56 protein-coding genes (2 of these 56 running past the window's edge) are annotated in these 57,671 nt (G+C 41.0%); 16 read left to right on the top strand and 40 right to left on the bottom strand.

Annotated features, from left to right (window positions below; all coding sequences use genetic code 11):
• The 3 genes in view from NST85_RS11035 to NST85_RS11025 are tightly spaced (at most 14 nt apart) and all read right to left on the bottom strand, a layout consistent with a single transcriptional unit that may run on beyond the window.
• Positions 1-538 carry the 5' portion of a TniB family NTP-binding protein gene (locus tag NST85_RS11035; protein ID WP_341189289.1) on the bottom strand. Its footprint begins 485 nt before the window's first position, so the window shows 538 of its 1,023 coding nt (coding positions 1-538); its start codon is at positions 536-538; the stop codon falls past the left edge of the window.
• The gene (locus NST85_RS11030; RefSeq protein WP_341189288.1) at positions 539-2,623 is read right to left on the bottom strand and encodes a hypothetical protein; all 2,085 of its coding nucleotides are present in this window, start codon (positions 2,621-2,623) and stop codon (positions 539-541) included. It lies immediately after the preceding gene.
• A 14-nt stretch (positions 2,624-2,637) separates the two neighbouring features.
• Positions 2,638-3,273 carry a TnsA endonuclease N-terminal domain-containing protein gene (locus NST85_RS11025; protein ID WP_341189287.1) on the bottom strand — a complete coding sequence of 212 codons (636 nt, stop codon included), beginning with the start codon at positions 3,271-3,273 and terminating at the stop codon, positions 2,638-2,640.
• Between the two features lie 403 nt (positions 3,274-3,676).
• On the opposite strand from NST85_RS11025, the gene NST85_RS11020 reads away from it, so the two are divergent.
• Positions 3,677-4,654 carry a TniQ family protein gene (locus tag NST85_RS11020; protein WP_341189286.1) on the top strand — a complete coding sequence of 326 codons (978 nt, stop codon included), beginning with the start codon at positions 3,677-3,679 and terminating at the stop codon, positions 4,652-4,654.
• Between the two features lie 88 nt (positions 4,655-4,742).
• Positions 4,743-5,717, top strand: coding sequence for a site-specific integrase (locus NST85_RS11015; RefSeq protein WP_341189285.1), 975 nt, complete (start codon positions 4,743-4,745; stop codon positions 5,715-5,717).
• A gap of 215 nt (positions 5,718-5,932) precedes the next feature.
• Here NST85_RS11015 and NST85_RS29290 read toward each other — a convergent pair whose 3' ends face one another.
• Both NST85_RS29290 and NST85_RS11010 read right to left on the bottom strand, forming a co-directional pair.
• Positions 5,933-6,010, bottom strand: a complete 78-nt coding sequence (locus tag NST85_RS29290; protein WP_445671177.1) for a DUF7695 domain-containing protein — start codon at positions 6,008-6,010, stop codon at positions 5,933-5,935.
• A gap of 652 nt (positions 6,011-6,662) precedes the next feature.
• Complete coding sequence (locus tag NST85_RS11010; RefSeq protein WP_341189284.1) at positions 6,663-9,260, bottom strand: adenosylcobalamin-dependent ribonucleoside-diphosphate reductase; 2,598 nt, start codon at positions 9,258-9,260, stop codon at positions 6,663-6,665.
• A 450-nt stretch (positions 9,261-9,710) separates the two neighbouring features.
• Here NST85_RS11010 and NST85_RS11005 point away from each other — a divergent pair, with 450 nt between their 5' ends.
• From NST85_RS11005 to NST85_RS10995, 3 genes are all read left to right on the top strand, one after another.
• Positions 9,711-11,480, top strand: a complete 1,770-nt coding sequence (locus NST85_RS11005; RefSeq protein WP_127191904.1) for a DEAD/DEAH box helicase — start codon at positions 9,711-9,713, stop codon at positions 11,478-11,480.
• A gap of 6 nt (positions 11,481-11,486) precedes the next feature.
• On the top strand, positions 11,487-12,488 hold the full coding sequence (locus NST85_RS11000) for a YqhG family protein (RefSeq protein WP_307393089.1): 1,002 nt from the start codon (positions 11,487-11,489) through the stop codon (positions 12,486-12,488).
• Between the two features lie 187 nt (positions 12,489-12,675).
• Positions 12,676-13,635 (top strand): hypothetical protein, encoded by a 960-nt coding sequence (locus NST85_RS10995; RefSeq protein WP_341189283.1) that lies wholly within the window; start codon positions 12,676-12,678, stop codon positions 13,633-13,635.
• An 82-nt stretch (positions 13,636-13,717) separates the two neighbouring features.
• Here NST85_RS10995 and NST85_RS10990 read toward each other — a convergent pair whose 3' ends face one another.
• The 11 genes from NST85_RS10990 to NST85_RS10940 all read right to left on the bottom strand — a co-directional run bounded on the left by NST85_RS10990 (position 13,718) and on the right by NST85_RS10940 (position 24,987).
• Entirely contained in the window at positions 13,718-14,866 is a 1,149-nt protein-coding gene (locus NST85_RS10990) for a homocitrate synthase/isopropylmalate synthase family protein (protein WP_341189282.1), read from the bottom strand.
• A gap of 16 nt (positions 14,867-14,882) precedes the next feature.
• The gene (locus tag NST85_RS10985; protein WP_341189281.1) at positions 14,883-15,632 is read right to left on the bottom strand and encodes a HesA/MoeB/ThiF family protein; all 750 of its coding nucleotides are present in this window, start codon (positions 15,630-15,632) and stop codon (positions 14,883-14,885) included.
• 24 nt (positions 15,633-15,656) lie between these two features.
• Complete coding sequence (locus tag NST85_RS10980) at positions 15,657-16,124, bottom strand: DUF269 domain-containing protein (RefSeq protein ID WP_127191908.1); 468 nt, start codon at positions 16,122-16,124, stop codon at positions 15,657-15,659.
• Positions 16,108-16,518 carry a nitrogen fixation protein NifX gene (gene nifX, locus NST85_RS10975; RefSeq protein ID WP_127191909.1) on the bottom strand — a complete coding sequence of 137 codons (411 nt, stop codon included), beginning with the start codon at positions 16,516-16,518 and terminating at the stop codon, positions 16,108-16,110. Before nifX ends, NST85_RS10980 begins: the two co-directional genes overlap by 17 nt.
• Complete coding sequence (gene nifN / locus NST85_RS10970) at positions 16,499-17,821, bottom strand: nitrogenase iron-molybdenum cofactor biosynthesis protein NifN (RefSeq protein ID WP_127191910.1); 1,323 nt, start codon at positions 17,819-17,821, stop codon at positions 16,499-16,501. The genes nifX and nifN overlap by 20 nt, the downstream gene beginning before the upstream one ends.
• Entirely contained in the window at positions 17,821-19,176 is a 1,356-nt protein-coding gene (nifE, locus tag NST85_RS10965; protein WP_341189280.1) for a nitrogenase iron-molybdenum cofactor biosynthesis protein NifE, read from the bottom strand. The genes nifN and nifE overlap by 1 nt, the downstream gene beginning before the upstream one ends.
• A 6-nt stretch (positions 19,177-19,182) precedes the next feature.
• The gene (gene nifK, locus NST85_RS10960) at positions 19,183-20,715 is read right to left on the bottom strand and encodes a nitrogenase molybdenum-iron protein subunit beta (RefSeq protein WP_341189279.1); all 1,533 of its coding nucleotides are present in this window, start codon (positions 20,713-20,715) and stop codon (positions 19,183-19,185) included.
• A complete protein-coding gene (gene nifD / locus NST85_RS10955) occupies positions 20,712-22,160 on the bottom strand; it encodes a nitrogenase molybdenum-iron protein alpha chain (protein ID WP_127191913.1) in 1,449 nt (482 codons plus the stop codon). Before nifD ends, nifK begins: the two co-directional genes overlap by 4 nt.
• A gap of 47 nt (positions 22,161-22,207) precedes the next feature.
• The gene (gene nifH / locus NST85_RS10950) at positions 22,208-23,080 is read right to left on the bottom strand and encodes a nitrogenase iron protein (protein WP_127191914.1); all 873 of its coding nucleotides are present in this window, start codon (positions 23,078-23,080) and stop codon (positions 22,208-22,210) included.
• A 6-nt stretch (positions 23,081-23,086) separates the two neighbouring features.
• A complete protein-coding gene (gene nifB / locus NST85_RS10945; RefSeq protein ID WP_127191915.1) occupies positions 23,087-24,460 on the bottom strand; it encodes a nitrogenase cofactor biosynthesis protein NifB in 1,374 nt (457 codons plus the stop codon).
• 311 nt (positions 24,461-24,771) lie between these two features.
• Positions 24,772-24,987 carry a YqzE family protein gene (locus tag NST85_RS10940; protein WP_127191916.1) on the bottom strand — a complete coding sequence of 72 codons (216 nt, stop codon included), beginning with the start codon at positions 24,985-24,987 and terminating at the stop codon, positions 24,772-24,774.
• Between the two features lie 134 nt (positions 24,988-25,121).
• On the opposite strand from NST85_RS10940, the gene NST85_RS10935 reads away from it, so the two are divergent.
• Positions 25,122-25,811 carry an N-acetylmuramoyl-L-alanine amidase family protein gene (locus NST85_RS10935; RefSeq protein ID WP_127191917.1) on the top strand — a complete coding sequence of 230 codons (690 nt, stop codon included), beginning with the start codon at positions 25,122-25,124 and terminating at the stop codon, positions 25,809-25,811.
• On the opposite strand, the gene NST85_RS10930 is transcribed toward NST85_RS10935, so the two are convergent.
• From NST85_RS10930 to NST85_RS10855, 16 genes are all read right to left on the bottom strand, one after another.
• The gene (locus NST85_RS10930; protein ID WP_127191918.1) at positions 25,798-26,664 is read right to left on the bottom strand and encodes a divergent polysaccharide deacetylase family protein; all 867 of its coding nucleotides are present in this window, start codon (positions 26,662-26,664) and stop codon (positions 25,798-25,800) included. The two genes, NST85_RS10935 and NST85_RS10930, sit on opposite strands and share 14 nt — an antisense overlap.
• Positions 26,665-26,677: 13 nt before the next feature.
• Positions 26,678-27,199 (bottom strand): putative ABC transporter permease, encoded by a 522-nt coding sequence (locus NST85_RS10925; protein ID WP_127191919.1) that lies wholly within the window; start codon positions 27,197-27,199, stop codon positions 26,678-26,680.
• Between the two features lie 113 nt (positions 27,200-27,312).
• Complete coding sequence (locus tag NST85_RS10920) at positions 27,313-27,981, bottom strand: SGNH/GDSL hydrolase family protein (protein ID WP_127191920.1); 669 nt, start codon at positions 27,979-27,981, stop codon at positions 27,313-27,315.
• A gap of 225 nt (positions 27,982-28,206) precedes the next feature.
• A complete protein-coding gene (locus tag NST85_RS10915; RefSeq protein WP_127191921.1) occupies positions 28,207-28,668 on the bottom strand; it encodes a DinB family protein in 462 nt (153 codons plus the stop codon).
• A 25-nt stretch (positions 28,669-28,693) separates the two neighbouring features.
• A complete protein-coding gene (locus NST85_RS10910) occupies positions 28,694-29,209 on the bottom strand; it encodes a HugZ family pyridoxamine 5'-phosphate oxidase (protein WP_127191922.1) in 516 nt (171 codons plus the stop codon).
• A gap of 18 nt (positions 29,210-29,227) precedes the next feature.
• A complete protein-coding gene (locus NST85_RS10905; RefSeq protein ID WP_127191923.1) occupies positions 29,228-30,004 on the bottom strand; it encodes an ABC transporter ATP-binding protein in 777 nt (258 codons plus the stop codon).
• A gap of 1 nt (position 30,005) precedes the next feature.
• Entirely contained in the window at positions 30,006-30,950 is a 945-nt protein-coding gene (locus NST85_RS10900; RefSeq protein WP_127191947.1) for a FecCD family ABC transporter permease, read from the bottom strand.
• A 103-nt stretch (positions 30,951-31,053) separates the two neighbouring features.
• Positions 31,054-32,049: a helical backbone metal receptor gene (locus tag NST85_RS10895; RefSeq protein WP_127191924.1), complete on the bottom strand. Its 996-nt coding sequence runs from the start codon at positions 32,047-32,049 to the stop codon at positions 31,054-31,056.
• 234 nt (positions 32,050-32,283) lie between these two features.
• The gene (locus NST85_RS10890; protein ID WP_341189278.1) at positions 32,284-33,117 is read right to left on the bottom strand and encodes an MBL fold metallo-hydrolase; all 834 of its coding nucleotides are present in this window, start codon (positions 33,115-33,117) and stop codon (positions 32,284-32,286) included.
• A gap of 30 nt (positions 33,118-33,147) precedes the next feature.
• Entirely contained in the window at positions 33,148-33,465 is a 318-nt protein-coding gene (locus NST85_RS10885; RefSeq protein WP_127191926.1) for a hypothetical protein, read from the bottom strand.
• Positions 33,466-33,566: 101 nt separating this feature from the next.
• Positions 33,567-33,953, bottom strand: a complete 387-nt coding sequence (locus NST85_RS10880) for a nuclear transport factor 2 family protein (protein WP_127191927.1) — start codon at positions 33,951-33,953, stop codon at positions 33,567-33,569.
• Between the two features lie 140 nt (positions 33,954-34,093).
• Positions 34,094-35,599 (bottom strand): cellulase family glycosylhydrolase, encoded by a 1,506-nt coding sequence (locus NST85_RS10875; protein WP_246054030.1) that lies wholly within the window; start codon positions 35,597-35,599, stop codon positions 34,094-34,096.
• The gene (locus NST85_RS10870; RefSeq protein WP_127191928.1) at positions 35,574-36,422 is read right to left on the bottom strand and encodes a MerR family DNA-binding transcriptional regulator; all 849 of its coding nucleotides are present in this window, start codon (positions 36,420-36,422) and stop codon (positions 35,574-35,576) included. The genes NST85_RS10875 and NST85_RS10870 overlap by 26 nt, the downstream gene beginning before the upstream one ends.
• Before the next feature lie 14 nt (positions 36,423-36,436).
• Positions 36,437-37,852: an MFS transporter gene (locus tag NST85_RS10865; protein WP_341189277.1), complete on the bottom strand. Its 1,416-nt coding sequence runs from the start codon at positions 37,850-37,852 to the stop codon at positions 36,437-36,439.
• A 160-nt stretch (positions 37,853-38,012) separates the two neighbouring features.
• On the bottom strand, positions 38,013-38,873 hold the full coding sequence (locus tag NST85_RS10860; RefSeq protein ID WP_341189276.1) for a DMT family transporter: 861 nt from the start codon (positions 38,871-38,873) through the stop codon (positions 38,013-38,015).
• A gap of 28 nt (positions 38,874-38,901) precedes the next feature.
• Positions 38,902-39,858 carry a metallophosphoesterase family protein gene (locus NST85_RS10855; RefSeq protein ID WP_307393170.1) on the bottom strand — a complete coding sequence of 319 codons (957 nt, stop codon included), beginning with the start codon at positions 39,856-39,858 and terminating at the stop codon, positions 38,902-38,904.
• A gap of 399 nt (positions 39,859-40,257) precedes the next feature.
• Here NST85_RS10855 and NST85_RS10850 point away from each other — a divergent pair, with 399 nt between their 5' ends.
• On the top strand, positions 40,258-41,028 hold the full coding sequence (locus NST85_RS10850) for a DeoR/GlpR family DNA-binding transcription regulator (protein ID WP_341189275.1): 771 nt from the start codon (positions 40,258-40,260) through the stop codon (positions 41,026-41,028).
• Positions 41,029-41,156: 128 nt separating this feature from the next.
• Here the strand turns inward: NST85_RS10850 and NST85_RS10845 are convergent, their stop codons facing one another.
• The 5 genes from NST85_RS10845 to NST85_RS10825 form a co-directional block, all read right to left on the bottom strand.
• The gene (locus NST85_RS10845) at positions 41,157-43,580 is read right to left on the bottom strand and encodes an ABC transporter permease (protein WP_341189274.1); all 2,424 of its coding nucleotides are present in this window, start codon (positions 43,578-43,580) and stop codon (positions 41,157-41,159) included.
• Between the two features lie 6 nt (positions 43,581-43,586).
• Positions 43,587-44,345, bottom strand: coding sequence for an ABC transporter ATP-binding protein (locus NST85_RS10840; protein WP_246054462.1), 759 nt, complete (start codon positions 44,343-44,345; stop codon positions 43,587-43,589).
• A 95-nt stretch (positions 44,346-44,440) separates the two neighbouring features.
• Positions 44,441-45,871 carry a sensor histidine kinase gene (locus NST85_RS10835; protein WP_341189273.1) on the bottom strand — a complete coding sequence of 477 codons (1,431 nt, stop codon included), beginning with the start codon at positions 45,869-45,871 and terminating at the stop codon, positions 44,441-44,443.
• A gap of 21 nt (positions 45,872-45,892) precedes the next feature.
• On the bottom strand, positions 45,893-46,606 hold the full coding sequence (locus NST85_RS10830; protein WP_127195282.1) for a response regulator transcription factor: 714 nt from the start codon (positions 46,604-46,606) through the stop codon (positions 45,893-45,895).
• Between the two features lie 162 nt (positions 46,607-46,768).
• A complete protein-coding gene (locus tag NST85_RS10825) occupies positions 46,769-47,365 on the bottom strand; it encodes a DUF1349 domain-containing protein (RefSeq protein ID WP_127195281.1) in 597 nt (198 codons plus the stop codon).
• 275 nt (positions 47,366-47,640) lie between these two features.
• On the opposite strand from NST85_RS10825, the gene NST85_RS10820 reads away from it, so the two are divergent.
• Positions 47,641-49,001 (top strand): IS3 family transposase gene (locus NST85_RS10820; protein ID WP_127195313.1). Its coding sequence is split into 2 segments (ribosomal slippage): positions 47,641-48,097 and positions 48,097-49,001, totalling 1,362 coding nucleotides; the frame shifts between segments, so codons are not numbered across the junction.
• 203 nt (positions 49,002-49,204) lie between these two features.
• On the opposite strand, the gene NST85_RS10815 is transcribed toward NST85_RS10820, so the two are convergent.
• Complete coding sequence (locus NST85_RS10815; RefSeq protein ID WP_341189272.1) at positions 49,205-50,206, bottom strand: toll/interleukin-1 receptor domain-containing protein; 1,002 nt, start codon at positions 50,204-50,206, stop codon at positions 49,205-49,207.
• A gap of 373 nt (positions 50,207-50,579) precedes the next feature.
• Here NST85_RS10815 and NST85_RS10810 point away from each other — a divergent pair, with 373 nt between their 5' ends.
• A complete protein-coding gene (locus NST85_RS10810; RefSeq protein WP_127193862.1) occupies positions 50,580-51,548 on the top strand; it encodes a bile acid:sodium symporter family protein in 969 nt (322 codons plus the stop codon).
• A 70-nt stretch (positions 51,549-51,618) separates the two neighbouring features.
• Here the strand turns inward: NST85_RS10810 and NST85_RS10805 are convergent, their stop codons facing one another.
• Positions 51,619-52,353 carry an aldo/keto reductase gene (locus NST85_RS10805; protein ID WP_341189271.1) on the bottom strand — a complete coding sequence of 245 codons (735 nt, stop codon included), beginning with the start codon at positions 52,351-52,353 and terminating at the stop codon, positions 51,619-51,621.
• A 583-nt stretch (positions 52,354-52,936) separates the two neighbouring features.
• Here NST85_RS10805 and NST85_RS10800 point away from each other — a divergent pair.
• The 7 genes from NST85_RS10800 to NST85_RS10765 all read left to right on the top strand — a co-directional run bounded on the left by NST85_RS10800 (position 52,937) and on the right by NST85_RS10765 (position 56,652).
• Positions 52,937-53,356, top strand: a complete 420-nt coding sequence (locus tag NST85_RS10800; protein WP_341189270.1) for a bacteriohemerythrin — start codon at positions 52,937-52,939, stop codon at positions 53,354-53,356.
• Positions 53,353-53,808 carry a chemotaxis protein CheX gene (locus NST85_RS10795; RefSeq protein WP_341189269.1) on the top strand — a complete coding sequence of 152 codons (456 nt, stop codon included), beginning with the start codon at positions 53,353-53,355 and terminating at the stop codon, positions 53,806-53,808. The genes NST85_RS10800 and NST85_RS10795 overlap by 4 nt, the downstream gene beginning before the upstream one ends.
• Before the next feature lie 339 nt (positions 53,809-54,147).
• A complete protein-coding gene (locus NST85_RS10790) occupies positions 54,148-54,720 on the top strand; it encodes a TetR/AcrR family transcriptional regulator (RefSeq protein WP_127193859.1) in 573 nt (190 codons plus the stop codon).
• A 45-nt stretch (positions 54,721-54,765) separates the two neighbouring features.
• Positions 54,766-55,116, top strand: coding sequence for an Asp23/Gls24 family envelope stress response protein (locus NST85_RS10785; protein ID WP_127193858.1), 351 nt, complete (start codon positions 54,766-54,768; stop codon positions 55,114-55,116).
• Between the two features lie 795 nt (positions 55,117-55,911).
• Entirely contained in the window at positions 55,912-56,202 is a 291-nt protein-coding gene (locus tag NST85_RS10775) for an FGGY-family carbohydrate kinase (protein ID WP_127193857.1), read from the top strand.
• Between the two features lie 17 nt (positions 56,203-56,219).
• A complete protein-coding gene (locus NST85_RS10770) occupies positions 56,220-56,357 on the top strand; it encodes an RbsD/FucU family protein (RefSeq protein WP_246054315.1) in 138 nt (45 codons plus the stop codon).
• Between the two features lie 106 nt (positions 56,358-56,463).
• Complete coding sequence (locus NST85_RS10765; protein ID WP_341189268.1) at positions 56,464-56,652, top strand: hypothetical protein; 189 nt, start codon at positions 56,464-56,466, stop codon at positions 56,650-56,652.
• A gap of 607 nt (positions 56,653-57,259) precedes the next feature.
• Here NST85_RS10765 and NST85_RS10760 read toward each other — a convergent pair.
• Positions 57,260-57,671, bottom strand: partial view of a glycoside hydrolase family 43 protein gene (locus NST85_RS10760; RefSeq protein ID WP_246054313.1) — the 3' end only. 479 nt of this gene lie beyond the right edge of the window; only the last 412 of its 891 coding nucleotides appear in the window; its start codon lies off the right edge, out of view — the gene reads right to left on this strand; the stop codon is at positions 57,260-57,262.

Raw genomic sequence — 57,671 nt, 5'->3', positions numbered from 1 at the left:
CGGCAATTCTTATTTCTTCTGTGAAGGTCTTGACCCAATTAGAAGCCGTTGCTAACACATGATCGGTATCTGCATCAATTAAATGTTGAAATTCATCTAGGATAATCATTTTAATACCTAATGATCTCACAAAATGATGTATACGACTTGTTAACTCACTCTCTGTCCCCTTATGATGAAACGGATCTCCCATAATTTCAAGCACTTTCGATGCAAGCATTCTCGGCGTTGCTTTTGGTGGAACTCGTACATGCAAAATGGGTATACGCGGAAATTCTTTATCCTCCTTTTTCACAATCTCTCTCGGGTAACGATCAGTAAATTCTGTAGTTACCGTACTCTTTCCAACACCGGTAGGTCCAAAAATATATAATCCTTCTGGACTTACAGACCCTTCAGATAAAACTAACATCATTTCCAATTCTTCAAGAAGTTGCTCATATTTAGGGTGGTGGACAATGATGCCTTTGACATGTTCAACACGTCGTTTTATTTCGTCACTATTTTGCGCTACTCCATTTAACCGTTCAAATTCCATTTACTTACCATCCTTTCGTCCTGTACCCCAACTATTAGCAAAAGACTCTAAATCAACATTATCAATATATAACTCTCCTGGTTTAGGGTCCAAAATAATATCATAATTACTATTCTTCACAGATTTTGAAGTTGGTATACTACCTTTATTATCTTGATCTTTAATAATCATAATGTTAATACTTTCAGTAATTCCAGGTATTTGATGGCTGGGGACCCCTTTCATTGCGCTGACTAATGTCTCTTGTGCAGCTTGTTCACGTCTTTTTCTTCTCTTAACTCCTTTGAATTCTAGTTTGCATTCTTCTTGAATTTCCTCAATTGCAAGTCTAGCTCTCCCAAGATGAGCTGTGTCAAATTCATTGAATTCTTTGCCATTTTTATTTGTAAGATAAGCCAATAATTCAGCATGTACAGGATATTCTTTATCTATATTCTTCTTTTCAAGCCCACCATTTTTTATACAAGCTTCAATATATTTCTTGTTGTATTCATCTCTGACATAAACTACCCTCATATCTGAACCATATCGAACACATACTGATCGGCTCTTCCCTTCTCTCTCCAGTCTCTTCCTTAATTCATTTAATTCTTCACTAAAAAAGAAATGGCCCATTAGTTCAATACCTCTCGGGACAATTACACGTGTTGTACTATCAGTAGAGAATATCAATTCTAAATATTCTCGTTTATATGGAAGGCGAGGATGTACCTTCATTTCTATTATCCCAGTTTGCCAAACCTGCTCAGGTACACCTTTAACGTTTTCTCCTCTATTGTAGTTATTAGCAACTAAGTCAACAATCGCAATATAAGCAATATGATATAACCCTTTTATATCCACTGTAGCTTTAGCTTTTGCATTGTACTGCCCTTTCTCATTTGTATTAGAAAAAAGTGAACCTACTAAACCTTGAAATGCCTTATGATTTAAATTTCCGAGTGCTTGTTCTATTGCCCCCTTTTGATGACCAGCTTGTACTTCAGCATAACGAAGGCCTATATTTAATGCAGCACAAACCTCTGCAACTTCTTTAGAATCATTTACCGATGCGTTGTCTAATAAGATAGATTGTGGCACACCATAAGCTGACCATTCATTCTCAACTTTTGGATACTTCTCTTTAAATCCTGTTTTAGGAAGTATACAATGTAATATTAGTTGCTTCCAATCACCAGCATTAGGTTGAGCTTTGAAAATAATATTAAAGCCCATCGGTTCATTAGTAGCTTGATCAACACCATACATAAGAATAGGACGAAAAGTTTCATCCAACTCAAAATCCACAATCAAGCAGTCAATTGGAGTCCAATCGAGCTCTAGAGTTTCTAATGGACGAGTGGCTTTAGTTGTTGAATGTACACCACTATGCTTAAGATTAGCTTGACTCAAACCCATAATTACTTTATCACGCTCGTATGAATCAACATTATTCTTCTGCAATCTTCTAAAAGTAGATTCAGAAATTGTCTTTAGAATTTCTTTTGTATCTCTAGTGATATTTATATCAACCAAATTGCAATCCAAAATATGGTACTGATCTCTTGTAGTTATGTATTCAGCTTGCTTACCATATTTAAAAATAATAGTTGATACTTCTTTCATTACTTCATCAGAGACCCGATGATCCTTTGGTCCCGTTTTTCTTGGGATTAAATCTAATTTGTATCTGCGTTTATACCATAGTTTTACCCATCTATAGAATGATGCTAGAGATAGAGAACCTTTGGGTCGATTCTCAATAGGATAATTCTCTATATATTTCTTTACCTCTGACGGCCGAAGTTCTCCTTTAATAAAGGGCTCTATGACCAAGTATCGTTTGTCCATCACGTCTTTCTCTTCTGAACTATAATCATCTTTGTCATACTCGATTTCAGATTTATCTGCCTTCTCTTGTCTTAAATATAACCTTTTATCACTTCGCCTTTCATTATAAGCGGTCAATAATTCTTTAAGCGAAAATAGCTCTTTACAGTCATAAGCTAAATTTAAAACTTCCAATTCATTATTTCTTTGACGTAGCACTTCATATTCAGTTTCACCAATTTGAAATCGAGTACCGTAAGAAAAATCAGCAAACATCTATTATTTCCCCCTCAATTAATTCTTAAAAAAGAATCGTCGGAAATTTTATAATTAACCAGGTCTGTTTGGATATCTTGCAGATAAATTAGTTGGTAAACAGCAGCATAAAAAGATTCTTCTTCGATATCCTCACAAGCTTCCCTTAATTCAAATAAATGCAATTCATACATCTCTTCCACTTTTGCAGCAATTTGATTCATTATTTGTTCTGAAACATCTCGGGTTCCAAGATGTCTCAACAATGAAAGGTTCCATTGCAAATATTTCGGGTCTATTTCTCTCTCAGTAAAAACTTTATAATCCCACCCCATTTCTTCACAATATCTCCTACCAACTTCGTATTTTAAAATATTCTTTTGTTTATTGAAGAAACGCTCAGTTTTAACTTCAACAATAGTGACACGATTATTTTGCGAAATCATTTTAAAGTCTGGATAGTATCTGTGCTTTTTTCCATTTACAGTGTAGTAAATACAGACTGGTTGATGATAAATCTCCTGAATCTCTTGATCAAAGTCAGCTAAACGAATAAAATTCCGTTCAAGAAAGCTATCCCAATGGATCATATCTCCAGTTTTTAAAAAGGGCTCTTTACCGCGATACCCTTTGCGTTTTGGTCTAATTTCCCGAGCTGGTTTGTATGTCATTACTTAGCTCCTATGTTTTCAGAATTTATGATAAATTATTGTCATATTTATGTTATATAAACCTAAAGAAACACCAATAATAAACTCACAGTAAGTAAACAGGTATGAAGTAACTGTCACATAATGGTGAGTTTTTGATTGGTGCTTGCTACTCATAAATCCAAAAAACATGTACACTTAGGCAGTCAATTTTAAGGTAAACTGGTCGGATCTCTTTGGGTTACAGTACAATCAGTATTTCCTATTATCATAGTTAATCTAATTAAAATTAATTATATAAAATGGGAATTTATTGATTTCTTTATAAGTTAGTCATAAGGGGGTCTCCCCTCGGTTCTTATAAATAAATCTTTAATACTTGAAATAATATGTTATCTAAAATATATAACTTAGGAGTATATATATGAACTTATTAAACAGAAAATTTTTGATTAGTCCATCACCTAAAACAGAAGAAACAATAGATAGTTATTTGAGTCGAGTATTACAGTGTAATGGATATAAAAAAATCTCCTATATAAAACAATACAAAGCCGAAAAGTTTGAATATATTCCGATGTTTAATCAAGATAAATTATTAAAACTCACTGATTTATTATCTGAAAAAAAAATTAAAGAATTGTTTTTAAGCGAAGAAATTATATCATTGTGTATGAATAATGCTTTTGTGGGTAAGTATGGTTTACTGATCAATTCAATTAGAGTTTGTCCACAATGTTTGAAGGAAGGCCCCTATCACAGAAAAATATGGGGTCTTATTGGATATACAACTTGTCATATACATAACTATTTAATGTTAAGTCATTGTATATGTGGTAAGAAAATTAGAAGTCTGAGTACTGAACTACTTTTTTGTAAATGTGGTAGAGACTACCGACTAATGAATATTATTTATGTAAAACAAAAAATGGAAAATCACAATACATACTTGTATTCACGAATGATGGATAGAAAAAATAATGATGCTAAGACCACTCTTTTATGTTCACTAACAGTTGATGCTGCTATTGAAATAGTGCTGCGTTTCTCCAAATGTATATTAGACCTTAATAAGGTTAAAACTAATAGTTGGGTATTTTTAAAAGATACTTTACTGCTCCATAAATTGTTGGAAGAAGTATATGGGTATTTTACTAATTGGCCAAGAAACTTTCATAAGCTATTGAAAAAATTAGATGATGGTATGTTTAATAACACATTAATTTATTTAATGAATGAGTTAAATAGAGACCAGTTTATGATACTGAGTCATGAGATTGCCTGTTATATAAAAATGAAAAACACACATAATCTTCCAGATGTGGTTGAACATAAAAATGATTTTACTGAATTACTTAAAAAGACCTTGTTTCTAATGGAAATAAAAACTTCGTATGATTAAACCAAATTAATTTTTTCTCTTTATTAAGAAGTTCTTAGCCTAAAGGAAAATAGACTTTGAAATAACTATATAGATGGAGGCTGGATTAATGAATAATGACCTTGATCAGAATAGGACAGATATTAATAGCGCATTACTTGTCATTAATGAGATTCTTGATGAGAGAAAAGAAAGTGTTTTTCAAATTAAAGCTACTAATACGTCAAAAGGATATAAAACGGATTGGAACCATTTTATCAGTTGGTGTAGTAAAAATGGGTATGATTCACTACCGGTTAATGATGAGGCATATGCAATTTATATTACAACTTTAGCTCTAAGTGGATATAAAACTAGTACTATTACTAGGAGAATGAGTGCAATCTCCCAGGCACACTTTGTTGCCGGTTACTGTAGTCCTAAAACTCTAACAGTACGAATGGTTATAGCAGGTATTCGGAGGGCTTATGGTATAAAAGAAATTGGTAAGCATCCCCTTCATGTTGATATGCTCAAAAGTATACTAAACATGTTGCCTAATAACCTTAAAGGGTCTCGTGATAAGGCGATATTACTTATTGGGTTTTCAGGTGCATTTCGAAGGAGTGAGGTAGTTGCGATTGATGTAGAGCATCTTCATTTTAATGATACTGGTCTATTAATTGAAATGCGAAAATCCATAACCAATCAAAAAAAAGCTGGGGAAACAGTCGTTATACCCTATGGAGTTTGTCGTAATACATGTCCCGTTAAAGCTGTTCAAGACTGGATAAAGAACTCGGGCATTAAAATGGGACCTTTATTTCGCTCTATAAATCGTCATGGACAAATGTATGTAAATAGACTTTCTGATAAAGCGATTTCCCTGATTTTAAAAGAATATGTAAAAGCAGCAGGGTTTAATGAAGAGTTTTATTCAAGTCACAGCCTTAGAGTTGGATTTGTTGTTTCAGCAGCTATGACAGGAAAAAGTGAACAGTCTATTATGGCTCATACTCGTCTTAAAACAGATAGAATTATCTCGAAATATATACAAATGGCACATATGATACAAGAAAATGGAGCGATTGATATCGGACTATAACCAATTTTTTTGTAAGTCAATTACTCGAGATTGTATGGCTGTAATGTGTACTAACTATGCCATGTTACATTCCAAAAATCAACGAACTATTAGAAGCTAACTATACTATTTGTACTAAAAATCTTCCCGAAGTACTTCTCCATTTACATCAGCAACCTTATACATCACTCTAGAATATTCCATATATGTACTCCGGCAATTCTACATATAATTTTCTATTTAATACTACGTTTTAAATAAACCAATCCTCCGTCAACACCAATTCTTCCACAAGTACATTTTTTGAAACATATATATCCAGAGATTCATTTAATTCAATCCAGTTCTGGAAAAAGGGCATCAGTAAACTGAGACCTACTCTAACCCAGGAATTTTTGTCATACCTATGCAGATGATCATGAGAAAGGGAAGGTAATTATCGGCTTACACAAAGTTCTGTGTCATCACATTAATAAATCATCATTTTGAATTCAGTATCAGAAAAGGAACCTTGAAAGGCATACTGCCGATCAAGGTTTTGTTAACACTTTATCCCAGTAATTATCTGGATTTCTAGTTTATAAATATTTATTATGCTACCTGAAGAAATCAATAAGCAGTTACTGCTCTGAAACTATGTTATTAATCATCCTAACCCCAAATAAACTAGGAAATAAGCTGAATCCTGTACCTATACAGGATTCAGCTTATTTAGGTCTCATTATGCACTATCTTCATTGTAAAAAAAGTACTGAACTCTCTTCCTTTATAAACTCACAATAATTTTTCTAAGGGTTTACGTTATCAGCGTCAATTGTATAGCTTTTTCGACTTAGTGCTGTAATTTTAGATTCTTCCTATAATAAATGAATATCGGTGCATATTTATACATTTCTCATAAATTATGAAAATCCATTCTCACTAATTATGAAAAAATTCTCATTAATTATGACACCACACACACACCTACGAGCACTTGCTAAATCCGCAGTTGCTGCATGTTTTACAGCCCTCAATGTTGATAAGTGATGCGCCACCGCATGAAGGGCACAAATCACGAGAAGTATTTATCCCACTTCCCTGGAAGTTTCCTACTGAGTTATTAGCATGATCTTCGTGATGATCAATTGTAGCCGCTACAGGTGCGGAGTCATGATCTGCATGAGGTCCAATCTGCACATGAGTTTCCAACGCTTTGGCCACAGCATCAGCTATGGACTCCACACGATTCACACCAAATCCAATCGCTCCGGATCCCCCAATACCTTTCAAATGCTTGATCAATAATTCTACCTTGTGACCATGATCGCCATAGCGTAGGAACAATGAGCACACTCGCCCTAAAGCTTCCGCCATAGCGAATACATCTGAACCTGCCTTCCCAACATTCAGGAAGATTTCACTCGGGATACCACCCAGATCGTTAATGGTAATGTACGCCATACCAAACGGAGTATTGATTTTATACGTAGCCCCACGGAGAACTTGAGGACGTTTTTTATATTGCTTATCTAACGCTCCTTTATCATCAACCTCTGTATTCACAGATAATGATTGCGTGAAGTTCTCTACCTGAGCTTGTTCTGCAACTTCATCCGTAGAAGGAACCTCAGTCACTGCAGCCTTCTCTTCCTTCTTCTCTGTTTGCAATACCTGTACATCACGGCTACCATCGCGATAGATAGTTACCCCTTTACAACCAAGGTCAAATGCCAACTCATAGAGTTCCTTCGTTTCTTCTACTGTGAAATCCGCTGGGCAGTTCGCTGTTTTCGAAATTGAACTGTCCACCCAACGCTGAATCGCAGCTTGTGTACGGATGTGATCCTTAGCCGATAGATTCATCGCAGTTACATAATAATCAGGAAGTTCTTCGCCTGGATGAGCATCTAGCCAATCTTGAGCAATCGGTACAAACTGCTCATCGAAACCAAGACGACTCTGACGATAATATTTGAAAGCGAAATAAGGTTCAATTCCTGTAGAAGTTCCCACCATCGTGCCTGTACTACCTGTCGGTGCTTGTGTAATGAGCGTTACGTTACGGACACCTTTCTCACGCACAGCTTCGCCAACTTCAGGATACGCTTCGCAGAGTACTTTCATAAATCCACTTTGTAAATACGGATCAGCCTCAAATGCTGGGAATGCTCCCTTCTCTTCCGCTATCTCAGCGGAGGCTAGGTAGGCTTCTTTGGCAATGAATCCATATAGTTTATCCAAAAACTCTAATGATTCAGGGCTACCATAACGTATATGCAATTTAATCATCAGTTCAGCGAGCCCCATTGTTCCCAGACCAACGCGTCGTTCTTTCTTCTGATTTTCCTTGTTTTCTTCGAAGTGATAAGGAGTACGATCAATAACATTATCCAAGAAACGAACGGAATAACGTGTTGTTGTCGCTAGGTCATCCCAATCAATGTCGTGTTTCTCTTCATCATAGAACTTAGACAAATTAATAGCTGACAGATTGCAGACACCCCAACCAGGTAAACCCTGTTCTCCACACGGGTTTGTACAGATGATCGGATTAAAGTACCAGCTGTTAGACATTTGGTTGTAATACTCCATAAATACAACGCCTGGCTCGGCCGATTTCCAAGCAGATTCAATAATCGTATGCCAGATCTCACGTGCTTTAACTGTACGATAATGAACTACCTTGCGACCCGCAGCCTTCCATTTATCGAGATCGCCGTCCCATACCTCGTTGTAATCCTCTTCTGTTGTATCCGGGAAGACGAGATCCCAATCGAGGTCCTCCTTGACAGCTTTCATAAAATTGTTACTTACGCAGACCGATAAGTTTGCATTCGTTACTTGTCCCATACTTTGTTTGACCGTGATGAAATCGAGTATATCCGGATGCCAATCATTCATCATCAGCATTAGTGCACCACGTCTGCTTCCACCTTGCTCTATCAGGCCTGTCGTGTAGCTGAACAATCCACCCCATGACACCGCACCGCTAGAAGATCCATTCACGCCTTTTACTATGGCACGGCGAGGACGGAGCGAACTAAGATTGATCCCTACACCACCACCACGAGCCATAATCTCCGTCATTTCTGACAAAGTTTCCATAATTCCCCCGCGGCTATCCTTTGGTGAAGGAATGACATAGCAGTTAAATAGGGTCAATTCATCGCTCGCTCCTGCACCTGCAGCGATTCGTCCACCCGGAACTAATTTCCAATCATCCAAAATGTAACGGAACTTCTCTTCCCAATCCTTCTGAAGTTCTGGGGTTTGTTCAACTGATGCTATAGCGGTAGCCAGACGATCCCACATTTCCTCAGGTGTTTTCTCTATATTCAGCGTCAGCTTCTCTACATCAGATTCCACCAATTCGCCTTGGCGAGTCTTGACGGTAACCTTACGTCCTTCGCGAGCAACGATTTCCCCAACTTCCTTTGTCGGAAACTTCGGATCATCTTTAGTAAGTACGAGAACAACGTCCCCTACCTTTGCATGACTTGGATCAGCGTCTTTCCAAGCGTAACGGTCCAAGAAGATTTTCTCACTTAGGCCTTCTAATTTTTGCTTCTGCTGTTTATTCAAAAAAAACACCCTCCTAAAAGTTTTGTGAGCGTTGCTTCCTGAGTAATCTTCGTACAAAACTACCTCGAAAGCATACGCCTAAGTTTTGTGAGCGTTACTTCCTGAGTAATCTTCGTAACAAAACTACTCCGAAAGCATACGCCTAAGTTTTGTGAGCGTTGCATCATGAGTCTGATTTTGTATCAAAACTAACTCTGTGATTGCATGCGTTTAAGTTTCTATAAGTATTTTAACAATAAATAAAGATCACCATATATTGTGTGCGAGTACTATTATACTATACTACATATCGATATTACAGCCTGTTTTGAGAAAAAAACATACTTAAATTCGACAAATTAATCCCTACCTTAGACACTGGAAATCTTTAAAGTTATGAACTTCCTCTTTTTCGTCCATACTACACCTACATCTGCAAGAATACGCAATTACTAATGGAGGTTTATTACCATGTGTCCTCATCCCCCAAGACCTGCTGTAAATTCGACAAGTCCGATCCCAGTTTCTGTTGAATTCGATCATAGCTGGTTCGAAGATCTCGAAACTCGCCTAAATAAAGGCGGCCCTTGGGACGATTGGAAGTTATTCAACCTAGCTGCACAAGCAGAGACTGCTTCACTGGTCACTAGTTTTGACGAGATGCTATGTCTTCAACATCTGCAGAACGTGACTCCATTACCACATCAGACCGAAACCGCACGTAAAGTATTATTCGAAATGCGGGGCCGCGCCATACTAGCCGATGAGGTTGGTCTTGGTAAAACAATCGAAGCCGGAATGATTCTGAAAGAATACTTCCTTCGCGGCCTAGTACGCAAAGTGCTTATACTTGTACCCGCCTCACTGGTTCTCCAGTGGGTGCGAGAGTTAAATCAGAAATTCGGTATTCCAGCCGTTGCGCAGAAAAAGGAGTATTCTTGGCAGAATGACATTGTTGTAGCCTCAATGGATACAGCCAAACGCAATCCTCACAAAGATATTTTAATCAATGGTGAGTACGACATGGTTATCGTTGACGAGGCACATAAACTCAAGAACAAGAAGACCACTAATTATCAATTCATGTTACAACTACGAAAAAAATACTGTCTACTACTTACCGCTACTCCAGTGCAGAACGATCTGGGCGAATTGTTCAATCTTATCAATCTACTCAAACCAGGTCAACTCGGAGGATCGAATGATTTCTCGGCTAATTTCGTCGTCGATAAACGGATTCCAAAGAACGAAGGTCAATTGAAAGGTGAGCTCGCTAAAGTTATGATTCGCAATCGGCGTGGTGACGGCGAACTAGATTTCACCAAGCGGATCGTTCGAAATGTTCACGTTGAACTTTCTGATGAAGAGAAGAAATTATACGATGGCGTCACTTCCTTTGTCAGAGATCAATATCAGGCGGCTGGTGGTAATCTTAGTAGTATGCTTTCACTTATCACTCTTCAACGCGAAGTGTGTAGTAGCCGGGATGCCGTGTTTGTAACACTCGTTAATTTATCAAAGAAATTACCTCTAGATTCTCCGCTTCGGGAAAGAATATGGGGACTCGTAGACATCATTAAGACCATTCAAACGAATAGTAAAGCTGAAAAAACAATGGAGATCATTCAAGGAATGAACGAAAAAGTGATCATCTTTACCGAATACCGTGCCACCCAAGAATACTTAATGAAATATTTCAGAGACCGTAATATGACTGCAGTTCCGTATCGTGGTGGAATGAACAGAGGAAAGAAAGATTGGATGATGGATCTCTTCCGTGGACGGACTCAAGTTATGATTGCCACCGAAGCTGGCGGTGAAGGTATCAACTTACAGTTCTGCCATCAGATGATCAATTTTGATTTACCCTGGAATCCTATGCGCGTAGAACAGCGAATCGGACGTATACACCGATTAGGCCAAGAGCATGATGTCATGATTTACAACCTATCCACCCAAGGGACGATTGAGGAGCATATTCTCAATCTTCTGCACGAGAAGATCAACATGTTTGAGATGGTAATCGGTCAACTCGACGTGATTTTAGAGCGCTTCGAGAAAAAAGAATCTTTGGAAAAAAGCATCTATAAAATACTACTGGAATCTCAAGATGACCAAGAAATTGCCAGTCGCGTGGATTCCCTTGGCCGTAGCATTCATTCCATCAAGAATGAGTTGGATAATGAGGAATTATCCGTTACTGATAATGGTAGCGATTTCAAACAATTGCTAGGAGGTTAACATACATTGACAATGACAACGGAGCAAATCCAGAAATTTGTCATGACTTATTTAGAAACGACAGAGTGTCAAATTATCGAAAAATCACCCTCCCACGTCACCGTAAAACTATCACCCCAAGCGGATCGTGATTTGACGAATCGCCCTTATTATTGGGGTTTTATTGAGCGCACTGGAGCTGAACCTGAGACCATGTCATTCTCTTTCATCTTTGATCCTGAGAGGCATCAGGCCGATCTCGATCGGCAAACCAAAGCAGAGTCAGAACGAACTTCGAGAATTGCTGCTGAGGGAGAAGCCTCTAATCCTATTGAAACACCAGTAAATGCACAACCACAGGAAGACAGCATTCTCGGAAGGTACTTTGGGGTGGTTCGCCCCCTACCTATACTTGGACCCGGCAGAATTCAGCGTGAGGAGTTAACCTATGGTAGTCCCAGGCTTAAACAAATCTTTGCTGCTGCTCAGCGTTCGGGGCGCTGCGTCTACTTATTTGAAGACCCTGGACAAAAGCAGCGAATGACTTTGCTCCCAGCTGCCTACGAACCTTGGCTTGGTGTCTGCTTCAAAGTTGAACTTTCCTGTGATGTGAAACGCGAGGAATTGCATTTCTACGGAATATCCTTACTAAATGGCAAGGTGGATGAAGATTTCAATTCAAAATTATTAGATAAAAACTGGATGCCACGTGTACCCGAGAATATTCACATTGAACCTTCAAGATTATCTCTCGCGGATGGCCGCGATGTTCTGGAATCTAAATTAAGAACCAAAGTCGAGTCATATGATCATAGCTGGGCTGAAGAAGCCTCCGAACGTCTTCAGGACGAGCTTACACTCATTGAGTCTTACTATAGAGATCTGTTGGAACAACCTGACGAAGAACAAAATAAGGCCATTCAAGAGCAATTCGAATCTAGACAGGGAGAAATCCGCTGGCAATACCAGCCGAGAATTGTCGTATCTACCGTAAACTACGGCATCTTTCATCTACGTTCGCCGTGGTAACCATGAATTGACCCTGCTCGCTAAAAGATCGCAAAAATAGAAGCAGAATAACCTGCCCGAACCCGACACGTTGTAACACCATTTTTGAGCTGTCTCCAATACAATGGACAAGCGGTCCGAGCTTCAGCAGTTTTTAATGCTGTGATGGATACCATATACCATTCCAATGAAATGAAGGTGTAGAGACATGAACATCTGGAAGCCGACTTCAATTTTAGTAAAAACATTGGTGTGTACTGCCCTACTCCTGCCTGTTGTCCTCCAATTTCAAGCAGGAGCAATTCCCGTACAGGCAAATGTTTCTCAAACCACGAAACGAGCAGACACAGCACCCGAAGATCTACGCCAATATACAGCTGAAGTGATCCAACAACTAGCCTTAAGTGAACCATTAACTTCTTGGAAAAACGCAGATTATGTGATTGAACCACTCGGTCCAGGGACACGCAGTTGGCTTGTTACTGTGAAGACAGAGAAGAACGCTCCACCCGGTTATATCATCATTTCTTCTACAGAAAATAACGAATACAAGCTCGTCGAGTACGGGAGCGGTCCCGATTCCTTATACGTTCGTTCCAACTTAGAGTCCGCTCTCAAGGCTAGTGGAATCTCCAAACAAGGAATAACTAACGAAAATGCAGTACCTTTATACGGTGGTCCGGTTCTTGCAGAATGGAAAGTCAAACCGAGCGTAGCAAACTCGATTCAATTTCTGGATGCCTTAACCGGGGAACTTCTACCGGAAAGTAAAGAAAGCTGGGACAAACAAGCTGCTAAATACCATGCCCCGGAGCTCGCAGTTGGAAGTAACCAGAGAGGACTGTCACCTGAAGGCACCATATATACTTCCAAAGTGTTCGATCCCTATGACAACATATTATGGATGACGGAGAAATCCCTAAAATTTAAGAAGGAATCTTTCGAAGCCATTCTAAATGCTAGTAAGAAACTTGTCTTTGTCTCCTCCGGAGCGGAACGCACTTATAACATCCCATTACCTATACACGGCTATCAGAAATGGACAGAAGATTCCTCATTAAACTCCAATGAAGCCATTTACGTACTTACTGGATCAGAATCCTCTTCTCGATGGATTTCACTTCATGCACTTATTGATTGTGGCTATTTTGTCGCTTATAAAGAATAATTTATTTCTATAAATAAGAGAAATACTAAAAGCAGCTATCCCCTAAGTAGTATTGCTACTTGTGAGATAGCTGCTTTTGATTTCAAAATGATGCTATCTCTGTGCCCTGGTACTCTTCTTCCCACCACTGTTTTAAATCTGCGAGGTCCACATTACGTTTCTGCTTTCGGGCATATCGTTGCACTCGGTACAGTAGCTTATCGAAGATAAGTGAATTAGGTTTAATCCCTTCCTTGTCCAACACATATCTAAGAGCACTCTTTCCTGAATGTGTTCCAAGCACCACCTTGTGCTCACGCCCCAGTTCAATTGGATCATAGCTTTGATAAGTACTGGCACATTTGTGTAATCCATCAACATGGATACCAGATTCATGGGTAAATACAAGCGATCCTACTATTGGTTTCGCTTCGGGAAGTCTACGACCTGATGCCTTTGTTACCGTCTCTGCCAATGCTTGAAGAGCATCTTTTCTCACTCCGCACTCCCCACCATAGAGATGGCACCATGCCATTACAACTTCTTCAAGTGCGGCATTTCCAGCGCGTTCACCTAACCCTAACACTGTCGTGCTAGCCCATACTGCACCCGCTGTAATTCCACATAAAGTATTAGCCGTAGCCAGTCCGAAATCATTATGACAGTGGACTTCCAACTCAATTTCTGAGCTTACTTCACCTAGTAGAGCAGAAATGCGACCCATCATCTCAACCGGTTGATGCATTGATACTGTATCTGCATAACGGAACCGAGTAATTCCCTGTTCCTGATGTATTGATGTGATGAGTTCTACCAAATAAGACAAGTTCGCTCGCGATGCGTCCTCCATCCCAACAGACACAATCATGTCACGATTTCTAGCATATTCGACAGCCATTAGAATACCTCTTAATCCTTGTTCTTGTGACCATCCAAGCTTGGATTGAAGCTGAAGAAGTGAGACGGGGATTGAAATGTGGCACCACGGCACCCCCGTCTCTTTAGCCCGGTCGATATCGGAAATAACCGCCCTATTCCAGGTTAATAATGTGATAGGAAGATTCAAATCCATAATAGCGTAAATGTCCAGTTGCTCGCGCTTGCCCATCGCCGGTATTCCAATCTCTGCTTGCTCAACACCACACTCAGCTAGCTGAGTTGCAATACTTAGCTTTTCCTTTCGATTGAACGATACTCCCGCCGATTGTTCACCATCCCGAAGCGTAGTGTCACAAATACGAAGCCTCTTCACACTCCCCATCTCCTTTCTATAGAGTTCCACAGCAGCTACAGTTCGGATCACGCTGTAAACCAAAGCTGTAGCTCTGTAAATTCAATGTATTCATTCGGTACATAACCCCCAGAAAAGGTTCGCCGATACCAGCTATATATTTAATGGCTTCCATCGCTGCTAAACATCCCGCCATTCCAGAAGTAGCCCCTAGTACAGGAAACCCTAGTGGCTCCCATTCAGAAGATTGATGCGGATAAATGCAGGTAAGGCAAGGCGTTTCTCCTGGCACCACCGTTGTGAGCGATAACTCAAATCCGTACATAGCTGACTCAACCATCGGCTTACGACAGTCCACACATAGGCTATTTAGCACATACCTCTCAGGAAAGTCATAGCGAGCATCGATGACGATATCAGCTGACTCAACCCATGGCCTTGCCGTTTCATAAGCAATCCTCAGTGGGTAGCCTTCGATACAGACATCTGGGTTCAATCTTTGAAGCTGCCCTATCGCGGTTTCCATCCTCTGCTCTCCAACCCGAGAAGAATCCATCAAAATTTGTCGATTCAGATCAGGGAGAGCTATTTCACCTTCGTGTGCCAGAATCAACCGTCCAATTCCCGCCGCCGCCAGATAAATAGCTGCAGTTCCGCCCAGTCCTCCAATACCAGCAATCATTACGGTCGCTTCCTGCAATTTCCTCTGTCCATCTTTGCCAACCAGCTTAATCTGCCGTGTAAATCTGGCCTGCTCCATTTCAGCTATCCCATGTCCACTCATCATCTCACCGCCTATCCTAACGTCCGACTAAGCTTTATTAGCGAACAAAAACAACTCGCGATATCTTTCCCGATTTTGCAACCCTTCGCGAATACAAGAGACTCCATATACCTGTACTTTCAAATACTCTGCAAATGGAAATGAAGAACCCCCACGAAAACTATCCGACACTAGGACCGTACGTCCAGAATAAACAATCGCTCTCCCAAAACCCTCCTCATTGATTTCCACCATACTTTGGATTATCTCTCCACTTAGCTGTTCAAGCACGGTAGCAACAGTTTGGAAGAAGAAGGAGACCTGTTTTTTAACAACCGGTGAAACACTGCATGCTGATGCAAGCTCTCGTTTCTGCTCTGGTGAACACAAGAACAACTTTGCTATTCTCTCTTCCACGGGCAAATCGTCGTACTTCCCCCATGGATCACATAAATGTAGACAACGATTCAGACTCAGTGAAAATAGTTCTCCAAGATGCTCATCGTGCTGTATCATTTAAATCCTCCCTTTCTTCCAAGGCGTTATTTTCCTTGTTTAATATTTTTTCTAACCAAAGAGGGGGCCTTCCAGACAACAATTCCTGTAGGCGCCCCAGTTGACTTTCAATAGAGCTCCCCATTGGAACTTTAACGGGCATAATTTTTCTGCGAGTGACACGAGCAGCAGCTGAAGCCCCAATCTGCATTATAAAAACAAGCGTACAGTCCCCAATCGCTCCAATTCTGCTCTCAATACGCCCATTCTCATCACCGCCCTGGATATCACTCACATGCCTTATTTCGAGAAGCACGGAACTCCCCTTAATAACTTCGAATATGGCAAACTGTATACACTGACCAAAATGGGCATTCACTGTGACACCATCATGACTAGCAAAGGCGACTTTCATTCCGTGCCTCCTCCCTTCTGATCAGTAAATTCCCTACCTTATTAACCCAATTCATTGCACCTTTATACCCCACACTCACAGACATATAGGATCCTAATTCATCGGTGATCGGGAACCCCGCTGATAGAAAAGAGGCACCGATTCGTTTGGCTCCTTGTCTACCATGACAATTACTAACCCAAATATCCGCTCCATTCCCTAAGTTCTCCGCATCATCCAAATCTCCAACCCAAACTTCCTGTTCCGTTTCCCGGATCAAAGCTGTTTCACAAGAACCAATTAATGCTTTAATCTCCACCCCCATCTCCCCCAACCAAGATCCAACCGACATCAAGTGATCCGGTTCTAATGCGACGACCGCCGATGATCCCGCATAATGGAAGTGAGCATCAAGCATACTATCAAGCAAGTTTTCACGTTGCCACCGATAGCGTTGTGGAACAGAGGCTCCACTTAGTTGCTGAAGGAATAATAAAAGTTCGTCAGTTGCACGAAGGCCACTCATCCCATGAAATACTTTATAAGGGATCCCCACCGCATTCTGAAGTCTTCTCGCAGGGCGTTCCATGCTGGAGCCAACAGCAATCGTATAGCTGGAACGCAAACTCTGACGGATGGAGTCTAGCGGGACCCCTCCGCGTGTCAGCGGAGAGAAACCCGTTAACAAATGTCCGGACAAAGACGTTGATATATCAGGAATCGTAATGACTTCAAAACCAAAATCACTAATCATCTCTTTTAGTTCGGCTATATCCCCTGCAGTGAGGAAGGAGCCTGGCAGTAAATTAACTTGACTGTAGATCTGCTTAGTAGGTGCTTTGCATCCTTCCTCCTGAATGACCGCATCAAGAATACCTTCCACCATTGCATTGTATCCAGATTCCAATGAACCGCTGAAATCCGGAAGAATAACAGGGATAATAAGACAGTTCTTAACTCCGCGTTCACGAGTATACTTCTTCACAAATGAGGGGTAATCACTTCCCGCAACATCTGTCAGTTCCGTTCCAATCACGCCGATGATGTCAGGATGATGTTTAGTAATAACCGTATTTAATGCTTCTTCTAAATTACGGTCCGTATCAAAAATGACATCCATTTCCTGTAACGCCGAAGTCTGAACCGCAATCGTGTCTCGGAAATGGCGCGTAAGCAGCGATTTAGAGAATGCAGAGCAACCCTGTGATCCATGTAAAATAGCCATCCCCCGGTAACATCCCTGTAGGGCCAGAACGCTGCCCAAAGACGGACCGATTTTTAGCGGATTAACGGAGACCGGCTTCATTGTATGCTTAACCGTCATTACCTATCTCCTCCTACATCCCACGGAGCTGGGCGTTCGACCATCTCCCATACCGGATGATTTATTGCGAAAGTAATTTGTTTCGCTAATCTAAGTAACCCGTCATATCCCGCATAGGCGGTATGCCGCTCCTGATTGATATCCACAAATGGGATTTGCTCCTTCAGTGCGACATACATATTTCTACCCCCAGCAATCATCAGATCCGCTTTCCGATCCTTGACAGCTTTGATTATGCTTTTCGCTCCACCTTCTGCAATATAATCTACGTCTTCCCCGACCCGGTCCTCTATCCGGTTAATATCTTCAGCCGTGCTTTTATTCGTTCCTACCCCCACAACCTTGATTCCCAACTCTTTCAATGCGGAAATAACGGACCAGCTTTTCACCCCCCCTGTATAAAGAACCGCTTTTTTTCCCTTTAAAATTTGACGATATGGCCGGAGCTCTATTGCGAGTCTAGCTTCTTCACGTTTAATTAAACGGTCTACTCTTCGTTCTAAATCTCGATCATTCAGTAGATATGCCATTTGGCGCAAGGAGTAACTAGTCTCCTTTGCGCCATAGAATGAACCCTCAAAATAAGGGATATGATAGGTTTGCTCCATCCGTTTTGCCAATCCTAGCAATGCCCGGCTACAGACGACCATATTAACCTTTGCCCTATGTGCATGCCCAATCTCGTTGAATCGGCCATCCCCGGTAATTCTAGACATGATCGAAATACCTACTCGGTTCAGCAATCGCTCTATATCCCACATCTCTCCAGCAATATTGTACTCACCAATCAAATTGATATCGTATGCGCTAATTCGCTCTGGTTCAGTTCTACCGATGACATACTGGATTAAGGATTCTCCGGCTAATCGATTCCCCAAGTTTTTACTGCCAACGAATCCAGGACTATTAACGGGAATGACCGAAATCCCGAGCCTGGCACTTACATCTGCGCATACTGTGTCCAGATCCTCCCCAATCAAGGCGGTAACACATGTGGAATAGACAAAAATAGCTGGAGGTTTAAATCGTTCTGCAATATATTCGATGCTACGAGTTAACTTCTTTTCTGCACCGAATATAATATCTTGTTCACTTAGGGATGTCCCAAATCCGTAAGCTGACAGCCGAGGGCCGCTGGAGTGACTCCCGCGGCTCTCCCAGCTATTCGCCATGCAAGCTGCAGGGCCATGCACCAGATGTGCTGCGTCCGATATAGGAAGAAGAGTAATTTGTGCCCCGTCAAACGCACAACCACCCGCTGCTTCCCCCGGTTTGGGACGAGGACATGCTTTGGACTTAGGCTCCAATTTCAAACAATCATTATCATTAATTGGAATTTCAGAACTCGCCTCCACCTTCCATCACCTCACGAGATCAAATCCGTATTCAGGCGCATTCTGATCCAATTGCTCAAGTACTGTATTCACAATCAAGGATAATATATTTAAAGTCCCTTGATACCCAATAATTGAATAACGATGCATATGATGTCTATCAAAAATAGGAAAACCAATTCTGATCAGCGGGACATTGGCATCTTTCGCTGCATACTTCAAATGCGAACTGCCAATAGCCAGATCAACGGGATTACTAATCAACAGAGACCGCATATGCCATAAATCGTGGCCATTATGCACCGTAGCTTCTTCACCATATAGACTAGAAGCTAGCAATTCCTCCGCTTCTTGAAGAAATTCCTTATCTCCGTTAGTGCATACAATATGCACAGGCTCCATCCCAACCTCTAAACAGAAACCGATCAATCCAAGAAGCAAATCTGGGTCACCTACAAGAGCTACCCGTTTACCATGCAAATAACTGTGCGAGTCAGTTAATGCATCTACAACTCTTCCTCTTTCCTCTTGTAGCTCTGCAGGAATTTCTGAGCCCGTTAAATCAGCAATGGATTGCAACAATCGATCTGTAGCCCCTATACCTATCGGAGTATATGTGGATACTATTTGCTGGTTCCATTCCCCTTGGATATATTCGATAGTTTTCTTCACTGCATACTTCTGCAAAGAAATCGTTCCTGTAGCACTGGCGGCTTTAGGCACATCAGCCAGTTTTGTCCCGCCATAATAATAGCTATATTCGCCTGCAGCAGGAGAGTCGAAATTACCGCTATGGTCGCCAAGCACGGTATATTCAAGTCCAAAGGCACTGAGTATCTTTTTGATTTCCGCAAAATTACCGGTATAGGGTTCGAATCCAAGAATGACATTTAACTTGGTCAAATCTTCTTCCGTAGACAACTTCACCTTAGATTCGTTATATAAAAAGCTTAGAATCGACTTCAACATCGCATCATATCCCGTAATGTGAGAACCAGAAAAACTAGGGGTATTAGCATAAGGCACGGGTATATCTCTCGAGATAACTCCCTCTTGGCGGGCTGTTTCAATAAAGGCTTGTAAATCGTCGCCGATCACTTCCGCCATACATGTTGTGGATACTGCAATCATTTCTGGCTTATACAAAGCCATGCAGTTCTCCAAACCGTCGACTAAATTTCTCAAACCACCAAATACAGCTCCATCTTCCGTCATCGATGAGGAAACCGCCGGTACGGGTTCTTTAAAGTGCCGGGATAGATGACTGCGGAAATAAGCGGCACACCCTTGGGATCCGTGTAGAAATGGGAGTGTCTTCTCGAAGCCGAGAGCGGCCATAACTGCCCCAAGAGGTTGACACGCTTTCGCAGGATTCACAACCAGTGAACTACGAGAGAAATTCTTATCTTTGTATTCTTGAGACTGCGAATATTCTAATGTCTCCGTGACTTGTGAAGGTGAACAAGGGGCTTCAAATTCCCTTTTCCGCTCACGTTGTTGCTCGTATGTCTCACTTTTGAACAACGTATTAAAGTCTACAATGTCCAATTTATCTCTCATACACTCACCGTCTTCCTGTCTGGAGTGCCCATCAGATTCCATACAGGGCTGTTCACAGTCATATCCATATCCCTGGCGAATATTTTAAATCCATCAAACCCATGGTAGGGCCCACTGTAATCCCAAGAATGCATTTGTCGAAACGGAATACCCATCTTGTGGTATACATATTTCTCCTTTACACCAGCTCCCATGAGATCAATATCTAACTTCTGAGCGAGCTCCTCTAATTCATAAGCAGAAGGATCGTCATAAATGATTGTGCCGTCTTTCAGCTCAGGAAAGGTCCGCTCGTAATCATCCTTATGACCGAATTCATAACCGGAAGCTACGATCTCCATTCCAAGATCTTCGTAAGCACCAATCGTATGACGAGGACGCAACCCCCCGATTAATAACATCACCTTTTTACCTTCCAAACGTGGTCTGTATTTACCGATAATGGCATCCATTTCAACCTGATATTTAGCAATCACTTTCTCACAATTTGCACGGATGTGATCATCAAACCGATCCGCAATTGCACGTAGACTCTGGATCGTTTTGGTCGGACCAAAGAAATTATATTCCATCCACGGGATTCCATATTCCCGCTCCAACGTTGTACACATATAGTTCATCGAACGATGGCAGTGAATCAAATTCAGTTTTGATTTATGAGCAATCATCAGTTCATTAATCGTTCCATCGCCAGACCACTGAGCAATTACTCGTAGCCCCATCTCTTCCAACAGAATCCGTGAAGCCCATGCATCCCCCCCGATGTTATAGTCTCCGATAATGTTGACATCGTAAGGTCCACACTCTTCTAGTTCGCCTTTTCCCATGAGGAAATCACGAATCGCATCGTTGGCAATATGATGACCAAGCGACTGACTGACTCCCCTAAATCCTTCACAGCGTACGGGGATAATCGGAATGCCCAGCTCATTTGACATCTTTTTGGCGACTGCTTCGATATCATCACCAATTAACCCCACTGGACATTCCGTTTGAATAGATATCCCCTTGGCTAGCGGAAACATCTCTTTGATCTCCCTGCACATCACTTCTAGTTTCTTATCCCCACCAAATACGATATCCGTCTCTTGAAAATCACTCGTGATTTGCATCGCTGTAAAGTTGTCGACCCCTAGTGTCCCACTGCTGTAATTCCGCCGAGTCCCCCAACTATACTGTCCGCAACCAACAGGTCCGTGACTAATATGAACTACGTCCTTGATGGGTCCCCACACAACGCCTTTTGAACCTGCATAAGCGCATCCTCGGACTGTCATCACACCTGGACGGGATTTCATATTGGATTTGATTGCACATTTTCCGCAATTAATTAATTCTTCGTTGTTTACCTCATAATGCTTACTACGGTCTTTTTTTGCTTTGGCCGGATAAGCTTCCAACATGTCATCAATTAATTGCCGTTTGCCGCCGAGGTCTGTACTCATACGGGGTTCCCTCCTCATCTCTCTCCGGTAATTGACGTAATGATCTACTATACCGCCTTTTGTTGAGCAATTATTTTCTTGACATGCTCTTCTTCATTCTCGATTACTCCAAAGTTAATGAGCAGATCCTCAAGTTCCTCCATCGTAATAGGTGTTGGGATCGTCATCATATCGTTATGAAGGATTTTGTTAGCCAAAATTTCATACTCTTTAGCTTGAGCGTGATCTGGTGCATATTGAGCCACAGTCATTCTTCTTAGCTCCGCATGCTGTACCACATTATCTCTAGGAATGAAATGAATCATCTGCGTGTTGAGCCTCCGAGCCAATTCCATGATGAGCTCATCTTCCCGGTCCGTATTACGACTGTTGCATATTAATCCACCTAGACGCACCCCACCGGTATTTGCATATTTCAGAATTCCACGCGCAATATTGTTCGCTGCATACATGGCCATCATTTCACCCGAACAAACAATGTAAATCTCTTGCGCTTTATTCTCGCGAATTGGCATTGCGAACCCACCACAGACGACATCACCCAGTACATCATAAGAAACAAAATCAAGTCCGTCATATGCACCTTGTTGCTCCAAAAAGTTAATCGCCGTTATGATTCCTCTACCTGCACAACCTACCCCAGGTTCTGGACCGCCACATTCCACACAAGTGATATCCCCAAATCCTTCTTGCACTACTTCCTCAAGTTCCAAATCCTCTACAGTTCCTCGTTCCGCCGCCAAATGAAGCACCGTTTGTTGAGCTTTCGTATTCAAAATTAACCGAGTAGAATCTGCCTTTGGGTCACAACCAACGATCATCGTTTTTTGACCATATTTCGTAGCTAATTGAGCTAAAGTATTCTGCGAAGTTGTTGACTTTCCGATTCCACCCTTACCATAAAAAGCGATTTGCCGCATGTTTCATCATCCTTTCGAAATGGTTGTATTTTGAAAATAATTATTATATTTAACACTCTCTAGAATCAGAGTTTCGATATCCCCTTTGCGAACAAGCGGCAAAACACCACTTCTGTGCAAGAGTTTGCGCGGGGAATCTCCTATACCTGAACAGAGAAGAATTCCACAATCCTTTAAGATGGAGCATATTTCTCGTAGCGTCTCTTCTTTGTCCCCATTGCAATCTGCACGACCGTGGCAATAAGCCTGCACTTTACGAATACCGAGGAACTTTACAGCATTGCCGTCACTCTCATATATCATGAACTCCTGCGCATGCCCAAAATGTAGATTAATTTTCCCCGCACCTCTTGAGGCTACAGCTACACGAATGGACTGGTTATCCTGCATTGTCGAAACATCCTTATTCTTTGTTCTGAACATTCTCTGCCTTATTTTCTCGTCCAGACTTGCTTGAAATTGTTCCCGCGCTTCATTATTCAAGGGTGGCGCCTGCTCAATGTTATCCCATGTAAAATCTGCGCTACGGTCTTGACCCAGAAGTCCAATGGCGTCGGCTCGGCATTGTCTGCAGTGACGCATCACCTTCATCCCTTCCCCCGCACAGCTTTCCTGCAGAGCATGAAGTTCCTTGGGACGAGGTGCCCGCTGGCCCTCTATTTCGAACTGACTGCCCGGCGCGACGATGAGCGGCGTGACATTGTGCAGAGTAGCTCCATACAGTTTCACTGTCTTGGATACTTCCAGTAGATGAGAGTCGTTGATACCTGGAATCAGGACCGAATTGACTTTGCATAAAATCCCCCTCTCACTGAGCGCTTTAAGTCCGGCTAGTTGGCGAGATATGAGCAGCTCTGCTCCTACTCTTCCTTCATAACGAATCCCTTCGTCATATACCCATGCATAGATCCTGCTTCCAATGTCGGGATCAATGGCGTTAATCGTGATCGTCACATGTCGGATGCCCATTTCTACAATCGTATCGACATGACGCAGAAGAGTTAGACCGTTCGTACTTAGACAGAGGGACACGTCAGGGAAACTTTCCTTTACCCTGTTGAAAGCATCAAACGTTTTGTCTGCGTTTGCGAGTGGATCACCTGGACCCGCAATTCCTACTACAGATAACTGCAGTAATTGAGCTGCCACTCCTTTTACTTTCCGACCTGCTTGCTCTGGTGTGAGAACTTCACTAACTACTCCAGGTCTACTCTCATTTACGCAATCGAACTTCCGATTGCAGTAACGACATTGAATGTTACATGCCGGAGCAACTGGTAAATGCATTCGAGCGAAATACCGATGAGCTTCTTCGTTGTAGCAGGGATGCCGACTGATTTCTTCTAATTCCACACTTTCACTGCAAGTTCGCGGCTCCAACTTCCCTTCCCTCCCTCCTACTCTCTACTTACCGATGTCATGTTTTTGTAAATATATTACTTTTATTTACATTAAGTATATTTTCGTGTGACTATAACGTCAACTTACTTTCCACGATTAACCCCCGTAAAAGAACCCAGTTCGGCGTTTTGTCAATTTTTATGTAAGTAATTATTACATGTACATAACATGGTAACACTTACATTTTTGATTTTCGTCAAATGGATAGAACAAAAAAACACAATGGTCGCATCCCATAATTCTGGGGAGCGACCATTGTGTTTTTTTGTGAACCCTATTTTCAATCCCATCTACAAATGACGGGAGGATTCTTGCTTATCCCGTTTACGTCTTGTCGGAAACCGTTTCAACCATAACGTGATCGAGAAAGGAATCATGCCAAACCACAGATTTGCCCAGGGTTCCTTTGTCTTTGAGCGTTGTTCCCGGCGGATCTCCCGCGGAGTCTCAACATAATCCACAACTCTCTCCGTAATGTATTTCACAAGTTCATCACCTTTTGCCATTTCTCCCCCTCCTTTCTATTCATACAGATAGCTTGCTCCGATTCTCCATTTATTAAACAAGAGTGATCCAGCGATGCATGATTTAACAGCTTTTAGCTCAACCTATGGGAAAATAAAATCTTGTAGGTGAGCGAATGAAACATCGATCTTCCCTCCTGGTTCTGCTAATTACTGTACTCGTGGCATCTTCATTCTGGTGCCCTTCAGTCTTTGCTGACGAGAAGGATCTGCGGCACGCCTTTCCTGAACCCGTCATTCTCATTGATGTTGGTCATGGTGGTATCGATGGAGGTACTTCCTACGGAGACCTGCTTGAGAAAGATATCAATCTTGCCATCGCCCGGAGGTTGTATATGGTACTTCGGAGTCATGGTTATCGCACTATCCTCAACCGAACCGGTGACTATGCATTAAGTGAAGATAACCGTTGGTTACGCAGTCGCTCTAGGCATCTTAGAGACTTAGCTCAACGAAAGGAATTGAGTGAGGAATTACCCGCAGAAATCGTCATTAGTCTTCATGTCAATTGGGGCCGGAACAAAGCTAAACACGGACCGCTAATTCTTCACCAGAACGAAGGCCGTAGCGCTATACTTGCAACTTGCTTGGAGAATTCTTTAGGATCGTTGTATGGTACCTCGCTCCCTTCGGAAGTGGGTAAACCATTCTACCTACTCAAACATGCTGATTCCCCTGCAGTTATTGTGGAGACAGGCTTCATCAGTAACGCAGAAGACCGCGCATTTCTCATAAGCACGCGCGGTCAACAAGCTATTGCTGAAGCTGTTTTTGCCGGAATTGCTGATTATTTTACGGTAATATAACTCCCGGTCCCGGACTAAGTCCGGGACTTTCCTTTTCCGCTACCAAATCAGCTACACCTACAAAAGTAACTCCTTGCTTCTGAAATGCAGGTATGGATTGCTTCAGAACTGAAGCCGTCTTCAAGCCATGAACACCAACATGTCCGATCGTAACACAGCGACCTTCCTGCATAAGTTGTTCCTGAACTTTGAGCAATTGACCCGAAATATGTCGTTCTGTATGAACATCATCCAAGAAGATGTGATTATGAACCTCAGGCATTCCCTTCAATCCACTTAATTTCGAGACGACTGATCGATAGTTCGTCCGACTATCAATGAAAAATAATCCCCGTTCCCTGCAAACATCCAGAATGATGGACATGACCCTTTCATCCCCAGTAATTCTAGAGCCCATGTGATTGTTGATCCCCACAGCAAACGGCACATTATCTATTGCCGCTTCCACCCGCTGTCTTACATCCTGATCCGTCATATTGGATAGAATCGCACCAGGTCCTAACCATTTAGGATTACCTTGCTTAGGCTCCATAGGAAGATGCAGTATTACGTCATGACCTTGTTCATGCGCTCGTCTAGCATCCGCTACCGTCGTTGGCAGAAACGGCATCACCGCCACAGTCAGCTTTACCGGCATCATCATAATCTCTTCTGTACCCTTCATTCCGTTGCCCAGATCATCAATAATGACCGCTAATTTTTGTTCTTTTACTTCCACCGCCACAGTCCTAGCGAGCACGTTGTCCAAACTCCGCGGTGCCGCAGAAGCAGAGATCGGATAACACCAAAATAGGGTCAAAAGGACGATAGAGCATACACGAAGTAGTTTTCTTCTTCCTTTTATATAACGCATACAGTTCCTCCTCCTATTGTTCGATCAAGTTGCTCTTTAGTGCTCTACGTCTAACCTGATAAGTCCAAACTAGATCAACCAGAAACAACAACAAGAATATGGGACTGACTTTTACCCAGATGGGCTCCATATTGGTATATAGCCCTTGAATTGAAGGATGGATATATCGTAAGAACACTAGCGATAGGACTGCCCAATACAGTGAGAACTGTAAGCAGATGTGGCCATGAAGTTGCATTCGGTTCTCTGTATAATTCCACCACTGTTGATGAAATACTCTCTTTAACAAATAACCACTTATATATTCAACGATCGTGGGGATTACTAAACAAAGCAACATGACAACTACAAAGCTTTGGCCCGTCCCACATAACAACAGTAATAATGGGGCAACTCCATACATCGGTTTAAAAGGTCCTTTGAGAAAACCCTCTTTCCAGAAAACCCCTTCAGTCAAATAGCTGTATACGTTCTCCAATATCCATCCGAATAGCGAATACATCAGAAAATAAAAAAACAACGCATCCATCGTCATGTTAGCATCAGCCTTTCCACGGAGTGATAAATCATCTCTCCTAGTATGACTGAGCACACGATGATTAATGCGCCGAGAATAAATCTATAACATTGAAGTAATTCGCTACGACATCAGATGTTAAGCAAGCCGCTCTTCTCTACGATGTGTAGCCACTGTTTCGCAATCAAATCATGACCAGCAGCAGTTGGGTGTACACCATCCCATAGCCAATATGACGCATCTGCTCTTTGCGCAGCTTCATTAAATGCCTCCTGTAACGGGACATGAACCGCATGAAACTGTTCTGCTAGCTGACGAACAACGGCTTGATAATGCTTAATTCGTTCATCCCATGCTTCCCATTGCTGGGCGAGCTCTCCAGTTTTCAGAATAAATGGCTCGCATAAGATCAACTTTGTATGGGGTAATACTTCACTAGTCTCTTCAAGCACATGCCGATATGCTCGCTCAAAACGATCAGTCACACCACTCGGTTCACCCTTCATCGTTCTCCAAGCATCATTCACACCGATCATTATACTGATAATATCAGGGTTCAGGCTGATCGCATCTTCATTCCAACGTGCATACAGGTCAGAAATTCGGTCACCACTTATTCCCCGGTTATAAAAGCGCAGTCCTTTTTCCGCATATTCATTCCCCAGTTTCCCTCCAATGATATACGCATAGCTATGTCCTAGGATATGATTGGGATCGTCGCTACGACCACGGTTACCGTCTGTGATGGAATCTCCTTGAAATAAAATGACCTTGTTCTGATTAGGGGTTGAGGCAGTCATTATTAATCATCCTTTGGTATAAGTTTTACTCCAATTATAACAAGCTATTGCTCCAAAAAGATGTTAAATATAAAAATTCGTAGCCGTCGAACAAGTGGAATCAGATCCGGAAAATTGGTCTGTAATCCATGCTACCCAGTTGTCTGATTAGATTCAATACGCAGTAAAAGAGACACCGTAAAATAGGTGTCCCTCTTACTGCGTTTATTGTTTCAGGGTACTCTTTTATAGAGATTCCTGTTTTACTGAACACTTCTGGATAAGAGATATTTGGCCGGCATGAATTCCAGCATGATACATAAGTCGTCCAACCGCTTCAAGTGGTGTTGAAGCTCCGATTGGGCAATCCTTCTGCTGACTCCACTCCTCTTCAGGAAGAGCCTCCATTGCTTGAATTAAATGTGAGTTTGACTTCTCAAGAAATTGAACAAGCTCTTGAAGATTCTCTTGAGCTACCTCCGTATTAGCAGCACCGCGGCTAGTACGAATCTCTATATCCTCAGGTATTGGCTGCCCAAAGAACCAATTAGCAAACATATACTCGACTTCAGCATTATGCCGCAGCATATTTCCAATGGATGAAGGGCCTAATTGCAATGTTAGATCTTGTTCTGGTAATTTCTTTACCATACTGTGAAATCGATCCTGAGTCGAATTCCATAGTGGTAATATAGTAGAAAAAGTCATATTATTCGCCCCTTAGTATTTAATCCTAATTTGCTGTTTCCTCTTTTTGAGCATGCCCATCACGAGTAACATGCTCGAATTTATCAGCCATCAGGTCAATATCAAAGGCTTGACCGAAACCAGCAACGTAACGACCTTGTAAAGGGGTAACTTCAAACAAAGAGAAGTCGAGTGTACGTAACATATCCATCATTTTTTTGTTGAAGACTTCTCCAAACAGTTCGAATATTTCTTCATGTCCCTCATTACCGATATTTTCAGCCGAACAAACAAAGCGAGCGCGTTGTCTTGCGAACATATTTGCTGTGGATGCTTCATCTTCAATTAGCATGACATCCACTGATTTATTATTTTCCAAGTGGTAGTAATGATGTGCAATCTGACTAAGATAAATATATAATTTCCCCTGATATCTTACAAAAGGCGCATAAGAGATGAATGGTTGACCCTTTTCATCAACCGTACTTAACATGACAGAAGTTAAACTACTAGTAAAATCTAAATATTGCTTCTTTACTACCTCGATATCCATTACTTTCATAGTTTTTCCTCTTTTCGTTTATATTTTATGCAGAACATGGATACGTGGACGAGCATTGTTAGGCAACTGCTCAATCTCTGTCTCGACACCGTATACACTCCGAATTAACTCTTGTGTCAGCACATCCTGTGGTCGTCCATAGGTTTGCACGGATCCTTTTTTAATGACACACACCTTGTCACTATAGGTACTTGCATGATTCAAATCATGAAGAACCATTACGACCGTAAGCTTTAGCTCACGATTTAACGAACGGACAAGGTCTAACACTTCCAGTTGATGAGCAATGTCCAAGTAGGTAGTTGGCTCATCTAGAAGCAATACTTTGGGGCACTGGGCAAGTGCCATAGCTAGCCATGCTTTTTGAGCCTCTCCGCCTGATAAAGAGGAAACCAAACGATCCTTGAAGTTCAGCATTCCGGTCTTCATAAGTGCCCATTCAATAATCTCAAAGTCTTCTGCATCCATACGCTCATACCACTTTTTGTGCGGCATGCGTCCATAGCTAATTAACTCCCCAACAGTCATATCCACTGGACTTACATTACCCTGACACAACATGCACATTAATTTGGATATTTGCTTATTGTTAAGAAGATTTGCTTCCTGATTCGCGATACATATTTGGCCACTTTTACAGGGAATAAGACCTGTCACACCCTTTAGAATGGTAGATTTACCAGAGCCATTTGGCCCTATAATCGATACAACCTCCCCTTCTTCCACATTTATCGAGAAGTCATTTACGATGGTTTTATCCGAATAACGGATATAGAGAGAATGAATCTTTAACATATCAGGCACCTCCTTTTCTCATCAGATACAGAAAGTAAGGTCCTCCGGCCATAGCCATGATGATACCTGCTGGTATTTCCAGTGGACTAAATAAAGATCGACCTGCGGTATCGGCAATAATTAATATCATCGCTCCAAGCATAAGGCTAAGTGGAAGACTATGCTTGTAATTGGATCCAATAATTATACGGGCCATGTGCGGCACGATCAGACCAACAAAACCGACAAGCCCTACTTTGGATACTGATATAGCCGCTAGGAATACAGCAACGAAAGAAAGGATAAAGCGAACCCGATTTAAATTTTGCCCTAAATTATGTGCAGCTTGCTCTCCTAATCGGAGAATATTTGCCTGTCGAATGCATAGCAATGCCATGGCCCAACCTGCCATGGAATAGGGAAGGATATTTAATACATCATTCATTCCTTTGCCGGACAAGCTACCATTCATCCATTGAAGTGCAGCAGGTAGTTTATCACTGTATAGAATAGAGAGCAGACCGATCACTCCACCGAACACAGCGTTTACCGCCACACCAGATAAGATGATCCGAATTGGAGTATACCCACTCTCCTTCTTCCAAGCCCACGCATAAACCATGACAGCGGCGAATCCCCCTCCCACAATCGCTGCAAGAGGAATGAATCCTGAGAATTCAGGAGCAACGAGCATAATGAACAAAACCGTAACTGCCGCTCCACTAGACACCCCCGTCAATCCAGGATCGGCCAATGGGTTATTCATAACCGCTTGTAAAAGTATGCCGGACGCAGCTAAATTAGCACCAATAATAAGTGCCATCAGCACTCTGGGGATGCGGATATCCCAAAGTATCGTGTTATCCGCATCCTTCCCAGAGCCAATTAACGTCTGCCATGTCTGTGAAAGTGTAAATTGGACACTCCCAATACCCACAGCAATAATAATAGATACTAGGAGCAGCATCAAAGCAATTCCTAAAATAGTAGCTTCTTTCTTTTTGAAGTTTTTCGCCAATTTACTGCTCCCCTAACTTAACTTAACTTAACTTAACTTAACTTAACTAAATTTAGTCTTTATATAATATTGCAGCTAGATCCTTATAGGCGTCTGGAGCCTTAGCAAGTGAAGCAACACCGTAAAGGTTGTAGTCAAGAGTAACCATTCTCTCATTCTTAAACGCATTAAGCTTCTCCCAGACTCCATTCTTCTTCACGTCTTCCTCGAACTTTTGGGCAACAGCGGTTGGATCACCATGCGCTACCAAAAGGATTACATCCGGATTAGCCTCAACAATCGTTTCCATATTCAGCGGTACATAGGTCTCTGATTGCTTCAAAACTGAGCTTAGGACATTGGAAGCACCAAGCTTCTTAGCAAGACTACCTGCAAACGTATCCTCGTTCATAAGCATAAGAGACTCAGCTGAACCGAATAGCAACATCACGCTAGGAGCTGATTTCCCCTCGACTACTTTGAGTGCTTCAGCTTCTTTCTCAGAAAAGCTAGTGAGTACCTCTTTAGCCTGATCTTCCTTGCCATAAATTCGACCAAGTGCGACCAGTGATTCCTTAAGCTCATCTAAAGAGTCAACTGGTAAGTATGCTGCGGGTAGGCCGGCCGGCTGAAGCACTTTATCAATGCTGTCCTTAATAGATTCCGGAGCAAGCACAATATTAGGCTCAAGTTTCGCAATTTGTTCGAGATCCGGTGAGTGTGAAGAACCGATACGTTGAACATTAGCATACGTTTCAGGCAATTGACTCTGTGTAGTTGGTACACCTACAAGATCAAGTTGAAGAGCATCATAGAGTTCCGTAATTGCAACAGATAAAGTTACGGCTTTAGCTGGCTTTTCTTGACCGAATTGTGCTTGAAGTTCTTGAACCTTGGCTTCGTCGACATCAATCGTTACTTCTGTATTGTTGCTGGGATTACTTTCAACAACATTGGATTGATCACTGCTATTGACCTCTTGATTCTTATTGCCAGCTTCTTTATTACCACATGCTGCTAGTGCGATGACGATTGAAATAAGTACGACGATTCCCCAAGTCTTTTTCATAATTTCCCCCATAAAATTCATATTGTATTGATAATGATTATCATTATACATAGAATGATAACCATTATCAATTAAATTTTTTTATTTAAATTTTTTCGCTATCCTTCGTCTAGTAAGTCAATTGATCCTTATAACACAAAAAAAGAGATTAACCAGTTTTTCTAGTTAATCTCTTTTCAGGAATTTTACTAATGTAAAATTCCCCCTAAACTTAAATATACATACGCAAATCCATCAATCTTCTATAATAATTTTATCACCTGTAGCAAGGTAATGTAGTTTATCTTTTAAAACCGTTCTTAAAATTTCATATCCCTTTTTCCCCGTGCAATGACAGGTATAGATAGACTCTATAGGTAACATATTTAATGTATTCGCTGTCTCTAAAATTTCTTCTTTTGTTTTACCCAATGTATTGATGATTGGTATTCCGATAAGATGAAATCCCCCAATCAACGCGGTAATCGGCCTATTCGGAAAATGCTCCATTGCAGTCCTGGTCATATTAACAACCCCATGATGGCTGCATCCTGTTATAAGTACGAGACCCTCTTCTGTCTCCAGAACTAACATCAATTCATGATTGAAGTCGTCTAACTCTCTTTCATCCTTTGAACCTTTATATAAGTGCTTCTCATGCGCAATAGTTGGTGCTAAAGGAATAAGGGTGGCTCCTTCAAAAAGAACCATTTTTTCTGTGACGAGGTTAAATCGCTTCTCATATGTATCTATTAAATAATCTGGAGCACTAACGTTATGATGATATGGGCCAATTTTTAGCCAATGTGGTTCTAACGCATTTGCACAGAAATAGATTGGAGCGATATTATTTACTTCATTCAGAAATGGTAATCCACCAATATGGTCTGAATGTCCATGTGAGATCACCACTTTATCTATCACACCAAGGTCTATATCTAATAGCCTTGCATTTTCTATGTATGTGCGATCAGGTCCTGTATCAAAAAGAATCTGACCGTGCACAGTTTTGATCAAGAGCGATAATCCGTGCTTAGCCTTGTACTTCTTATCACAACTAGTGTTTTCAAGTAATGCAATAATTTCCATAGCCAACTCTCCTAAAGTAAAGTTTCAATACTATGCAAAGAAAAAGAGTTGAACAATACCGAGTACCACCGAAGCAGTAACAAATATTTTAGCTGCAAGAAATTTTCGCATATACTTCAAAACTATTCCGACGAGTGAGAGAACACCAAAAAATCCTGCAACAATTTGCGGAACAATTAGATTACTTGCTAAGGAAGTGATATTCAAATAACAGATGAGAACACCCAATATTACCGTACCTACAAAAAAAATGTTGTTCATTTTTGGATCTTTCACCAGAAACAACAGCGCAATACAAATCAAATTGATAACAGCAATAAAAATAAAGAAAATAAGCAAAAGTGCCATAATGTAAACCACCTTATTTTACAATGATGAAAAGCCTCTCTTATTCATATCACCGTTTTTCTCCAACTTCAAGCTACTATTTAAATTTAGATCGTTTAACTTTATTCAATTGTAATAGCTTTACCAATTTTCTTATCAATTCTCCATTGAGGAGGCTTTATATTATCTCCCCAGTATTCATTTAGCAATACGATTCTATCTTCCATAAATTCAAAAAATGAGGTAGCACGAAAAGATATCACGGAGTTGTTCAATTCGACTTTCACCACGGATACGACTAAATTATCCAAAGCTTCTAAACGCTCGATAGTAATTGCCCAATCACCTGGGTATTCACAATTTGCTCTCACGAATTCCTCCACATTAAAGCTCTCATTTGAATTATTCCAGTTGATTATAGCGTCCTCGCTAAAATAGTGAAACAAATTGTCCCAATTCTGTTTGTCGATATCATTCCATAGGTCAATGATCTTCTCTTTATTCCCCATACTACACCTCATCCAATAAATAATTTACAACTAAATTCGATGACTTTATACTAGCACATATGTTCTGCTTTTAAGATGAGTTTTATCTCATTTAAAAAAAGTCGATTGCAGGTGCAATCGACCTCATATATAAGATGCTACTATACTTGTTCTACTGGAGATCTCCCTACTGTAACGGTTATCTTTGTCTCGTCTTTCGGGGCGATAATGGCTACGATCCCCCCCTCGGAACTAGGGAAAGGACGAAACTCGACTTGGCATAAATTCGCTCCGGAAATAACAATATCTTCCTCGGAGAGCAATGCAGCACGGGGATGGTAGATTATAGTCTCATCACCGGACGGAACGTAGTCCACTTTTATGATATCCGTATCATAGTCATAGTGGTAGCCAACAAGCGTTCCTCCTGTTGCCTGCGGATAAGCACGATTTAGCGCTTTTGAGTAAGGCGATTCCCGGAATCCATCACACCAGCACCAATAGGTATTACTCCAAAGGTACTTTTCAAAAATGGAAATCAGCGCTTTTGATAGTCCGAGGGTCGCAGGATGGTTGGTAAAAGCCCCCCATTCCCCAATCAAAGTAGGAATGTTCAACCGCTCCTGTACCTTACGATGGGTCGCATATATCAAATCAACACGATCCTGATTATAAATCTCGTAATGCTCTGTATCGACTACCAAATCGTAACCATGAGGGGCATAGACCTGATGATGAACAACCATACCCTCATCGTTCTGTACAAGCCCCAAACCGGACTCTACTGCCATATTAGAAAAATAGCTTGTCTCTAGCATTAGAAATCCGTCCGGGACAACCGAGCGAATCGCTGCTGCCGTTTTGTTGAAAAAGGGCGCGAGAACTTCACGTTCAAATACCTGTGATGCCTCCTTCGCGCTGTCGACCAACACTCGATAGATATCCATATCCGCCATGCCAACAAGTATCTCTTGTTTTTTCTCCTCATCAAACCAGAGTGCAGAGAGTTCCTCCATGTTGACCTCATTTAATCCCATGATAGACTGTGCATAAGCAGCAATGATTGTGCCAAATACCTCCTGTCCACTGGATCCAGGATAAGGTTCGTTCATCAAGTCGTAACCAATGATATTGGTACAGTCCGCAAAAATAGCTGCTGCATGTTTCCACATCGCCGCATAATGATCCTGCAAACCTATACCATCACTAGCTGGCGCGTTGTCCCAGAAATAATCCATCGCACGGTTCAGTGCCGGACTTTCTAGATACGCGTCACTCCAGATTTGGCCGACTACATGTGGTAGACCATCCGCGAAGGTCGCCCACTCAGGCGCTCCATCACCATAAAGTGAACTATATAAATCCTGATGCATATCCAGGAAAACGTAGATATCATGTTGTTCCGCCCAGCGGATCCGCTGTTTGATTTTACCTAGATATTCGTTATCATAGACACCTGGTTCCGGCTCCACACCATCCCAGATCAACCCCAAACGAACAACATTGAAGCCTTGCTCATGAAACCACCTAAACAAATTCTCATCGCAAGGGTCCACATACCCTTTAGCCTTGTCCTTGCAGACTAAATTTACGCCACTCAAGATTACATGAGCTCCATCCTCATTTACAATACGCTGTCCATCAGTCGTTAACTTTTTCATCTTCATTCCATCCTTCCTCCTTGTCGATGACAGGAATATAGATCTCAATGTAGTGATTGTTGTACTGATTATATAGATTGATCTCAAGCGAATTTCCAGCGATCTTTAAGCCACGTTTATGGATGAATGTTTTCATTTGCTCGTAATGATCATCAAGAGCGGTGTAACCTTCCTTGCTAATTACTACGCATTTTCTAGCGCAAAAGCTTGGCTCTAATCTCATGAACACACCCTCATCATCCTCCATCGGGAAGGTAGACAAAATCCCATTATTCAGATAACTGTGGTAGTTGCCCGCAAGAAGGTTATCTTTCGACACAATCGATATAATATGGCAGAAAGCGAGCCACTCCTGATGGGCACTAATTTTACTTAACTGCAGCTGCACTTTGCTCCCAAGCTTCTTATCTGTACTCTCCATGATAGAATCGGTAAGCAGCACCCAACTTGGATTACTTTGTACTAACTCAATGACATCACTTTCCTCGAAGTGTTGAAACTTATCTTTGAGGAAATCTAGTTTCTGAGATAGGTTCTTCAGATAGGTCAATTGCCGGTCTATATCCCTCTGCTTACTTACAAGCAACTCGTGCATATCATTCAAACTGTCATCTGTTAGAAGTGCGTGAATACGCTCAATAGGAACATCCATTGCTCGAAGCATTCTAATTGTTATTAGGGAATCTAACTGTTCAAGGTAATAATAGCGGTACTTGTTCAAGTCCCGTTGCGAAGAAAGAAGTCCGATTTTGTCATAGTATCGAAGAGTGTCAATTGGGATATTCAGAATATTAGATACTTCACCAATCGTAAATTTAAGCTTTAACATCGTCTATTCACCTATTACGGACCTCCCCTTCTAGCATAATTGCTGAATGTGGATATTTCTTCCTCTTTCTTCTTGTCGAATGGATAGAAGGCTATCGGGATCAGACCGATAATTACAGCTATAAGCGGAACCACACCCGTGGCCAATCGGATACCGAATACTGCAGATTCAGACTGAGTTGCCGCAAGACCGTCGTAACCATAGGCACCGATAACATTGATAAAGATTACCGTCTGTATACTGGAAAAGGCGACTGTAAATAACGAGAACAGACCGTTGAACAGCCCGGTTTTCCTCACACCGATCGTACGCTCATTCTCATCAATGATCAGTGCTCCCATCGGAGAAATCGCAGTTTTGATGTAATTCACAGTGAATACAATCATGATATAGGAAGCAGCAGCAGTCCATATATTGTTGGCTAGGAAGATTCCACCATAACCAAGTACTGCAGTGATGGTCCCCCAGTAGATACTTATTTTCGTGCCATATTTCTTCACGATATTACCCATGATTGGCAAAAACATGAGAGCGATTACATGAGTTCCCCCGTCAACGATCGTAGCGGTTAAACCTCCAGTTTGTAGCACATCATCCATATAGTACAGATAGGGCGTGAAATAAAAACCAATGGGTCCTACCGTAATAATGGAATAAAGTACATAGGTGAAGAAAGGACGAGATTTAATGATCTGCCAAGATTCGCTCCACATATTTGTCATTTCGAGCTGTTGATTATTGAGAGTTTCATACATTTTCGCATCATCCTTTAATCCTCGAAGAGCCAGGGTAAAGAATATAGTTTCCAACAGAATCACCGCGGAAAAGACCGGGATGATTACCTCCCGCTTTCCATCACCAACCAATAGCAACGTAGGAATCATGGTAATAAGAAAAGACAGACCTTGGGAAATGTAGTTTTGTATTACATTGACATCCACACGCTCTTCTTTGGTAGGCGCTGCGATCAACGTATAAGATTGGTAGGCCACACTGTAGGCCGTTGCCGCCGTATCGTAGATAAATAACTCCACCGTATAGAGCAGGAAAATCATCCATTGATCCCAAGATGGACTAGATAGCATCATGAGAAAAGAGGAAATGATCATAAATGGTACGGTTACACGCATGATGTAGACATATTTCCCGCGGTTAGGACGGTGTCTCATCTTATCGATCCATACGCCTATCATGGGATCATTAATAGCGTTCCAAATATTATAGATTATGTACACCCAACCGACATACTTTGGACTAAGACCAATCATATCGGTATAGTATTTGATAAAGACATTGTGGATCAGAACGCCACCGACCGATAGGACAGGTCCGGGAAGGGCAAGTCGCCATTTCTGACCTAAGGTTAACCCAGTTCCGGTGAAACGAAAAGCGTCTCGAATGAAGCGTACTACCTTGTTCAAAGGTATCATTCCCTTCTCCTAACTAGCTCTCTGTTCCTTACTCTATATGCCTATATCTCATCTTGATTTGTATTATAAACTATGGAGTAACTCCAGGCTCAATAGGTGTAAAAAAAATAAAATGAGGTTAACCAAATTTCATCCGGTTAACCTCATTTTACAGAGTATCCTATCCCCATATTCCAATGAGCAAAATGCCACAGAATATCACAATAGAGCAAGAAATTCGTTTGAAGCCTTGCTGCTCTTTCAGGAGCATAATGCCAAGGAAGGTAGCAAACACGGTACCTATTTCCCTTATAGGACTGATGTGAGCCATGGGTGCCTGTTGCATTGCGAACAGAAATAAAAGATACGAGCCGGGGTTCAAGATAGATCCCAGTATAATAGTAGATTTGTTGACCCGCAGTTCCTCCCAGATCATCTTTCGTGAAGCCAGTACAGCGGGAGTCAAACCAATTACAAAACCAATATTGGTTACTTCTAATAATGCAAGTGGTGAAATATGCTGTAGGTTCAGCTTGTCGACGAACACATAGCAGGTGGTACACAACCCAACACATAATGCCATCAAAACAGGTTTTTTGCTATGTATATGTGAATTTGATGGTTTGCTATATGAGCCGACCCCGCTAAGAACGATGAACCCTCCAAGCATACAGATAATCCCGATCCAACCAAAAATCGATAGGGTTTCGCTAAGGAAAATAACTCCTATGATAGGTACGAGTAGCGTACTGGTGCCTCTCATAATAGGATAAATCTGCGATAAATCGCCAAGCTCATAGGTTTTTGACAGAAGCCAGGAGTATATAGCCTGCAATAAAACTGATACTAACAGCAGACCATACGAACCCGCAGTTAATGGATTCCGCCAAAGCTCCGTGATCAATACCGGCAGAAGTACAATAGTAGCGACCATCATTATCGACCACAGAAAGACGCTCTTATTACGACTTCTCTTAGTAAACATACTCCAAACAGCATGAGCCATCCCAGAAGCGATAACTAGAAGAATGGGTAAAAGCATTTGATGTCAGCCCCTTTGAAGTTAAACATTATTGTGCATTGTTAGGATCATGAGTGGGCTGTTCATGTACAACGGATCCATCTTCCAGACGAAGCCAAGTAGCAAATTCATGTTGTCCCTGGTTTAGTTGAATAACACGAGAGCCCCGCATAAATCCCTCTTTACCGTAAGTATTGTAGCCACTTGCCCGCCCGTAGCAAAGCTTAATGCCGTGCAAGGTTCCGCTAAAATCATTGGTATGATCATGTCCACAGAAAGTGCCAATTACATCGCCCATTTCAAGCAGAGCCGTGAATAGTCCCGAATTGATGGGAGGACAGCACACAGGTTCGAATTTATGACCCTCACAGACTTGGGTGTCCCACATTTCCTGATATTCAGGAATCGGGATATGAAAGAAGGCGAGCGCTGGAGTTTTTTCCTCTGTGTCATCTGGATTTAGCCGTAAACATTCACTAGTCAACCAACCGATTTGATCTCGATGAATCCAGTTATAGCCTGGGACATGCTCAAGTGGGGAATAACTGCCCGAGTCCAGAAAATACAGATTAAATGCTGGATTACCTTCTGTATCTACAAGTTCAATTGTATAATTACCTGAACCCTCTATATGTTCAGGTCCTGACTCCGCTATGATATGTTTATGTGTCAATGCCACTTGCATCAACTCTTCACGTGAGATTCGTTGTTCAGTGTCATGATTGCCAAACACAAAGGCCCACGGAAATCCTCGTTCTTCAACTACGGCAACAGCATCGCGGAAAGCTTGCTGCGGATTTTCACATTCAACATCCTCCGGTGCGACAGGAGCGCTGTATATGATATCTCCCGTAAATACAACAAGATCCGGTTGCTCGGCATCCAGAACACTTTCCATCAATTTACGGGAACGCCGATCCTCTGCTCTTCCGTCCTTCCAATGGATGTCTGTAAATTGCACGATTTTAAAAGTTCCGTCTTGCTGAAAAGATAAACTGCGTTTCATAAAAAGTTACCCCCTCTGTCATTCAACTCATTGTTTTGATGTTGAATAGTGTGTTTTCATGTGGTTTCAAGTTGATTCTATCGCCGATTTAACAAACTGTCAATCCATTTTTTACATTCCGTTAACAATTCTAAAATGTGACCTGAACCTTAGTGTTTTCAATAATGAATATATGTACAAGGACTAAATAGAAAACCTATTTGATCAAACAAATATACCATTGTGGATACGGCATCTAGCTTGACAAGTACATTACAGGGAGAATACACTTAGTGAAAACAACAACAAAACACATGATAGAAGATAGAACAATAAATACATAGTGTATGCCTTCGCTTGGTCTGTACGAACCATACTCTTAGAAGTAACGATTTAACAAAACATTAGGAGGAATCATTCATGTCCTTGACCTATGAAGAACGACGGCAGACAATCCTCGCGCAGTTGGAGATGGACGGGAAGGTGCAGGTTCATGCTCTGGCAGAGTTATTTAATGTATCTACAGAAACAATACGGCGTGATCTAGACCGATTAGAGAAAGAAGAAAAGCTGAGAAAAGTGTATGGTGGAGCTGTTCGGATGCGATCCGAAATGATCGAGCCCGTATTTCTGAAACGGTCCCAGATGCATCAAAGTGAAAAGCAGGCGATTGGAAAGCTTGCAGCTTCCCTTGTTGAGGATGGAGAAACGGTGATGCTCGATAACGGTACAACAACGCTAGAAATTATGCGACAGCTTAGAGACCGCGCCGATGTGACCGTCATTACAAATTCCGTAGTGATCTTGACCTGTGCTTTGGAAGATTTCCAGGGTAAAGTTATTTTTGCCGGGGGCGAAGTGAATTTGAGCTATCAAGCCGCAACTGGACCCATTGCTCATAACATGCTGGATCAGTTTAAGGTGAATAAGGCTTTTATTTCCGCTGGTGGTGTCTCACTCGCTGATGGTATTACCGAATACAATCTAGAAGAGGCTCTAATCTCGCGTAAAATGATGCAACGAGCTGAAGAGTCCATTCTTCTAGTGGATCATTCCAAGTTCGGTGTCACCACCTTTGCCCAAATTGCTCCTATCGAACAAATATCCATGATCATAACCGATCAGGGCTGTTCCCAGGAATGGATTGATGCGCTTCATCGGCTTGATGTTGAGATACTTGTAAGCGAGTAATACTACCTGGAAGAGGAACTGTTCTTGCCGGGTTCTATCTCTCGGCCATACAAAAAAGTGGACATCCATTTGGAGGTCCACTTTTTGCTTTGAATCCAATTCGAGACATTAAATTGAAGACACTCCTATTACTCAATTACAAGAATTTGCGGCGATGTTGTAGACACCACTCTTGAGGAAGCCCAAGAACCCAATCCTGCTGAAATTATAGTCACACAGGCAAAGCCTATGATCCCTAGCCAATTGAGTATCAAAGGTAAATCAGAAATTCCGTAATCAGCGAGAATGCTACCTAATATAAGAGGCAAAAAATATACTCCCACAAATACACCTATGACTGCTCCGATAGCAGAAACAGCTACGATCCCCAGCGTTACAGACAATCTAATCTTAGTTGAAGTCAAACCTATAGATTTATATATTCCGTAGGTTTTGCTTTCTTTTCTGATATTTATACGACTAATACTGTATACGATGATGATTGTAACCCCAGTGAATAACAATCCCATGATACTCATGGGTAGAATTAAAGATGCCACAGCTTGTTTATATACTGCCTCTAACAATGTCTGCTGAGAAACTGCGGATGCTGAAACCTTATATTCCTCATTTAATTCATTTACAATTTGATCAGAATCTCGATTATCTTCTATATTAATTAATGCGGTATCCAGATTACTGTAATCGGGGTTATTCATTTTGACCACATCCGCTACAATTCTTGCCGAGTAAGACATATTAGCAATAGATTGATAGATCCCCGTAATCGTAAGTGTATGCTTGTAACCTTCAAGATAAACTACTACAACATCTCCTAGATCTTTATTCAGTTGCTTAGCTACTTTGATTCCTATTGCGATTTCATTTTTACTTTGGGGGTTCTTCCCTCTTAGTATGGTATACCCCATTTCATCATAACTTCCATCGATAACAGTGATAGAAAAATTCATGGACTGAGCATCGGAATGTTCAGCGTTCAGCGTTCCATCTGCAGAAACAACACCATTTATTCCGCCCATCCATCCGAAATTTTTAATTCTTGGGTCAGACAATATCGCCTGATCAAACTCCGCACGGGAGAATATCGATTGGTTATTAATTTGCAGTACGATGTCGGAATCATCATACCCCCATAATGGGGATGTCTGTTTAATAGAACTGATACTATTTAATAGAACAAACCCCAGCACGAGCACGGCTGACATGATGATGGTTAGCATTGTCATTAGAATGGAAGATTTTCTATTCTTTAATATATTTCTTAGTCCAATAACAACGAGGAGTGGCGCTCTCCCAAAAGAAATTCTCTGATTTTCTTTAACGGCGAAACGTTTTGTCATTGCGCTATTGTCACTTTCGGACATGCCATAACGAATGGCTTGCATAGGCTGTACAAGCCGAGCTTTGTTGGAATAGAACAACACACATAATATGACGAGTATAAACACAAGTATGCCTAGGACAAAAGCTACAAGATTTACATCCGACTTGGCCTCCATGACTCCCGTCTTCAGGGACGAAAGAGCACTATCTACGATAACTCTTGATATCCATTGACTAGTAATTAATCCAGGGATAATCGCGACCATAGAAATCAATGCGTATTGCGCTAAGTAGACCCCCATCAATTTCTTAGAGGGTAACCCTAATGCTTTAATTACACCAATCGTTTTATAATTGGATAAAACATCATCTGAAATCGTAAATCCAATCGTGAATAAAGCAACAAGCATCATCACGATACCTAGAAAAATCATAATAAATCCAATCACTTTATTCATAATGAGATAAAAAGCAGCCATCTCCTCAAAACCCACTTTTGATTCCAGATACGGCGTACCCATGTCTTGCTCAAATTGTTCCCAATAGCTTGAACTCTGACTATAATTATCAAATCTAAGCCCCATCATGTATTGATCTTTACCCTGAATAACGTGAATTTGTTCTTCATAATCCTGATGATTCATCCATATGCGTACTGATGTTGGAAAAGGTGCTCCGTAGGGCATATCCACAACGACGGCTGATACCTTCAATGCAAAATCCTTTTCACCTGCTGTAAATCCTAGTGTATCTCCTACAGAAATATCATATAAATAGGCTATTGAAGTGGGGAGCCATATCGTTCCATTCTCTGGTGTTAAACTCTCATTTCCATCTGCAAATATAAGTTCATCCACCGCATAAGGACGCTCAGGTGTATCCATCATATACAGATATAAGCTTGAGAGCCCTGTCGAAGACTCTTTCCCTTGGACTGTGATTCCTGATATCGTTCTAAACGGAATCAACTCCGATGATGTAACTCCTTCCTGTTCACTCCACCACTCCTGTAACTTATAGGGGTCATGCAGCTCATCGCCTAATATCAACATCTCATGAGAACCATGTGTTTTATTGTGCATATCGGTAAATAAATTATTTGTATTTAGTATAACTGTGACCGAAGTAGCAAGTAGCAATGTTGATAGGAGAATAAGTAAGCCAATCAATCCATTGTGTACCTTCTTTTTTCTTAGATTCGCTAGGCAGAGAGAGTAAACTGCATACATCAGCGTCTACTCCCTTCCTGAAACATAAGAAAATATAATCGCTTCTCTGTCTTGAATATGAGTATTATCAAACTTATCAAAATCCAACACATCCGCTATCTTCCCATCTTTTATTAAGATCAGGCGATCAGCTCTGCAAGCAGCTTTAATGTCATGGGTCACCATGACCACGGACTGCCCTTTTCGATTCATATCCGTTAGGATATCTAGAACAGCCACACCTTGATCATAATTCAAGCTTCCTGTCGGCTCATCCGCAAAAATAATATCTGGAGAGTTGATCAAAGCTCTGGCAATCGCCGCTCTTTGTTGCTGTCCACCTGAGGTTTGGGAGGGGAGGCGATGCTTCTGGCTCTCAATTTCCATAGCCTTCATTAGTGAGAGCGCCCTACGCTTTACTTCTTTCTTGGAATGCCCCGCGATATATCCAGGCAAGGCGATATTTTCAAATATTGTAAGGTCAGGCACTAGATTAATGCTTTGATAAATATATCCGATTCTACTCGCCCTAAACTCTGCTAATTGCTTTTCTTTGTAGCTGTCGATACGTTGATCTTGAAAGTAAACCTCTCCTACCGTTACGGAATCAAGCCCACTTAGCATATACAACAGCGTGGACTTTCCTGATCCCGAATTCCCCATAATTACCGTGAAATCCCCTTCATAAACTTCTAAATTTAGATTTCTGATCGCATGAAATTGTTCGCTACCTGTTGAGTAGGTTTTGCATAGGTTCGTAGCTTGAATGATCGCTTTCTTTCCCAAATGTAAGCCCTCCTGAATAAAGTCATATTCTCATTGTAAAGGGCGTTTATGTATAAACACTTATCTAAATATTAATGAAATATTACTGCGACAACCTAACATAAAGGAATCATACAATGAAATACCGTACCTTGACCTTGGTCACTTCTAAAAGAAATCGAACCATTATGAGCTTCAATAATATGTTTACAAATCGAGAGCCCTAATCCAAACCCTTCATTTCTAGGACTAGAATTCAATTTCCCTTTAAAATATCGATCAAAAACAAAAGGAATATCCTGTGGAAGAATTCCCTTTCCTGTATCCGCTATCGTTATTTTCAACTGTCCCAGCGCAATCACTATATCCACACTAATCGAATCTCCTGTTGATGTATGTTTCAACGAATTAGCAATTAGATTAGAAACCACCTGCTCCAACCGATTGGCATCGGCATTAATGAGTACATTTGGAATGTCCGTAGGCTCAACAAAAGCTACCCCTGCTGTACGAACATAATGACCGATAGGCTGTAGAATTCGAAAAAACATCTCCCTGCTGTACTGCTCTGTGAGCGTCACCGAGATCTGTCCTAGTTCTTGTAATGCATGTACCAAGAGATCCTCGGTCAATCGGGTCATTTTATCCGTATTGGTATGCATGATCTCAACATATTCCATAACTGATGGCATGTCAGGACAGACTCCCTCACGAATGGCTTCAATGTAAGCCTTCAGCGTCGTTAATGGTGTCTTAATTTCGTGCGAAATATTGGAGATCAGTTCCTTCTGCGCTTTCTCCTGTTCATCTCTCCGCTGGCTATGATACATGATCTCCAATCTCATTTGATCAAACAACGCATATACCTCACCGATCTCGTTCATAGTTCCATATGAGGCTTTTTGCTCGTAGTTTCCTTTTATAATAGACTCCGTGTAATCTTTCAAGTGATAAATAGGCTGAATAATGTCTCTCTTGATCTTATTTCTAATAATGAACATCAGGTAACATAGGATGAGTAGCATTGCAGACATCACTATAAACAGCGTAAGAGGTATAGCATGGGATTTCTCAACGAAAACAGCACTTGCTGGCATAGCAAAAATAGCATTACCAGCTTGAACTTGGGTAGCCTCATCAACTACGGGGAAAGCGATGCTATAGAAATCTTTATCAACTCTCGCATGATATAAGTCATAATGAAGCACAGTTTTTAAGTCTATTTGTTGAGCGGTGGTGTTAGGTGAGGAATTGAATATAATACGGCCATCTAGTTGCACATACATTAAGCTTAATTGATGTTTCTGTGACATAGCTTGGATGGTTTCTCGTATCTTTGAATCATTTTCAAGCTCTTGATTAAATTGTTCTAGATAGAGCATCATATCGCTCACTTGGAGTCGTATCTTATTAATAACCAACTGGGAGTCAGCCTCGCTTTGACTTCTATAGTTGTCCCAGAGCAAACCTGCCCCACATCCCATGATGATGACAAGACAAATAAGAACGGCTATTAACCATTTTCTAAACCAAACATTCAAATACATTGGTATCTCCTATCTTACTTGTCATTCATCGAAGCTAAATTTGTAGCCAATTCCCCAGACTGTCTTAATATACATGGGATTGGACGGATCCACTTCCAGCTTCTCTCGTATTCTGCGAATATACACGGTTATCGTACTCTCATCCCCATAAGTTGAGTAACCCCATACAGCATCCAAGAGTTGAGTTTTAGAGAAGACTTGGTTTCTATGCTTGGATAGAAAAAATAACAACTCTAGTTCCTTCGCCGATAGCGAAACTTCCTTACCTTCTTTCGTTACTTTGTATCCCTTTTTATCAATGATGATCGTTCCTAAATGAAGAATATCCTCATTCTCTGATTGTTTCGGCGAAGTACTTATCATACTTTCAACTCTTCGCAAATTAGATTTAATTCTTGCAAGTAACTCGGTTAATGAAAATGGTTTCGTCATATAATCATCCGCACCAAATCCAAGTCCAAGCACCTTATCGGTATCACTACCTCGGGCACTTAAGATAAGAATGGGAACATTATTCTTCTCCCGAATTTGGCGACATAGCTCAATACCATCAATATCAGGTAGCATAATATCTAGAATAATGAACTCCGGATTCAATATCTCGATGAGCTGAAAGGCATCTTTACCATTACTAGCAATGGTAGCTTCATATCCGTTCTTGTTAATATAGTCCCTTATAATTCGAGCAATATCTTGCTCGTCTTCAATAATAAGAATTTTCCTATGACCATTCATTATTTATTTCTCCTGAACTTATATAAATAGTTGATTTGAGTATCACTTTTGATTAATTCGAGTTAAACTCGTTCAAATCCTTTTTTACAATCTAGCTAGAACTACAGAGATATCATCCTGTGGTAGACTCTCACAAGTATCCAGAGGTTTCTTTGTCATGCCCTAAAATCTACTATCCCTATTTGGTGACGATAAGCTTAGATATTTAAAATTGACTCGGCAACCTGATCCCATCGGAGACTGGGCAACTGCTCCCGCGATGAACGGCGCAGAGGAATCCATTCCAAAGTAACGTATTAATTTCCAATCCAGACCATCAATAGAGTAATAAAAAGAAATAGTTAATCCATTTTTCTCGATCCTTAAATAGGGGGTTTCAACCATAACACGCTCAGAATTACAATCATCGGAGGATCCGTTCTTTGTTACAACAGACACAATGGTGGCATACTCTCCGTTAAATTCAAAACAAAGTTTGGCCCAATTGTTATCGTCCGCCATTAACATCAAACAGCCTGAATCATATAGATGAAGCATGTCTACCTGAATCTGTGTGGTAAGCTGGAAGGACGAATCAACCTGTACATATAGAAAAGGAGCAGACTCGGCTATATGTTTTCCCCCAGGATCTTTAAAAAAATCTGCATTAGCTGATGCATCCATAATCAAACCATCTTCTTTGGTGTATTCCCAGTACATCGGTTCATTTTTCCATTTCAATTTTTCTCTTTCTTCAAGTATAAACAAATTATTAATCATAATTATTAACTCCTCTTTTTTTGTCTCTTATAACTTGCTGTTTCCGATTTTTTTCTAAGCACATATCTTCACTATAAATTTAATGTCATTATACTTGTATAAATTCGCTCTATAAATATAACATTAGTGCATATGAGTATAATAATATGGACTAGTGTATTATCAAGTCGCGTTCCTTAACAAAAAAAACCACTTAATTACCATGAATTTAGTGTCATGATAATGAACTGCACCCCAATTGTTAGACACAACTAACAATTGGAGGTGCAGTTTTTATGTCCAAGTATTCTTTAGCAATAAAACTACGGACCGTATTTAGTTACCTAGAAGGCAAAGAAAGTTTTAACTCGCTAGCGGAAGAATTAAGAACGAGTTCAGCCGTCGTAATGAACTGGGTTAAACAATATAAGTATCATGGAGCCGACGCTTTTAAGAAATCCTATACAAGCTATTCTACTCAGTATAAACTAGACGTACTCAATTATATGAACGAAAATGGGACGTCACCTAATGAAACAGCAGCCATATTCAACATATCTGAACCTAGTATGATTCGGAAATGGAGAAGAAGGATAGAGAATGAAGGAATGGACGCCCTCAACTCAAAGAAAAAGGGGCGTCCTATCATGAATAGTGAAAAACAAGGAGCAGCCAAGAAACAGGTGCCAGATGATGGTTCTGTCGAGGCTTTAAAAGCAGAGTTAGAGCGTTTACGCATGGAGAATGCTTACTTAAAAAAGTTGAATGCCTTAGTTCAAAACAAGGAAAAATCACCAAAGAAGACAAAGCACAAGTCGTCTATGAACTAAGGAACGAATTCTCGGTGAAAGCACTCCTGCAGTTGGCAGATGTCCCACGTAGCACGTATTATTACTGGGTAAAGAACATTGGTAGGCCTGACCCAGATGCGAAGCTAAAAGCATTGATTCAAGCGATTTATGATGAACACGAAGGACGTTATGGCTATCGTCGTATTCACGACGAATTGATGAATCGAGGACGTCAGTTAAATCACAAAAAGGTTCAGCGTATCATGCAAGAATTAGGATTGAAGTGCCTGGTACGTATGAAGAAATATCGCTCGTACAAAGGGATGATTGGCAAGATTGCACCCAACATTTTAGAACGTAACTTCCACGCTGAAAAGCCGAATGAGAAATGGGTTACGGATATTTCAGAGTTTAAATTATTCGGAGAAAAGCTATATTTATCTCCAGTACTCGATCTATATAATGGTGAAATTATTACGTATACGATCGGTTCAAGACCGGTCTACTCGCTTGTTTCTACGATGTTAGATCAAGCATTCAGTCGATTAACAGATGTAGATAAGCCCCTTATTCATTCTGACCAAGGTTGGCACTATCAGATGAAACAGTATCGTCATGCCCTTGAAGAACGTGGCATCAAGCAAAGTATGTCCCGTAAAGGTAACTGCTACGACAATGCCGTCATTGAGAACTTCTTTGGCATCATGAAATCTGAACTTCTGTATTTAAAGGAATTTGAAAGTATCGCACATTTTAAACAAGAGCTATCAAAATACATCCATTATTACAACAACAAGCGAATTAAGGCAAAACTAAAAGGCATGAGTCCGGTACAGTACCGAACTCATGCCCAACAAATTGCCTAATAAAATAACCTGTCTAACTTTAGGGGGTCACTTCACTTCATAATTAAGTGGTTTTTCTTCATGGAAAAGGGTTTAATATCGACCACTTAAATCGTTAAAATCCTTATTTAATGCGGTCAAGAGGACTCGAACCTCAACGTCATTGCTGGCACTAGAACCCGAATCTAGCACGTCTGCCAATTCCACCAAACACTTTCCAGTGATTAATTCCATTGAAAGTTTGGATAGTTTGATTGGGTGATAACAAATAATTTTTCCCATCTTGTTTTTATTTCATTTACCAAATCTTTTAATTTTTCTGAATCCCTCTCATATTTATCATAGTTAGCATTCAATTGCATCCCTCCATAATGACCGCCGTAAAACACTAAATTATCTTCAAATTCATCTTTACCATAATCAAAGATTCCACTACCAAAAGATACAAATTCGTTAATTGATTTAAAAAAGTCTTCCTTTGCTTTTTGTAATAAAGGTAACCTAAATCTTTTGTCTGGTGCCGAGTATCGCTTTAGCGTTTTCTTAAAAGTCTTTAATTGCGACTCAGAATATATTCTCCTGTCTTCCAAAGTATTTATAAACTTGTAGACAGAATCACATGTGAACGTATCAGAAAATTCTTTTAGTATTTTCAAATCAGATTCAGAGGATAACGATTCAACTACTTCTTTTACCTGAGAACTCACTTCGTCTGAGTCTCCCTCAGATACATTTAACAACTCATTAATCTGAGCCAAAAAATTATTCCTTTTTCTTTCCCATATATTAGTATCCAATTCTTTTAACCCGAAAAATTCTAGTATCTTCGTTTTAAAAGAATTTATCTTTTCAGATACATTAATCTTGAATCCTTGACTCAAAGGCAAAACACCTTGAACATCTTTAAAATCAAATGGTGGTATTAAGATAGGTATATGTTTGCTGGATCGGACCCAAGTTGCACCTAGTTCGCACAAACTAACTGGACTATCAAAAAAATTAGATGACCATACAAATAGAACAAGCACATTTTCATTAAGTTCAGCTTTGATACGTTCTAAAAAATTCTCACCAAGTGGGATTCCATAAGGTTCATAAGATGTACAGAATATTTCTTCACTAGTGACCCCAATGCCTTCCAATAAATCTATTATAGGCAATATATACTCTGAGTCTTTACTTGAATGACTAATGAATATTTTTTTCAATATTTTACCTTCCTTCATATTAAGTTCATGAGTATTATCTAATTTTGTATGTAGGTGCGCTATTTCCTATGAGAAACTAATTAACCCCGACAAATACCTTCACTTTCAATCTCCATATGAAATTATCGGTGCTAACACTAGCGTACTAATTAATAGATCAAACTATTGTTTCCAGTAAAATCATACCATATATTCTTGTAATTGAATCGCATTTTCATTCTCAGTTCCTTTTGATTATTTTTTTCAAAAAGACGAGTATCACATACTGGATCTAGCGCGTCTGCGCAAAAGTAATAACAAGGTGCAGCGGTATGTCTGTTAAATCTCTTCCTTCTTTAGGATAAGCAGATATAATAGAAGCAGCCATAATTATAAAGGAAGTAATTTGAACATGCTTCGTACCTTGAATCAGCGGTTGAACCGTATCATGCCCCTGATCACTCCGGTCAGCATCATCGTCGGCGTGCTCTGCGGCAGTATCTTGTCTTCTTATACTTATCTGGCACCTTGGTTATTTGCCTTCATGACATTTGCCGGCAGCATCAGTCTCGGATTCAGGGATTTTTTGAAAGTGCTCAAAAAGCCCGTTCCGCTGATTATCTGTCTGTTTATCCTGCATTTAGCTATGCCGTTGATTGCGCTGGGTTTCGGCCATCTGACCTTTCCTGGAGATGCTTATACCATTACCGGGCTCATACTTGCCGCAGCCATACCAACCGGGGTAAGCAGCTTTGTCTGGGTCAGCATCTATAAGGGCAATATCGCCTTAACGCTATCTATTATCCTGATTGATACCATTCTGGCTCCATTCGCAGTACCCGGTATTCTCTCGCTGTTAATCGGAGAAAGTGTGCATCTGGATGCGGCAGCCATGATGAGTAGTCTATTCTGGATGATTGTTGTCCCTTCGCTACTGGGTATGCTGCTAAATGAATGGACCAAAGGCGGAGTTGCCCTCGTCTGGACCCAGAGACTGAACCCATTCTCCAAGCTGGCAATGGCTATGGTTGTTGCGATTAATGGCTCGGTCGTCGCCCCTTATCTCGCGAATTTCAATTTACGTTTAGCCGGTTTAGCAGTCGTAATTATTACGCTCGCCTCCACTGGCTATCTATTGAGCTACTGCATCTCCATTCTACTAGGCTGGACTGAAGCAGATCAGGTCGCCATTATATTTAATGGAGGCATGCGAAATATCAGCGCTGGAGCCGTTTTGGCGGTTTCCTATTTTCCCGCTCCAGTCGCTGTTCCTGTCGTGCTCGGAATGGTATTTCAGCAAATGCTAGCCTCCCTGGTCGGCTTCCTGCTCGGTCGACGTGCCAGGCTCAGAGAGCACATCGACACAGATTCCGCCGCCTGATCTATTAAGAATGTAGAGAGGAAAGAGCTATTGGAGGTTCTCCAATAGCTCTTTCTTATAACTTCGAATGCTAACGAATTAAGCGAGTAACCCATAAAAAAAGCTTGTTATTTGGATTGTTAAATCCTCTCTTGTTTCTTTCTAATGTGGATATTCTTTTCATTTCTTCGTCTGATAAGCTAAAATCAAAAATATCCATATTATTTTTCAGTCTTACTGGATTAATGGATTTCGGAATAACCGCGATGTCGCGTTGAATGCTCCACCTTAGCATGATTTGTGCCGTAGTTTTACCATTCATCTCGGCGATCTCTGTTAGCACTGGATGAGTAAATAACTGCTTATTCCCATGTCCGAAGGGCCCCCAAGCTACATGTTGTATGTTGTGCTTTACCAGATATTCATGGAGTTCATTTTGTTGAAAGAAAGGGTTCGTTTGAATTTGATTTACTGTAGGAATGATTGTTCCCTGTTTCATTACGTTTTCTAGATGATTCTGTTCAAAATTAGCCACACCAATTGCTCTGATTTTTCCTTCGTTATATAACTCCTCCATTACTCCCCAACTGTAAAGATAGTTCGTAGCTGGCCAATGGATCAAATAAAGATCAATATAATCGGTTTGCAGTTTTTTTAAGCTGACTTCAAAAGCTTGTTTTGTCTTTTTCCCCAAATCAGAACTCCATACTTTTGTTGTGATAAAGATATCACTTCTTTTTAGCCCTGATTTTTTTATCGCGTTGGCAATAAGCTCCTCATTATGATAGAAAGCCGCGGTATCTAAATGCCGATATCCATTTCTCAAAGCTCATATTAAAGCGTCTTCGTTTTCATTTTTAATTTTATAGACGCCTAGACCAATTTTTGGCATTAAAACACCATTATTCAACACGTAACTTTCCATTTGAAAATTCCCCCATTTTGTCGACTGTTTACTAAATTTAAACATTCTCTTAGGTTGTAACTCGTTATGATAAGCTAATCTGCATATTTGCGGTTTTTAGGATTTTTAAGCCAATAGTTTGCTATGGTTAAATCAGGTTTAAAGGCACGTTCTATAGGACTTTAACATTCACTAATTTCTTTCGTCAGACTTCTTAAGTGTTCATTAATATCCATATTTAGGTCTTTTGTTCAACCGTTGGATCTTTCGAACCATCTTAACACAAAATCAAAATCAATCATTCATTGGAAAAGAAAATCGAGACCTTTACACCTAATTACTTTTACAGTGGCACAAGCCTTTATCCAGCCAAATCTCTGTCTCCAAGCAAATCTGAAACCCGAGCTGACCGCAACAAAGTTCATAGTCCTTTTGTCGGGTTATGTCGTATAATGATGTTTGCTCTTTTATTTTTTACATAAAATTCCAAGGAGGAGACCTACTGATGATGTGGAAGGATAAGTATACGCTTGGCATTGACTTGATCGACAAGCAGCATATGGAATTGTTTGAGCGGGTTGAAAGCTTTTTGCTCGTACTTCGCTCCAAAGAACCATGGGAGCTTAAGGTCGAGAAGGTGAAGGAAACGCTGGAATTTATGAAGGAATACGTAGTGAAGCATTTTCACGACGAAGAGTGCTACCAGAGAAAAGTAGGATACCCCGATTGTAATCGGCACTGCGAAATACATGCGGAATTTACCTCCGAGGTTCAAGAATTCGTGAAGTTGTTCGAGGAACAGGGCTATGAGGAACCTCTCGTACAAAAATTTGCAGGCAAACTGATCGCCTGGCTGATCAACCACGTTGCCGCCACCGACCAGAAGATTGCCGATTATATCCACCGGCTGGAGGTGGAAGCATGACCGATTTTACCCATCCCTTTTTCATAGCAACGCAGGAGGTTTTTCGGCTGATGCTCGATCTGGACATTCAAGTCACGCCACCGGAGCAGCTTTCGGAGTTGAAAAATAGAGCCGTAAACGTCAGCATCGGCATCGTCGGCGATTTGGAAGGCAAGATAGATTACTACTTTCCCGAAAGCATGACTCTGGAAATTGTCCGCATCCTCTCCGGAATGGAGATGAACGAGCTGGACGATTTCGTCGCATCTGCCATCTCCGAGGTTGTCAACATCATCAGCGGCAATGCGATGACAGGCTTGTTCTCGGATCAGGTTCAATGCGATATCCAGCCCCCTTCAATCGAAGTTGCCGATACTTGCTCGAATCGGAACAAATCAGACAAGTTACTCACGTTTGAAACCAGCATCGGTCAGCTTCTCGTCGACATTCAGCTTGTAAAAAAGGTTGCATAACACAATAACGCCTCTCATAAGAGAGAGGTAAGAAACACCCTTTGGATATTAGTTTACCGAAAAGCCCGCGTCTTTTAGATGTAGGGTTTCTTTTTTTAATCACCTATTTCCATAACCTCCATTTATTGGTTTTAATAGACATTTTATATTATATCTCCATAATATCCTTAATAATTAAGAAGCTTTAATTTTCTTGAGTTCTTTGGGTGACATTATCACAGAAAAACAACATATCTTTTTACTCCTATTTGACTATTCTTAATAATTGACTTAAAATTCAAAAAAATGATAGTAAGTTCTATCAATTATTTATAATATCTATCAAAAAAAGGAGTTTCAATGAAGAAAGACATGACAACGATCAAGCAAGTGAGACTTAACAGCCTTCTGGATGTAGCTACCATGCTACTTATCGAAAAGCCAAACGCTTCCATGAACGAGATTGCTGATTGGGCAGGAATTGGTATTGCCACATTGCATCGATATGTTGAAAGCAGAGAGCAACTGATGATTCATCTGGGATTTCGGGCAATTGAAGTCGTAAGTGAAACCATGAAAGGAATTTCCTTGAACGAGGAGAACTATGAAAAATACATTCCAGAGTTGATTGAGGCACTTATTCCGTTAGGAGACAAGATTTATTTTCTTGCTCATGATGCATCCGTCAACTTTAACAAGGAAATTGAAGGAGCGGATCACGAGCTAAGGAAACCCGTATTGCATGTGATTGAAAGATTGCAACAGAAAGGTTATTTTCATCCAAATATCGATAAAGAATGGATCATTAATGTCCTCTACTCACTGCTATTTCTAACATGGCAGCAAGTGAGGAGCGGCAATATTGCGAAAAATTCCGCGGCAGCACTGGTAGTAAATACTTTTTACCATGGATTCAAAGCAACTGATTACTGATCACACTGGACTATAAAGAGGCGTACCATGCGAGGAGGAATCTACATGTTGATTCAAAACGTACTAGGGAGTATCGTGATTTCCAAAGATGCTATTTCTAAAATCATTGGCAAGACAACAACAGCAACAATGGGAATTGCTTCGATGTCATCAGGGGTCGTCAAAGGAATCACCAACAAGTTAAGTGGGAAAAGCCTGCAAAATGGCATTGAACTTCATATGACAGAATCAGGACTGGATGTTAATTTAAGCATTGTCATTCATTATGGAGCAAGAATATACGATGTATGCAGAGAATTACAAAGGAATGTTCGGAAATCCATTGAGAAGTATACAGGTCTATCTATTGGTATTATAAACGTCAAAGTACAAGGGATTTCCCTATCCGTTAATTAATCTCAGACAGCAATAAGTGACTGGAATAAATGATATGGGGTGTTAAGGAAATGAGCCAAATCTCTATTATGAAAGCAAATTCCAAATCGCTGGTGGGTGCTAAGCTGAATCAAATGGCTCTCGGTAGCGCAGCGAATACACTTGCCGAGTCTGAAAAAAACCTTAAAAAAAATATTATCATATCGTAAGTAAACTTTATTGGCCATAACATCTTTAATCTAAAGCAATCCTTTTCGACGTTTACCCTGAAAGAGGGACATGAAGACGAATTTCATAAAATTTGCTGAAGAACAAGCTTCCTTACACGGCTATGCCAAATGTTCCTTGACGGTAAGAAAAGACAATCATCTCGCAGCCAAATTGTATCATAGATTGGGATTTGAAATAACAGGAGAAATTAACAGGCCTGCTTTTTCATTGTATAGAATGGCCAAAATGGTAAAATGATCGATGTTCGATAGCCAAGCTCATCTCCCCATCGAAAGGTAGCTGGTCTTAAGCCTGCGCCTTTGTTGAATTAGCACAAAAACAAGTATTCTATTGTTGATTCTACTAATATGTCGTATTTTAAAACTAATATTGTTATGCAAAACACGAAATTGTAAGTTGAAATCGAATAATATGTTCACCAACTGAACGATGGGTGAGGAAGAAGCTAAGTTTTCTCTTGACGTTGCTGATGAGGCTTTCAAGACTGTAAAAGTAAATCACCCACAATTTGTTTAGACGCTTCGCTTTGAAAAAGGGACCGTCAGCAGCAGGCGATCCCTTTTTCAAATTATGAAAGCGTGATTCATGCTGCTCAAGAATATCACTGACCTGTGGCTACTGGCGACGCAGCGGGCCTATGCCGAAGCCGGCTGCGCCATCAACTTTAAAGAGATGGCTGCGCTGTCCAAAGCTGCCGGACCGGATTCGTCGCTTATCGACCCGAACGATCACTTATTCGGGCCCCCTGGCGATATGCCGGCGCGGATCGCGGAATACTGCCGTGACACCGGCCAGCCGGTTCCAGAATTGAACGGTGCTGTCATTCGCGTCATTCTGGACAGCCTGGCCGACTCTTATCGGGTCGCCGTTTCCTAGTTGGAACAGCTGACCGGGTGTGCCGTAACGCGGATTCATATGGTCGGCGCAGGAAGAGCGGTTCGATTAAAAGTGCCTCTGCAGTGGTCGTCACTGGGGAAGAGGCACTGTACGGCAATATTATATTGAAGAAAGACGTTATCGAAGCCGATTAATACCTGCAACACAAGCGGTCGTTATGGAACAATCCATAATGACCGCTTAGGCTGTTAAGATAACCTCGACAGCCTTCCTTATCAAGGATTTCCGCTTGCGCGGACCTTGCAAGCGGACCTTACAAACAGATATACGAACCTGACAGCAGCCGATAAGCTGAGAGAGCGAATTAAGCCGGGTTATATTACTCAACATTTTCCGCTCGTTCTGAAAAAACATAATTTACGGCTGATTTGGTTTCATGATCTTCGGCATAGTTGTACAAGCTTACTGCTGGCGAACGGTGCAGCTTAAAGGAAATTCAGACATGGCTAGGGCATAGCCATTATTCCACGACCGCCAACATTTATGTTTATCTTGAATACAGCTCAAAGATTTCTTCGGCTCAAGTAATGAGCAATACCTTGCAAATTCCGAGTATGCAAAAAGCTCCTGAATCTCTACAAGAGAAAATTCAAGAGCTCGTTTATTGTTAAATTGATGCGGTCAAGAGGACTCGAACCTCCACGTCATTGCTGACACTAGAACCTGAATCTTGGAATTGTGATTTTGACGCTTGCTCTATGTATCGGAATTTTCGTCTGTAAACCTAAACAGGACAAGAGGATTTAGCTGATGAACCAATTTTATTGTGATGCGTTCGAAACTTCCTTATTGTACCGATGTTAGAAGAAATGTTAGAAAGAAATACGAGTTAACGTGGCGTGTCCTGCAGTCTAATGTTATGATCAAACTATCAAATACTCGGGGAAGTTCAACTTGCAATGGCAAGAGGTTAGACCGTTATATCCTGATCGTTTCGTCAAATTTCAAATCACCCCGACTCTATTATAGAATCGGGGCAGGTTTGTAGTGTTTAGTATTTCTCGGTATTTTTTAAGGCATTAGGGCATATGGACGACTACCATTTATCCGTCATAATAACAGGTTTGATTTCACCAGCATCAATATGCATTTTATCGATACATAACATGCGATTGCCAGGCTCATTATCTCCGATGATCCTGCGATGGTAAACGATAAGCCATTCATCATTCTCGGGGAAATGCAAATATCCGTGATGACCAGGGCCATCCGCGATTGGCTCTTGCTTTTCCAGAATCGTACCCTTATTCTCGAATGGCCCCAGCGGATTATCACTTACGCCATACGCTACGCAATAGGTTCCATTCGTCCAGCCCCCCATCGACCACATGAAGTAATAAAGTCCATCCTTTTTTATCATACAAGGTCCTTCCACATATCCCTCCGGAGTAATGGAGAGGATGGTCTCCCCATTTTTGAACGGAACGAGCCCTGTCATATCATTATTC

It is taken from the genome of Paenibacillus sp. FSL K6-2524 (genome assembly GCF_038005525.1).
Lineage (GTDB): Bacteria > Bacillota > Bacilli > Paenibacillales > Paenibacillaceae > Fontibacillus > Fontibacillus anaericanus.
The sequence above is the reverse complement of the archived record's forward strand: the minus strand, read 5'-3'. Positions and strand labels throughout refer to the sequence as shown.

Bases quoted from the DNA above. Each gene is read 5' to 3' on its own strand.
- NST85_RS10865 (WP_341189277.1), bottom strand. From the start codon at position 37,852: ATGATACCTTTGAACAAGGTAGTACGCTTCATTCGAGACGCTTTTCGT.
- nifH (WP_127191914.1), bottom strand. From the start codon at position 23,080: ATGCGGCAAATCGCTTTTTATGGTAAGGGTGGAATCGGAAAGTCAACA.
- NST85_RS10925 (WP_127191919.1), bottom strand. From the start codon at position 27,199: ATGACGATGGATGCGTTGTTTTTTTATTTTCTGATGTATTCGCTATTC.
- NST85_RS10790 (WP_127193859.1), top strand. From the start codon at position 54,148: ATGAAGAAAGACATGACAACGATCAAGCAAGTGAGACTTAACAGCCTT.
- NST85_RS10930 (WP_127191918.1), bottom strand. From the start codon at position 26,664: ATGCGTTATATAAAAGGAAGAAGAAAACTACTTCGTGTATGCTCTATC.
- NST85_RS10985 (WP_341189281.1), bottom strand. From the start codon at position 15,632: ATGATGAGTGGACATGGGATAGCTGAAATGGAGCAGGCCAGATTTACA.
- NST85_RS10825 (WP_127195281.1), bottom strand. From the start codon at position 47,365: ATGATTAATAATTTGTTTATACTTGAAGAAAGAGAAAAATTGAAATGG.
- NST85_RS10785 (WP_127193858.1), top strand. From the start codon at position 54,766: ATGTTGATTCAAAACGTACTAGGGAGTATCGTGATTTCCAAAGATGCT.
- NST85_RS10915 (WP_127191921.1), bottom strand. From the start codon at position 28,668: ATGACTTTTTCTACTATATTACCACTATGGAATTCGACTCAGGATCGA.
- NST85_RS10810 (WP_127193862.1), top strand. From the start codon at position 50,580: ATGCTTCGTACCTTGAATCAGCGGTTGAACCGTATCATGCCCCTGATC.
- NST85_RS10900 (WP_127191947.1), bottom strand. From the start codon at position 30,950: ATGCTGCTCCTAGTATCTATTATTATTGCTGTGGGTATTGGGAGTGTC.
- NST85_RS10835 (WP_341189273.1), bottom strand. From the start codon at position 45,871: ATGTATTTGAATGTTTGGTTTAGAAAATGGTTAATAGCCGTTCTTATT.
- NST85_RS10855 (WP_307393170.1), bottom strand. From the start codon at position 39,858: ATGAAACGCAGTTTATCTTTTCAGCAAGACGGAACTTTTAAAATCGTG.
- NST85_RS10815 (WP_341189272.1), bottom strand. From the start codon at position 50,206: ATGAAGGAAGGTAAAATATTGAAAAAAATATTCATTAGTCATTCAAGT.
- NST85_RS10845 (WP_341189274.1), bottom strand. From the start codon at position 43,580: ATGTATGCAGTTTACTCTCTCTGCCTAGCGAATCTAAGAAAAAAGAAG.
- nifX (WP_127191909.1), bottom strand. From the start codon at position 16,518: ATGAAAGTCGCCTTTGCTAGTCATGATGGTGTCACAGTGAATGCCCAT.
- NST85_RS11030 (WP_341189288.1), bottom strand. From the start codon at position 2,623: ATGTTTGCTGATTTTTCTTACGGTACTCGATTTCAAATTGGTGAAACT.
- NST85_RS10890 (WP_341189278.1), bottom strand. From the start codon at position 33,117: ATGGAAATTATTGCATTACTTGAAAACACTAGTTGTGATAAGAAGTAC.
- NST85_RS10850 (WP_341189275.1), top strand. From the start codon at position 40,258: ATGTCCTTGACCTATGAAGAACGACGGCAGACAATCCTCGCGCAGTTG.
- nifD (WP_127191913.1), bottom strand. From the start codon at position 22,160: ATGAGTACAGACCTCGGCGGCAAACGGCAATTAATTGATGACATGTTG.
- NST85_RS10870 (WP_127191928.1), bottom strand. From the start codon at position 36,422: ATGTTAAAGCTTAAATTTACGATTGGTGAAGTATCTAATATTCTGAAT.
- NST85_RS10935 (WP_127191917.1), top strand. From the start codon at position 25,122: ATGAAACATCGATCTTCCCTCCTGGTTCTGCTAATTACTGTACTCGTG.
- NST85_RS10795 (WP_341189269.1), top strand. From the start codon at position 53,353: ATGACCGATTTTACCCATCCCTTTTTCATAGCAACGCAGGAGGTTTTT.
- NST85_RS10995 (WP_341189283.1), top strand. From the start codon at position 12,676: ATGAACATCTGGAAGCCGACTTCAATTTTAGTAAAAACATTGGTGTGT.
- NST85_RS10910 (WP_127191922.1), bottom strand. From the start codon at position 29,209: ATGAAAGTAATGGATATCGAGGTAGTAAAGAAGCAATATTTAGATTTT.
- NST85_RS10940 (WP_127191916.1), bottom strand. From the start codon at position 24,987: ATGGCAAAAGGTGATGAACTTGTGAAATACATTACGGAGAGAGTTGTG.
- NST85_RS11020 (WP_341189286.1), top strand. From the start codon at position 3,677: ATGAACTTATTAAACAGAAAATTTTTGATTAGTCCATCACCTAAAACA.
- NST85_RS10800 (WP_341189270.1), top strand. From the start codon at position 52,937: ATGATGTGGAAGGATAAGTATACGCTTGGCATTGACTTGATCGACAAG.
- NST85_RS10860 (WP_341189276.1), bottom strand. From the start codon at position 38,873: ATGCTTTTACCCATTCTTCTAGTTATCGCTTCTGGGATGGCTCATGCT.
- NST85_RS10885 (WP_127191926.1), bottom strand. From the start codon at position 33,465: ATGGCACTTTTGCTTATTTTCTTTATTTTTATTGCTGTTATCAATTTG.
- NST85_RS10775 (WP_127193857.1), top strand. From the start codon at position 55,912: ATGCTGCTCAAGAATATCACTGACCTGTGGCTACTGGCGACGCAGCGG.
- NST85_RS10875 (WP_246054030.1), bottom strand. From the start codon at position 35,599: ATGAAGATGAAAAAGTTAACGACTGATGGACAGCGTATTGTAAATGAG.
- NST85_RS10980 (WP_127191908.1), bottom strand. From the start codon at position 16,124: ATGATACAGCACGATGAGCATCTTGGAGAACTATTTTCACTGAGTCTG.
- NST85_RS10880 (WP_127191927.1), bottom strand. From the start codon at position 33,953: ATGGGGAATAAAGAGAAGATCATTGACCTATGGAATGATATCGACAAA.
- nifN (WP_127191910.1), bottom strand. From the start codon at position 17,821: ATGACGGTTAAGCATACAATGAAGCCGGTCTCCGTTAATCCGCTAAAA.
- NST85_RS10830 (WP_127195282.1), bottom strand. From the start codon at position 46,606: ATGAATGGTCATAGGAAAATTCTTATTATTGAAGACGAGCAAGATATT.
- nifK (WP_341189279.1), bottom strand. From the start codon at position 20,715: ATGAGAGATAAATTGGACATTGTAGACTTTAATACGTTGTTCAAAAGT.
- NST85_RS10920 (WP_127191920.1), bottom strand. From the start codon at position 27,981: ATGACTGCCTCAACCCCTAATCAGAACAAGGTCATTTTATTTCAAGGA.
- NST85_RS11015 (WP_341189285.1), top strand. From the start codon at position 4,743: ATGAATAATGACCTTGATCAGAATAGGACAGATATTAATAGCGCATTA.
- NST85_RS10905 (WP_127191923.1), bottom strand. From the start codon at position 30,004: ATGTTAAAGATTCATTCTCTCTATATCCGTTATTCGGATAAAACCATC.
- NST85_RS10895 (WP_127191924.1), bottom strand. From the start codon at position 32,049: ATGAAAAAGACTTGGGGAATCGTCGTACTTATTTCAATCGTCATCGCA.
- NST85_RS11005 (WP_127191904.1), top strand. From the start codon at position 9,711: ATGTGTCCTCATCCCCCAAGACCTGCTGTAAATTCGACAAGTCCGATC.
- NST85_RS11025 (WP_341189287.1), bottom strand. From the start codon at position 3,273: ATGACATACAAACCAGCTCGGGAAATTAGACCAAAACGCAAAGGGTAT.